The 56,342-nt window shown below is 71.1% G+C and carries 53 protein-coding genes (2 of these 53 running past the window's edge); 31 read left to right on the top strand and 22 right to left on the bottom strand.

Annotated features, from left to right (window positions below):
* The 5 genes from CPH93_RS03565 to CPH93_RS03550 form a co-directional block, all read left to right on the top strand.
* Positions 1-389 carry the 3' portion of an RNA polymerase sigma factor gene (locus tag CPH93_RS03565; protein WP_159394957.1) on the top strand. 190 nt of this gene lie to the left of the window's left edge, so the window shows 389 of its 579 coding nt (coding positions 191-579); its start codon lies off the left edge, out of view; the stop codon is at positions 387-389.
* Entirely contained in the window at positions 386-1,060 is a 675-nt protein-coding gene (locus CPH93_RS03560) for a hypothetical protein (protein WP_096211908.1), read from the top strand. The genes CPH93_RS03565 and CPH93_RS03560 overlap by 4 nt, the downstream gene beginning before the upstream one ends.
* A 58-nt stretch (positions 1,061-1,118) precedes the next feature.
* Positions 1,119-1,280 (top strand): hypothetical protein, encoded by a 162-nt coding sequence (locus tag CPH93_RS35660; protein WP_159032282.1) that lies wholly within the window; start codon positions 1,119-1,121, stop codon positions 1,278-1,280.
* Between the two features lie 187 nt (positions 1,281-1,467).
* Positions 1,468-2,685 carry a cytochrome P450 family protein gene (locus CPH93_RS03555; protein ID WP_096211907.1) on the top strand — a complete coding sequence of 406 codons (1,218 nt, stop codon included), beginning with the start codon at positions 1,468-1,470 and terminating at the stop codon, positions 2,683-2,685.
* Between the two features lie 305 nt (positions 2,686-2,990).
* Positions 2,991-3,356, top strand: coding sequence for a hypothetical protein (locus CPH93_RS03550; protein ID WP_006601765.1), 366 nt, complete (start codon positions 2,991-2,993; stop codon positions 3,354-3,356).
* 146 nt (positions 3,357-3,502) lie between these two features.
* Here CPH93_RS03550 and CPH93_RS03545 read toward each other — a convergent pair whose 3' ends face one another.
* Together CPH93_RS03545 and CPH93_RS36110 are read right to left on the bottom strand one after the other, a co-directional pair.
* Positions 3,503-3,727, bottom strand: coding sequence for a DUF6480 family protein (locus CPH93_RS03545; RefSeq protein ID WP_093487174.1), 225 nt, complete (start codon positions 3,725-3,727; stop codon positions 3,503-3,505).
* 128 nt (positions 3,728-3,855) lie between these two features.
* A complete protein-coding gene (locus tag CPH93_RS36110) occupies positions 3,856-4,011 on the bottom strand; it encodes a DUF6131 family protein (RefSeq protein ID WP_093487176.1) in 156 nt (51 codons plus the stop codon).
* Between the two features lie 228 nt (positions 4,012-4,239).
* On the opposite strand from CPH93_RS36110, the gene CPH93_RS03535 reads away from it, so the two are divergent.
* The 5 genes from CPH93_RS03535 (at position 4,240) to CPH93_RS03515 (ending at position 11,368) form a co-directional block, all read left to right on the top strand.
* Positions 4,240-4,932, top strand: coding sequence for an ATP-binding cassette domain-containing protein (locus CPH93_RS03535; protein ID WP_231977167.1), 693 nt, complete (start codon positions 4,240-4,242; stop codon positions 4,930-4,932).
* On the top strand, positions 4,929-6,872 hold the full coding sequence (locus CPH93_RS03530; RefSeq protein ID WP_093487180.1) for a YhgE/Pip family protein: 1,944 nt from the start codon (positions 4,929-4,931) through the stop codon (positions 6,870-6,872). The genes CPH93_RS03535 and CPH93_RS03530 overlap by 4 nt, the downstream gene beginning before the upstream one ends.
* Before the next feature lie 359 nt (positions 6,873-7,231).
* On the top strand, positions 7,232-8,623 hold the full coding sequence (locus CPH93_RS03525) for a hypothetical protein (RefSeq protein WP_093487182.1): 1,392 nt from the start codon (positions 7,232-7,234) through the stop codon (positions 8,621-8,623).
* Positions 8,620-10,476 (top strand): GMC family oxidoreductase, encoded by a 1,857-nt coding sequence (locus CPH93_RS03520; protein WP_096211905.1) that lies wholly within the window; start codon positions 8,620-8,622, stop codon positions 10,474-10,476. Before CPH93_RS03525 ends, CPH93_RS03520 begins: the two co-directional genes overlap by 4 nt.
* A gap of 181 nt (positions 10,477-10,657) precedes the next feature.
* Positions 10,658-11,368, top strand: a complete 711-nt coding sequence (locus CPH93_RS03515; RefSeq protein WP_096211904.1) for a FadR/GntR family transcriptional regulator — start codon at positions 10,658-10,660, stop codon at positions 11,366-11,368.
* 90 nt (positions 11,369-11,458) lie between these two features.
* Here CPH93_RS03515 and CPH93_RS03510 read toward each other — a convergent pair whose 3' ends face one another.
* Positions 11,459-12,178 carry an HAD family hydrolase gene (locus tag CPH93_RS03510; RefSeq protein WP_093487188.1) on the bottom strand — a complete coding sequence of 240 codons (720 nt, stop codon included), beginning with the start codon at positions 12,176-12,178 and terminating at the stop codon, positions 11,459-11,461.
* Positions 12,179-12,403: 225 nt separating this feature from the next.
* Entirely contained in the window at positions 12,404-13,324 is a 921-nt protein-coding gene (locus CPH93_RS03505) for a ScbA/BarX family gamma-butyrolactone biosynthesis protein (RefSeq protein ID WP_231977166.1), read from the bottom strand.
* Positions 13,325-13,423: 99 nt separating this feature from the next.
* Here CPH93_RS03505 and CPH93_RS03500 point away from each other — a divergent pair, with 99 nt between their 5' ends.
* The 7 genes from CPH93_RS03500 (at position 13,424) to CPH93_RS03470 (ending at position 20,406) form a co-directional block, all read left to right on the top strand.
* Entirely contained in the window at positions 13,424-14,083 is a 660-nt protein-coding gene (locus tag CPH93_RS03500) for a ScbR family autoregulator-binding transcription factor (RefSeq protein WP_093487190.1), read from the top strand.
* A gap of 245 nt (positions 14,084-14,328) precedes the next feature.
* On the top strand, positions 14,329-15,264 hold the full coding sequence (locus CPH93_RS03495; RefSeq protein ID WP_159394956.1) for a hypothetical protein: 936 nt from the start codon (positions 14,329-14,331) through the stop codon (positions 15,262-15,264).
* Positions 15,265-15,643: 379 nt separating this feature from the next.
* On the top strand, positions 15,644-16,144 hold the full coding sequence (locus CPH93_RS03490) for a helix-turn-helix domain-containing protein (RefSeq protein ID WP_006601755.1): 501 nt from the start codon (positions 15,644-15,646) through the stop codon (positions 16,142-16,144).
* On the top strand, positions 16,144-16,716 hold the full coding sequence (locus CPH93_RS03485; RefSeq protein WP_096211902.1) for an ImmA/IrrE family metallo-endopeptidase: 573 nt from the start codon (positions 16,144-16,146) through the stop codon (positions 16,714-16,716). The genes CPH93_RS03490 and CPH93_RS03485 overlap by 1 nt, the downstream gene beginning before the upstream one ends.
* Positions 16,709-17,899 (top strand): MAB_1171c family putative transporter, encoded by a 1,191-nt coding sequence (locus tag CPH93_RS03480; protein WP_231977165.1) that lies wholly within the window; start codon positions 16,709-16,711, stop codon positions 17,897-17,899. Before CPH93_RS03485 ends, CPH93_RS03480 begins: the two co-directional genes overlap by 8 nt.
* Positions 17,896-19,095 carry a cytochrome P450 family protein gene (locus CPH93_RS03475; RefSeq protein ID WP_096211900.1) on the top strand — a complete coding sequence of 400 codons (1,200 nt, stop codon included), beginning with the start codon at positions 17,896-17,898 and terminating at the stop codon, positions 19,093-19,095. The genes CPH93_RS03480 and CPH93_RS03475 overlap by 4 nt, the downstream gene beginning before the upstream one ends.
* Positions 19,096-19,287: 192 nt before the next feature.
* Complete coding sequence (locus tag CPH93_RS03470; RefSeq protein WP_096211899.1) at positions 19,288-20,406, top strand: chitinase; 1,119 nt, start codon at positions 19,288-19,290, stop codon at positions 20,404-20,406.
* 303 nt (positions 20,407-20,709) lie between these two features.
* Here the strand turns inward: CPH93_RS03470 and CPH93_RS03465 are convergent, their stop codons facing one another.
* From CPH93_RS03465 to CPH93_RS03455, 3 genes are all read right to left on the bottom strand, one after another.
* On the bottom strand, positions 20,710-20,976 hold the full coding sequence (locus tag CPH93_RS03465) for a DUF4190 domain-containing protein (protein ID WP_096211898.1): 267 nt from the start codon (positions 20,974-20,976) through the stop codon (positions 20,710-20,712).
* Positions 20,973-21,140: a hypothetical protein gene (locus CPH93_RS36105; RefSeq protein ID WP_040899613.1), complete on the bottom strand. Its 168-nt coding sequence runs from the start codon at positions 21,138-21,140 to the stop codon at positions 20,973-20,975. The genes CPH93_RS03465 and CPH93_RS36105 overlap by 4 nt, the downstream gene beginning before the upstream one ends.
* 108 nt (positions 21,141-21,248) lie before the next feature.
* Positions 21,249-21,680, bottom strand: coding sequence for a tautomerase family protein (locus tag CPH93_RS03455; protein WP_093487204.1), 432 nt, complete (start codon positions 21,678-21,680; stop codon positions 21,249-21,251).
* Positions 21,681-21,804: 124 nt separating this feature from the next.
* Between CPH93_RS03455 and CPH93_RS03450 the strand changes: the two genes are divergently transcribed.
* On the top strand, positions 21,805-22,713 hold the full coding sequence (locus tag CPH93_RS03450; protein ID WP_096211897.1) for a LysR family transcriptional regulator: 909 nt from the start codon (positions 21,805-21,807) through the stop codon (positions 22,711-22,713).
* A gap of 93 nt (positions 22,714-22,806) precedes the next feature.
* Here the strand turns inward: CPH93_RS03450 and CPH93_RS03445 are convergent, their stop codons facing one another.
* The 6 genes from CPH93_RS03445 to CPH93_RS03420 form a co-directional block, all read right to left on the bottom strand.
* Entirely contained in the window at positions 22,807-23,967 is a 1,161-nt protein-coding gene (locus CPH93_RS03445) for a substrate-binding domain-containing protein (RefSeq protein WP_096211896.1), read from the bottom strand.
* A 44-nt stretch (positions 23,968-24,011) separates the two neighbouring features.
* Complete coding sequence (locus tag CPH93_RS03440) at positions 24,012-25,052, bottom strand: ABC transporter permease (protein ID WP_096211895.1); 1,041 nt, start codon at positions 25,050-25,052, stop codon at positions 24,012-24,014.
* A gap of 2 nt (positions 25,053-25,054) precedes the next feature.
* Positions 25,055-26,584: a sugar ABC transporter ATP-binding protein gene (locus CPH93_RS03435; protein ID WP_096211894.1), complete on the bottom strand. Its 1,530-nt coding sequence runs from the start codon at positions 26,582-26,584 to the stop codon at positions 25,055-25,057.
* A 183-nt stretch (positions 26,585-26,767) separates the two neighbouring features.
* Complete coding sequence (locus tag CPH93_RS03430; RefSeq protein WP_096211893.1) at positions 26,768-29,653, bottom strand: SpoIIE family protein phosphatase; 2,886 nt, start codon at positions 29,651-29,653, stop codon at positions 26,768-26,770.
* 162 nt (positions 29,654-29,815) lie between these two features.
* Positions 29,816-30,784: a cyclase family protein gene (locus CPH93_RS03425; RefSeq protein ID WP_093487215.1), complete on the bottom strand. Its 969-nt coding sequence runs from the start codon at positions 30,782-30,784 to the stop codon at positions 29,816-29,818.
* Positions 30,785-30,822: 38 nt separating this feature from the next.
* Complete coding sequence (locus CPH93_RS03420; protein WP_096211892.1) at positions 30,823-32,910, bottom strand: SpoIIE family protein phosphatase; 2,088 nt, start codon at positions 32,908-32,910, stop codon at positions 30,823-30,825.
* Positions 32,911-33,802: 892 nt separating this feature from the next.
* On the opposite strand from CPH93_RS03420, the gene CPH93_RS03415 reads away from it, so the two are divergent.
* A complete protein-coding gene (locus CPH93_RS03415; protein WP_093489454.1) occupies positions 33,803-34,267 on the top strand; it encodes a universal stress protein in 465 nt (154 codons plus the stop codon).
* 53 nt (positions 34,268-34,320) lie between these two features.
* On the opposite strand, the gene CPH93_RS03410 is transcribed toward CPH93_RS03415, so the two are convergent.
* Positions 34,321-34,947 (bottom strand): DNA polymerase ligase N-terminal domain-containing protein, encoded by a 627-nt coding sequence (locus tag CPH93_RS03410; protein WP_096211891.1) that lies wholly within the window; start codon positions 34,945-34,947, stop codon positions 34,321-34,323.
* Between the two features lie 236 nt (positions 34,948-35,183).
* On the opposite strand from CPH93_RS03410, the gene CPH93_RS03405 reads away from it, so the two are divergent.
* Positions 35,184-36,074: a Rieske 2Fe-2S domain-containing protein gene (locus tag CPH93_RS03405; protein ID WP_096211890.1), complete on the top strand. Its 891-nt coding sequence runs from the start codon at positions 35,184-35,186 to the stop codon at positions 36,072-36,074.
* A 72-nt stretch (positions 36,075-36,146) separates the two neighbouring features.
* On the opposite strand, the gene CPH93_RS03400 is transcribed toward CPH93_RS03405, so the two are convergent.
* Positions 36,147-36,935, bottom strand: coding sequence for an Fpg/Nei family DNA glycosylase (locus CPH93_RS03400; RefSeq protein WP_096211889.1), 789 nt, complete (start codon positions 36,933-36,935; stop codon positions 36,147-36,149).
* Positions 36,936-37,231: 296 nt separating this feature from the next.
* Positions 37,232-38,128 (bottom strand): serine hydrolase, encoded by an 897-nt coding sequence (locus CPH93_RS03395; RefSeq protein WP_093487225.1) that lies wholly within the window; start codon positions 38,126-38,128, stop codon positions 37,232-37,234.
* 179 nt (positions 38,129-38,307) lie between these two features.
* Between CPH93_RS03395 and CPH93_RS03390 the strand changes: the two genes are divergently transcribed.
* Positions 38,308-39,480 carry an RNA-guided endonuclease InsQ/TnpB family protein gene (locus tag CPH93_RS03390; protein ID WP_107470920.1) on the top strand — a complete coding sequence of 391 codons (1,173 nt, stop codon included), beginning with the start codon at positions 38,308-38,310 and terminating at the stop codon, positions 39,478-39,480.
* A gap of 83 nt (positions 39,481-39,563) precedes the next feature.
* On the opposite strand, the gene CPH93_RS03385 is transcribed toward CPH93_RS03390, so the two are convergent.
* The gene (locus CPH93_RS03385; RefSeq protein ID WP_096211888.1) at positions 39,564-40,523 is read right to left on the bottom strand and encodes a LysR family transcriptional regulator; all 960 of its coding nucleotides are present in this window, start codon (positions 40,521-40,523) and stop codon (positions 39,564-39,566) included.
* Between the two features lie 166 nt (positions 40,524-40,689).
* Here CPH93_RS03385 and bla point away from each other — a divergent pair, with 166 nt between their 5' ends.
* Positions 40,690-41,607 (top strand): class A beta-lactamase, encoded by a 918-nt coding sequence (gene bla, locus CPH93_RS03380; RefSeq protein WP_173909707.1) that lies wholly within the window; start codon positions 40,690-40,692, stop codon positions 41,605-41,607.
* 86 nt (positions 41,608-41,693) lie between these two features.
* Here bla and CPH93_RS03375 read toward each other — a convergent pair whose 3' ends face one another.
* Positions 41,694-42,290, bottom strand: a complete 597-nt coding sequence (locus tag CPH93_RS03375; protein ID WP_096211886.1) for a DUF2867 domain-containing protein — start codon at positions 42,288-42,290, stop codon at positions 41,694-41,696.
* A gap of 428 nt (positions 42,291-42,718) precedes the next feature.
* Here CPH93_RS03375 and CPH93_RS03370 point away from each other — a divergent pair, with 428 nt between their 5' ends.
* A complete protein-coding gene (locus CPH93_RS03370; RefSeq protein ID WP_096211885.1) occupies positions 42,719-43,573 on the top strand; it encodes a dienelactone hydrolase family protein in 855 nt (284 codons plus the stop codon).
* 100 nt (positions 43,574-43,673) lie between these two features.
* Here CPH93_RS03370 and CPH93_RS03365 read toward each other — a convergent pair whose 3' ends face one another.
* The 3 genes from CPH93_RS03365 to CPH93_RS03355 all read right to left on the bottom strand — a co-directional run bounded on the left by CPH93_RS03365 (position 43,674) and on the right by CPH93_RS03355 (position 46,619).
* A complete protein-coding gene (locus CPH93_RS03365; protein WP_143048111.1) occupies positions 43,674-44,450 on the bottom strand; it encodes a hypothetical protein in 777 nt (258 codons plus the stop codon).
* Positions 44,451-44,454: 4 nt separating this feature from the next.
* Complete coding sequence (locus CPH93_RS03360; protein WP_159394955.1) at positions 44,455-45,594, bottom strand: hypothetical protein; 1,140 nt, start codon at positions 45,592-45,594, stop codon at positions 44,455-44,457.
* Between the two features lie 386 nt (positions 45,595-45,980).
* Positions 45,981-46,619 (bottom strand): TetR/AcrR family transcriptional regulator, encoded by a 639-nt coding sequence (locus CPH93_RS03355; RefSeq protein WP_096211883.1) that lies wholly within the window; start codon positions 46,617-46,619, stop codon positions 45,981-45,983.
* Between the two features lie 161 nt (positions 46,620-46,780).
* Between CPH93_RS03355 and CPH93_RS03350 the strand changes: the two genes are divergently transcribed.
* On the top strand, positions 46,781-47,689 hold the full coding sequence (locus tag CPH93_RS03350; RefSeq protein WP_173909706.1) for an NADP-dependent oxidoreductase: 909 nt from the start codon (positions 46,781-46,783) through the stop codon (positions 47,687-47,689).
* A gap of 97 nt (positions 47,690-47,786) precedes the next feature.
* Complete coding sequence (locus CPH93_RS03345; protein WP_096211881.1) at positions 47,787-48,740, top strand: NAD(P)-dependent alcohol dehydrogenase; 954 nt, start codon at positions 47,787-47,789, stop codon at positions 48,738-48,740.
* Positions 48,741-49,040: 300 nt separating this feature from the next.
* On the opposite strand, the gene CPH93_RS03340 is transcribed toward CPH93_RS03345, so the two are convergent.
* Entirely contained in the window at positions 49,041-49,421 is a 381-nt protein-coding gene (locus CPH93_RS03340) for a winged helix-turn-helix transcriptional regulator (RefSeq protein WP_197708734.1), read from the bottom strand.
* Positions 49,422-49,532: 111 nt separating this feature from the next.
* On the opposite strand from CPH93_RS03340, the gene CPH93_RS03335 reads away from it, so the two are divergent.
* The 6 genes from CPH93_RS03335 to aroA (CPH93_RS03310) form a co-directional block, all read left to right on the top strand.
* A complete protein-coding gene (locus CPH93_RS03335; protein ID WP_197708733.1) occupies positions 49,533-51,041 on the top strand; it encodes an MFS transporter in 1,509 nt (502 codons plus the stop codon).
* A gap of 407 nt (positions 51,042-51,448) precedes the next feature.
* A complete protein-coding gene (locus tag CPH93_RS03330; protein WP_197708732.1) occupies positions 51,449-51,877 on the top strand; it encodes a RidA family protein in 429 nt (142 codons plus the stop codon).
* Between the two features lie 21 nt (positions 51,878-51,898).
* Positions 51,899-53,248 (top strand): 3-phosphoshikimate 1-carboxyvinyltransferase, encoded by a 1,350-nt coding sequence (locus tag CPH93_RS03325; protein WP_096211879.1) that lies wholly within the window; start codon positions 51,899-51,901, stop codon positions 53,246-53,248.
* 110 nt (positions 53,249-53,358) lie between these two features.
* On the top strand, positions 53,359-54,660 hold the full coding sequence (aroA, locus tag CPH93_RS03320; RefSeq protein WP_096211878.1) for a 3-phosphoshikimate 1-carboxyvinyltransferase: 1,302 nt from the start codon (positions 53,359-53,361) through the stop codon (positions 54,658-54,660).
* Positions 54,661-54,679: 19 nt separating this feature from the next.
* Complete coding sequence (locus tag CPH93_RS03315; protein WP_096211877.1) at positions 54,680-56,224, top strand: asparagine synthetase B family protein; 1,545 nt, start codon at positions 54,680-54,682, stop codon at positions 56,222-56,224.
* A 113-nt stretch (positions 56,225-56,337) separates the two neighbouring features.
* Positions 56,338-56,342, top strand: partial view of a 3-phosphoshikimate 1-carboxyvinyltransferase gene (gene aroA, locus CPH93_RS03310; protein WP_096211876.1) — the 5' end (the start) only. The gene runs 1,321 nt beyond the window's last position; only the first 5 of its 1,326 coding nucleotides appear in the window; its start codon is at positions 56,338-56,340; its stop codon lies off the right edge, out of view.

Genomic DNA, 56,342 nt, shown 5'->3' with positions numbered 1-56,342 from the left:
AGTTCCTGGCCCATAGCAACTACCGGGCCCTGGGCCTGCGGATCCTGCGGGACGCCATCAAGGACCACATCCGCTCGCGCAACCGGGTGGCCCGCCGCGAACAGGCCGCTGCCGCGGAAGCCGGGCTCTATCAGTCCTGCGTCGACCAGATCCTGCACCTGGGCACCTACGACGCCCTCGACCGCGCCATGGACGAACTGGCCCGGCGCGAACCGGTCCAGGCCGACTGCGTCCGGCTCCGCGTGGCGCAGCTGAGCTATGAGGAGATCGCCGAGACCCTCGGCATCACCCCCGGCACGGCGCGCACCTACTACTCCCGCGGCCGCCAGCTCGCCAAGGACCTGGCGGCCTGCTATCTCCGGCACGATCAGGAAGGAGAACCGTCGTGACCATCGAAGACATTCTGCAGGCCGAAGCCGATGAGGTGGGTCGCGTACTGGCCGACCACGATCCTGAAGCCTTCACTCGCCGACTGGCCGAGCGGATCGCCGAGGCGCAGGGGCAGACGCCCCCGGCCCGGCCGGTCCCCGAAGGACGGCACGAGCGCGGTCCGGCCCCGGCACGCCCCGGCCGGGCGCGGCCGCTGCCCCGGCGGCCGCGGCCCCGGCCGTTCCCCGGCCCCACGGCCGGCCCGGAGGAGCTGCGCCGGCATCTGCGTACCCTCTGCGAGTCGGTCCTGCGCGGGGGGCACATGGGCCGCCTGGAGAAGTTCGCCCAGGACTACGACGCGGCCGGCGCCCGGACGTTCGCGTGCCTGCTCTACTCGATCAACCGCCACGAGGCGGCGGTCTTCTGGTGGCGGTTCGCCGCCGGCGCCGAGGACCAGCTCTCCGCCCATTGTCTGGCGATCCATCACGCGGCCGACGACAACTTCATCGACGCACGGCTGTGGCGCACCATCGCCACCGCCCTGGGCTACTCACCGCGCCGGCATCTGCCCAACCCGGCCCCCGGCGCCCCGCTTCCGGACCCCGTCTGGCTGCTGGCGCGCTCCGGGCCCGAGCTCCAGCAGTTCGCCGAGCCGCAGGCCCCGCTGTCCGTGGGGTGCGCGGGGCACTGACCGAGCGGCCGCCCCACTACCGACCACGCACCACCCGCCATCCACCAGGGAGAAGCCCATGAAGGACCGTGCGGAGGACGAGCCCTCCCTCCCGCGTGTTCCCGGGAAGTCACGGCGCTCGTGGCTCAGGAAGTACGCCCGCTTCACCGCCGCCCACGCCATCGAGGGCGTGGCCGGAGCCGTCATCTCCGCTCTGATGCTGTATCTGACCCAGCGGTAGCCGAAGGGGTGGGGCCGGGTAATCGGGGGATGCCGCTCCCCGGACTGGACCGGCCCCGTCCACCCGGCTCCCGCGTGGTCAAGGTCCGGCCTTTCGGCGGGCGTCGTGGTTAGTGGCTCCTCCGCCGGGGAGGGATTCTCCGAAATGTGGCAGTACCGAGGCAAGGGCACGAGGGGGAGGAGGCCGGATGGCAACGCAACCGGTGGAGACGCGCGATCTGGCGGCAATGGGGGAGGACTTCGTCCGCAATCCGTACGAGGTGTACGCGTCGCTGCGCGAGCAGGGCCCGGTACACCGCGTACGTCTCCCGGAGGGCACGGTCGTCTGGCTGGTCGTCGGATACGACGAGGTGCGTGCGGCGCTCAGCGACCCGCGGCTGTCGAAGGAGTGGCGGCACGCCTCGTCCGCGCAGCCGATGCAGCCGGTGACCATGGGCGTGACGATGCTCCGCTCCAACGCGCCGCACCACACCCGGCTGCGTGGCCTGGTCGCCCGCGCCTTCACGGCCCGCCGGATGGCGTCCCTCGCGCCGCGCATCCAAGAGCTGACCGACGAACTGCTGACGGCGATGCTCGCCGCGCCCGACGGCCGCGCCGACCTCGTCGATGCGCTGTCCTTCCCGCTGCCGATCACCGTCATCTGCGAACTCCTGGGCGTCCCGTTCCTGGACCGGGAGGCCTTCCGCGCCTGGACCGACGTCCTGCTCGTCGGCGCCGCGACGCCGGAGGCCGGGGAGGCCCTGGTGGCCATGACCGGCTATCTCGACGATCTGGTGAAGAAGAAACGGGCCCGCCCCGGCGACGATCTGCTGAGTGATCTGATCGCGGTGAGCGACGAGGACGGCGACCGGCTCAGCGCGCAGGAACTCCTGGGAATGGCCCAGCTGTTGCTGATCGCGGGCTATGAGACGACCGCCAATCTCATCTCCAACGGTGTCCTGGCCCTGCTCACCCACCCGGCGCAACTCGCTGCGCTGCGCGCCGATCTGTCCCTCATCGACAACGCGGTCGAGGAGATGCTGCGCTACGAGGGACCGATCGAGACCTCCACCTTCCGCTTCACCACCGAGGCGACCGAGATCGCGGGCACGGTGATCCCCGGCGGTGGCGAGGTCGTCCTCCCCGTGATCGCCGACGCGGGGCGGGACCCGGTCCGATTCGGTGACCCCGGGTGCTTCGACATCACCCGCGACGCCCGCGGCCATGTGGCCTTCGGCCATGGCATCCACTTCTGCCTCGGCGCCCCGCTGGCACGCATGGAGGCACGGATCGCGGTGCGTACGCTCCTGGAGCGCTGCCCGACGCTGGAGCTGGACGCGCACCCGGCCGATCTGCGCTGGCGGTTGGGCGCGTTGCTCCGTGGCCCGCGGCACCTGCCGGTCCGCTGGTCGCCGACGGCCGGGTGACTTCCCCTCGCCCTCGTGATCCGGCGGGCGGTTGACCACTCTCCGTAGCGGAAAGGCCGCTTTGGGTGCGCGGCCTGCGGGGATCGTGCCGTGCCCGGGGCGCCGGCGTCCCCGGGCCGCCGGGCTGAGATGCGGATGCCCCGGCTCGCCCGCAGCCTGAAGGTAGCGGGCCTGCCCACGCAGGGGCCGAGGCGGCGTGCGTAGCATGCTGCCGTCAGGGGCCCGCAGGCGGGAAATCCGGACTGCCGCACGCTGCGCGGGGGCAGTCAGCGCCGCCCCACGCGGCGCCAACACAAGGAGCCGACGTGTCTGAAAAGCGGAAGTCTTCGCATCCGAAGTCGGGCGAGGGTCCCAGCGCGCACAAGGGGTCCGAGCAGCACGGATGGTCGCCCGATGTCGACCAGACCGAACAGCAGGAGAACCCGAGCGCCCACCGGTCCTTCCACCCCGAGCGCTACGCACCCGAAAAGGACCGCAGCAAGGAGGGCAGCGGGCGGGAGAAGGTGCCGCCGGCCAGCGAGGTGAAGGGCGAGACGAAGGGCGGCGAGCGCCGGGCCGCCAAGACCGACGAGAAGGGCATGCGCGACATGGGGCCCAAGGGCCGCTCGCGCCGGCCGAGCGGAGGCAGGGACACGGAGGCACACACCGGTGTCGATCCGCAGGAGCCCTGAGGCGCCGCAAGCCCACTCGGCCCGGGGCACCCTCGCGGAGGGCTACCCCGGGCCGAGTCTTGCCGGGATCTGCCGGGCACCTCACCGAGGGTGACCGGGCCGAGTGGCGGGCGCGGGACCGGCCCGCCCGCTCCACGATCACCGCGTCACAGCGTCACGGTCACCGCGTAGGCGATGAAGAAGGCCGCGCAGAGTACGACGATGATGCCGAGGATGATCACCGGGCCCTTGGCCCAGCCGCGTGTCTGCCGGTCAGCAGGGCCGGTCTCCGAGCCCGTGCTGCCCTCACCCGCAGGGGTCTCGCCGGGCGGCACCCCGCCGACGGCACCAGGACTGTCGCGGGGATCCTGATCCGGGGTTTGTGTGTCCATACCGGAAAGCTCTTCCTTGTGTACGGTGCACGCGGGCCGGTTCCCGGTGGGCGCGGGAAGTGCGACGGGCGCGTGCGGAAGGAGCGGTGCCGGCACGCGGGCAGGTGCCAGCGGGCCGGTGGGCGGGGCTACCAGTAATGCCGACGCCCGGCGACCGCGTGCCCCATCGAGCCGAGAATCCAGAAGATCGCGCCCAGGACGGCGAGCACGATCCCGATCGTCCACAGGATCCCGATGCCGGTCACGAAACCGATGATGAGCAATATGACGCCGAGAATGATCACGATGCTCTCCGATCGCGCATATGTTCCCCTTCTCACTGTGATCCCGGCTCGTCGCAAGGGCAACTGCTGATCCCGGCACCCGGCCACCCCCCCTCACCCGGCCGCCCCGCCATCCCCGACCGGACCGCCGCGCCGGAGCGCACCTCCTGCACCCCCCACCTACGTGAACATCGTCACAACTGGCCTGATACATGGGTGAGTTGGCCCGTCCCGGCTAGGACTTGCTGCATGACAGCGGCTGGCGTGGACGTGGTGGCCCGCGGGGCGAGCGTGCGTGGTCCGAGAGGGCCGGTGTTCGAGGGGGTGGACCTGGACGTACCGGCGGGCGGACTGCTCGCCGTGCACGGTCCGGCGGGTTCCGGGCGTACGTCGCTGCTGCTCGCGCTCGCCGGGCGGATGCGGCTGTCCGGCGGGGCCGTCCGGGTCGGCGGGCATGTCCTGCCCGCCGAGGGCCGGCGGGTCCGCAGGCTGGTCGCCGTTGCCCGGGCCGCGCCCGCGGTCGCGCTCGAAGGACGGCTGCGGGTCCGGGAGGTGATGACCGAACGCTGCCTGACCAGCCCCGGTGTCACCGAGCGCGGCATCCGCGAGGCCTTCGGGACGCTGGACATCGCTCCGCGCCGGGCGGACCTGGTCGAGGACCTCGGCCCGGTCGGCGAGCTGCTGCTGGCGACCGCGCTGGCCCTCGCCGAGCGGCCGGGCGCCCTGGTCGTCGACGATGTCGACGCCGGTCTGCCGCCCGACGCGCAGCCATCCGTGTGGCAGGCCCTGGACCGGGTCCGGAACGACGGCCCCACCGTGCTGGCCGGGTGCCTCCAGCCGCCTCCGCCCGCCCCCGGCCTGACCGCGCTGTTATTGCCGCGGCGCAGCCGGGACCGCCTCCCGGCCGAAGAGGCCGCTGCCCGAGAGGACGCCGACTCATGAGAGCCGTCAAGCTGGCACTGCTGGAACTCCGGCGCTTCCGCGGCCCGGTGCGCCGACTGGTGCCCGCCCTGCTCTGTCTGGTGCCGCTGCTGTACGGCGCCATGTACCTCTGGGCGAACTGGGACCCGTACGGCAAGACCGACCGGATGCCGGTCGCCGTGGTCAACCAGGACCACCTGGCGCACGCCCGGCAGGGCCGCCGGGTGGACGCCGGCGACCAACTGGTCCAGCAGCTCAAGGCGTCCGGCACCTTCGACTGGCACTTCGTCGGCCCGGCCGAGGCCCGGGACGGGCTGGAGCACGGCCGCTACTTCTTCACCGTCGGCATCCCGCCCGACTTCAGCCGCAAGCTCGCGACGGGTGCCGACACCCGCCCGCAACAAGCGGGTATCCGGATCGAACTCAACGATGCCAACAACTACATCGCCGGCATCATGACCGAGGTCGTGCAGAACAAGCTGCAGGACCAGGTCAACTCCGCCACTCACGCCGCCTATGTGCGCAGCGTCTACGGCGAACTGTCGGACGTACGCGACAAGCTGACCACCGCCGCCGACGGCGCACACCGGCTGGTGGGAGCCACCCGTGTCGCGCAACAGGGCACCTCCACGGTCACCTCGGCCACCTCCGGGCTGCACAGCGGGGCCGACGGCGTCGCCGCCGGGGCGCGGCAGATCGCCCGGGCCGCCGGGCAGATCGACACCCTCTCCGGCCGCCTGGACCAGGCCGCGGCCGACCGCCTTCCCGCCGCAGTCTCCGCGCTGGTGACCACCGCCCGGCTGACCACCGACGGTCTGGACGCGGTGCACACCGCCACCGGCGCCACCCACAAGGGCACCTCACGGGCCGTGTCGGACCTCACCGGCCTCGGCGACGCCCATCCCGAACTGCGGGACGACCCGGTCTACCAAAAGGCCCTGAGCCACGCCCGGGCACTGGATGCGACCGCCACCGACCTCGACGGCCGGGCCGCCGCCGCCGAGAACAACGCCCGGCGCTCCCTCCATGACGCCGAGCGCCTCCAGAACCACATCGGCGCACTCCGGCGTGACGTGCTGGCCCTGCACACCCCGCTCCGCCTCATCGACACCGGCTCTCACAGCGCCGCCGACGGCGCGCACGGCCTGGCCGAAGGGCTCGGCACCCTGGAGAAGGGCTCCGGAGCCCTGCGCACCGCCGCGGACCAGGCGCACGACGGTGCCTCGGAGGTCTCCCGCACGGTGGACGACGGACTGCACAAGATCCCCCGCACCAGCCCCGACCAGGTCGCGCACGCCGCCGAGGTCCTGGGCACCCCCGTACACATCGACCGGGGAAACCTGCATCCGGCCGGCGTCTACGGACGCGGTCTGGCGCCGTTCTTCTTCGGCATCGCCCTGTGGGTGTTCGGCCTCTTCGCCTATCTGTTGTTGCGCCCGCTCAACGCCCGTGCGCTGGTCGGCCGGGTCGGCGCGTGGACCACCGCCGTCGCGGGATGGCTGCCGGCCGCCGTGCTCGGCGCCGTGGGGGCGCTGGTGCTCTACGGCGTCGTCGATCTCGCCCTCGGGCTCGATCCCGTCCACGGCTTCTGGACGCTCGCGCTCCTGGTCACCGCGGCGGGGGCGTTCGTCGCCGTGGACCACTGTCTGCGCACGGTGTTCGGGGTGCCCGGCGATGTGCTGTCGCTGGTCCTGCTCATCCTCCAGCTCACCGCCTCCGGCGGGCTCTATCCGCTGCCCACCGAACCGGCCTTCTTCCAGGTGCTCAACCCCCTGCTCCCGATGACCTATCTCGTCGACGGACTGCGGGTCACCGTGTCGGGCGGGCTCACCGCGAACCTCCTGCGGGACTTCGTCGTGCTCTTCGCCTTCACGGCCGGCTTCCTCGCCGTGACCGCGCTCGCCGTACGGCGTCAGCGGGTGTGGACCGTCGGGCGGCTGCACCCCGACGTCTCGCTGTGAGGGCGTAGACCAAGGCGTACGGGCCCGGGACCGGCTGCCGTTTCACGGCGGCGGGGTCCGGGCCCGTACGGCGCCGTACGGGCACGGTGAACCGCTGCCACAGAGGAGCGGCGGTCCACCGTGCCCGCCCGGAGCGACCAACTCCCTTTCCCCGCACACCTCTTGACGCTCCGGAATTCCATTGATTGAGTGGCTCATCCACTGAGCCACTGTTGCCGATCCACGCCGGTGAGGAGCTGTCGGATGCAGAGCACGCCCCCGCAGGAGAGGCCCGGGTGCCCGCCGGGCGCCGTCCCGACGGGCGGCCCGGCCGGCCCGGTCCGGCGACGGGCGGCCGGCCGCCGAGGGAGCGCCGCCCGATGACGACGCGCCGCACACGGTTCACCGAGACCATGACCGGCAGCGTGCAGCTGACCGGGGAGCGGGAGACCCGGCCGGTCCGGCTGGATCTGGAGGTCCGGACCGACGCCTTGCTGTTGCCCTGGCGCACCACTCAGGCGCACGTTCGCGGTCGGCTGCGGGTCCGCGGCTGGGGCGAGGAGGCCTCCGTGGCGGGCGAGATGGAGATCTCGCCGCTCGCCCGGCGCCGCATCCGCTACCGCCTCTCCTTCCGCACGGCCGGGCGCACCTGCCTGCTGGACGGCTGGAAGTCCCTCTCGCCGCGCCGCCCGCTGCACTCCCTGACCGTCCTGCCCTTCACCGTCCACGACGACGCTCAGCAGGAGGCCGGGCGCGGCACGCTGCGCTTCTCGCTCGCCGGCGCCCTGCTGCCGTTCCTCGCCAGCTTCCGCTTCCCGGCCGTGGACCCCGGCCCGGAGCAGCTCGCCCCACGGTGGAACGGCCGGCCCGGCCGGACGGAGGTCTGGTACACCACCGTCACCGAGCCGTCGACCGGCACCGGTCTCTGGCTGCACCACGAGGTGACGGCCCCCGAGGACGGGAGCGGCGGCTACGCGCACGGCTGGGTGGCCGTGTGCCCGCCCGGCGGGCCGGTCGCCCACGCCCGCTTCGGTCCCGAACCGGTCACGCCCGATGCCACCGGGTTCCGGACCACCGGCGTCGCGGCCGGACCCGGCCGGCTGCACGGCAGCTGCGGGCCCTATACCTGGGACCTGACGGAGGATCAAGAAGGCCCCACGCTGCACACGTTCCCCGCTTGGGCCTGGCGCCGCCCCCTGCTGCCGGCCGCGCAGATCGTGCCGGGCGGCCGGGCCCGCTACACCGGGACGGTCCGCGGCCCCGGCACCGACCTCACCCTGGCCGGTGCCCCCGGCGCCACCGGACGGATCTACGGCCACGGCAACGCCCGGCGCTGGGCCTGGCTGCACGCCGACCTCGGCGGCGGTGACGTCCTGGAGGTGGTGGCGGCGGTGGCCCGCCGCCCGGGGCTGGACCGGCTGCCCCCGCTGGTGTTCCTGCGGCTGCGCCGGGCGGGCCGCGACTGGCCCCGGCGCGGCACCCGCACCGCGGCCGGCTGGTTCGGGCTGGGCCGCTTCCGCGCGGACGTGGGCCTGCCCTCCTGGACCGTCACCGGACGGGCCGGACCGCGCCGGATCCGGGTCATGGTGCACCAGCCCGAAGCACGCACCCTGGCGCTGGAGTACATCGACCCGGACGGCAGCCGTGCGGTGTGCCGTAACAGCGTCACGGCCGACGCCCATGTCGTCCTGGAGCGGTGGTGGGGTGGCTGGCGCCCGGAGGCCGCATGGACCCTGCGCGGCACCGCGCACGCGGAGGTGGGGGAGCGATGAACACCGCGACCGAGGGGCTGCTGGCCGCGCTGCTGGCCGAGGACGACCCGGCGACGGTGCGCGCGGTGGCCGGCCGTCTCGATGCCGCCCTCGCCGCCATGCCGCGCGCCACCCGTGCGGCGATGGCCGCGGCGGCGACCGCCGTCGACGCCGCTGCCCGGGCCCGTCACGGCCGGCCGCTCGCCCGCCTCACCCCGGACGAGCGGGAGCGCACCGTCACCGGCCTGGTGAACGGGCCGGGCACGGCGCACCTCCTGGACCTGGTCAAGATTCCGGTGCTCCTCGCGGCCGGTACGGAATTCCACGCGCGCCGCACCACCCCGGCGGCCCGTTCGGCAGCGCCCGCGGACCCGCCGCTGGACTGTGTGCCCTCGGCGCAGTGGCCGGACCGGCAGACCGCGGACGCCGTCGTTGTCGGCTCGGGTGCCGGCGGCGCCGTCGCGGCCCGCACCCTGGCCCGGGCCGGACTGCGGGTGCTGGTGCTGGAAGAGGGCCGCCACCACAGCACCGCCGAGTTCGCCCGCCGTACCCCGCTCGACCGGTTCGGCGAGCTCTACCGGGACGGCGGCGCGAGCGTCATGCTGGGCGTGCCCGGCGTGCTGCTGCCGACCGGACGGGCGGTGGGCGGCACCACGCTCGTCAACTCCGGTACCTGCTACCGCACTCCGGACCGGGTGCTGGCCCGCTGGCGGCAGGACTTCGGCCTGCCGCTCGCCGACGCCCCGGAGTTCGGCCGCCAGCTGGACGAGGCCGAACGCACCCTGTCCGTGGCCCGGCAGCCGACCGATGTCCTGGGGACCAACGGCCGTCTCGCCCTGCTCGGCGCCGAGCGGCTGGGCTGGCGGGCCGACGCCCTGCGCCGCAACGCGCCCGGCTGCCGGGGCTCGTGTGAGTGCGTCGTGGGGTGCCCGACGGGGGCCAAGCAGAGCGTGCAGCTGTCGGTGCTGCCCGACGCCTGCGCGCACGGCGCCCGCATCGTCACCTCGGCCCGCGTGGGGCGCCTCCTGGTCGAGCGGGACCGCCCGGGCGGCCCCCGGGTGGCCGGGGTCGCGGCCCGGCGGCCGGACGGCACCACCTTCGAGAACCTCGCCCCGCTGGTGGTCGTGGCCGCCGGTGCCCTCCAGTCACCGCTGCTGCTGCGCCGGTCCGGCCTTGGCAGCCATCCGATGACCGGCCGCAATCTCGCGGTCCACCCCGCGACCAGCGTGGCGGGCCGCTTCGCCGAGCCGGTCGCCGGCACACCGTCGGTGCTGCAGAGCGCCGGCGTGGAGGAACTCCACGACCAGGGAATCCTGTTGGAGGCCACCGCTCCACCGCCGGGCCTGAGCTCGTTCGTGCTGCCCGGTGCGGGCCGGGCGCTGCGCGCCGGCCTCGACCGCTCCGGCCACCTCGCCACCCTCGGCGCCATGATCGCCGACCGGCCCGGCGGCCGGGTGACGGGCCGGGAGCGGGCGGTCTCCTGGTACCGCCTCGCCCCGCGCGACGGCCGGCGGCTGCTGCGCGCCGTACGGGCCATGGGTCAACTGCTGCTGGCGGCCGGCGCCGAGGAGGTGTTCACGGGGGTACCGGGCGCCCCGTCCGTCCGCACCACCCGCGAGCTGGACGCCGTCCTCGAACCGGTCACCCCGCGGCAACTCCACCTGTCGGCCTTCCACCCGACCGGGACCGTCGCCCTGGGGGCCGACGCCCGGCGGGCACCCGCGGATCCGCTCGGCAGGCTGCGCGGTGTGCGGGGCGTGGTGTTCGCGGACGGCTCCGCGCTGCCCAGCTGCCCGGAGGTCAACCCGCAGCTCACGATCATGGCGTTGGCCCTCGCCGTGTCCGAGGCGGCCTGCCGGGCGGCCGGCGGCTGAGCCCCGGTCCGGCCGCGCGGCGCGGCCCCAGGCCCGGCCGGACACCTCGGCGTACGGCCGGACGTACGGCAGGCGTGACCACCTCACGGGCCGGCCCGGCGCCCTTGTACGGTGGGGCGCGCACGGCAACGGAGGACGGCCGCCCGGGCGGCGCGGGGTGGGGGGAACGGTGGCGGCACCGATGGACGATCCGATCACTCGTGACACGACGGTCGACGCCCTGGAGCGCCGGCTGCGGGACGCGATCATCGACGGCCGGCACCCGGTGGGTGCGCTGCTGCCGCCCGAGCGCGAGCTGGCCGCCTCCTACGGGGTCAACCGCACCACGCTCAAGCATGCGTTCGTCCGTCTGATGCAGGCGGGCCTGGTCGAGACCCGGCACGGAGTGGGCACGCGGGTCCGGGACTTCTGGCGGCTGGGGACCGCGGAGCTGTTGCCGTCCCTGGTGCTGCGGGACGGCGCCTGGCTGGCGGAGATCTTCGAGGTACGACGCCAAGTGGGCGTGCTGATCGGCGAGTTGGCGGCCCGCCGGGCGACCGCGCGGGACGTCGCGGCGCTGCGGCAGCAGGTCGCCGCGGTGCGCGCCGGCGGCGACGCCGACCAGGTGCAGCTCGCCGACGCCGAGTTCCACCGCACCCTGGCCCGCGCCACCGGCAACCGCGTCTATCTGCTCATGACGAACACCCTGCTCGGCGGCTACCTCCCGGTCCGCCAGGCGCTCGCCCGGCCGTTCCAGGACGCCGCTGCCGCCGCGGACCGCCTCCACCCGGTGGCGGAGGCGGTGGCCGCGGGCGACGAGGCCGCCGCCCGCCGGGCCGTCGAGGCCTATATGACCGGCACCGAAGGCCTCATGCGCGCCACGGACGGACAGCGGCCGGGACCGGAGTCCTGACCGCAGGCCGAGTGCGACGGGAGCCCTGACCGCAGGTCGGACGGGACAGGCGACCTGACCGCAGACCGGACGGGACGGCCCTGAACCGGCCTAGGAGCCGGTGGCCCTGAGGCCGCCGGGCCCGGTGTCCTGGGCCGGGATACAGGCGTCCGCCCACCCTTGTACCGTCGGCTCCTCCAGCGAGTCGACCCACCAGTCGGCCAGCGCCTGTTCCTTCTCGCCGGGTTGTGCGCCGACGCCGAGCACCCGCATGCCGGCGGCCGCGGCGGCCTGCACGCCGCAGTGGGAGTCCTCGACGGCCAGGGCGTCCCCCGGATCGACTCCGCAGAGCCGGGCGGCGGTGACGTACACGTCGGGGTGCGGTTTGGGCCTGATGGCGGCGTCGGGCACCACGATGTGGCGGAAGCAGTCCCGGAGTCCGGCCATGTCCAGGCACGACTCGACGACTTCCAGCGGGCAGTTGCTGGCCACCGCCAGCGGGGCGAACTGCACGGCCGAATGCACCAGTTCCGGCGCGCCGGGCATGGTGGTGGGGTTGGCCGCCACGAGGTCGCGGAAGCGGTCGAGCAGGGTGTCCGTCATGTCCTTGGTCAGGTCGGGGCGGTCGGCCGCCTCGGCCATCAGGCGCCCGCACTCGGTGTAGTGCAGACCCCGGGCCTGTTCGGAGAATTCGGCCGAGGGGGTGCAGCCGTATTCGCGCAGCACCATGTCGCGGGCATCCTGCCAGTGGCGTTCGGTGTCCATCAGGGTGCCGTCGCAGTCGAAGACCACGGCGGCGGGTGTCCAGGAGAAAAAGCGATGTGCGGTCATCCGGGTTTCCGTTCCGACAGGCCCGGAGCGGCGAATGACCGGTCGCGTGCGGGGCGAGGCAGCGTCGGATGACGGCCGCCGGGCACCGGGCGGGGGTTTCCGGCAGAGGGCAGCCACCGAGAAGGGGGAACCTGGTGCGCTCTGCAGCGGAAAATAACGATCGTTACGTTACGGACGGCAACTCGGCGTGGTCAATAGACTCCTAATTGTCCATATTTTATGTTTCTATGAGTAACTCAGGGTTCCGTAGGCCGTCCGTGTGTCGCCCTGGGTGACACGGAAGACGCAGGTCGAGTCGTACTGCGTGCACAGCACCCGTGCGGGCGGGGCGAGTTCGGTGAAGCGCACGGCCTTCATGCGCCCGGCGCGCGGCCGGCCCAGGGCGCCCCTGCTGCCGTACGAGGCGGCCTGCCGCGCGGCCTCCAGGAGGGCCATGCCCGGCACATGGTCGGTCGGGTGGTCGAAGAGGAACGGGTGCAGCGGGTCGGCCGGCGAGAGGAGCAGCCGGCCCCCGGCGACGGCAAGGACCGCGTCCTGCGGGTGGTTCACCGACAGTTCCGCCGCCGGCGGGCGGTAGGCCGCTTCCGGGGCGGGGGTCACCATGCCGACGCGGGCGGACCTGCCGCGCAGGGCGCCGTACTGCGCGTCGCTGAGGAACCGCACACCGCCGCCTCCCTGTCCGAAGGCCAGCCCGCAGACGGTGAAGGCGGCGTCCAGGCGCAGGCCGGTGACGCGACGGTCCGGATCGCGCCGTACCGCGCTCACCCGCGCGCGGCAGGTGACCTCGGTCGCTCCGGCGCGGGCCGGTGGCTCCTTGCCGGGCGCGAGGCGGAAGTACAGGTCGGTGATGACCGCGTGGCACGCCGCGGGAACGGCGTAGAACCGCAGCGGGATGTAGAGACCGAGCTGACGCAGCGTCTCCACGAGGATCAACGGGCTGTGCCGCGGTGCTCCGTCGCGGGGGAACGTCGCATGGGCGCGCGGCCACGACGCGGCCGCGGCGAAGACATGGGGGGTATCCGTCCGCCGTACATCCGTAAGGAGGACCTCCGCCACGGAAGTCCGGTGCACCAGCTCCCGCTCGACGGTGCGGGACCAGCTGAGCGGCTCACTCTTTCCGGCGGTGCCAGCAGTTGAGGTACTCATACGACCAGGGAATATCGAAATTCGAACATGCGCACCTGTTCATTCCGGGTGGCGCAGCGCGATAGATTGCGGGCCGCCGGCACGAGAACGACATCTGAGGTGTACGTGCAGATCCGGGCGAAGACGACACGCAGGTTCCTTCTGGAGGCGGCGGCGGCCCTGTTCGACGAGCGAGGGTACGCCGGCACCAGCATCAGCGATATCAGCGCACATTCCGGCCGCACCAGCGGGGCGATCTATTTCCATTTCGCCAGCAAGGAGAAGCTCGCCCTCGCCATTGTCGAGGAGCATTTCGCCACCTGGCCGCAATTGATCACCCGGTACCGGAAGCCCGGTCTGCCCGCTCTGGAAAGACTCGTCGGGCTGAGCTTCGACGTGGCCCGGGCGTTCCGTGACGACATCGTGGTACGCGCCGGATCCCGTCTCTGGGCCGAACGCAAGGCCATCGAAACCGAGCTTCCCGCCCCGTTCCTCGACTGGATCGACGCGGTCACCCAACTCCTCGAAGAAGCCGGCGACAACGGCGAACTCGCCGCCGGTGTGCCGCCCGCCGCCACCGCGCACAGCGTCGTCTGCGCCTTCTTCGGACTGCACACCGTCTCCGACGCCCTGGAGGGGCGCCGGCACATCGAGGCCCATCTGCACGACCTGTGGCTGCTGCTGCTCCGCGGCCTCCAGGCCGAACCGGACCCCGCAGGTCTGCTCGACCGGGTGCGCCGACGGGCCCGTACCGGCAGGCCGGCACCCGAACCGGCATAGCCGCGCCGGCCACGGCATACTGCGGGCCCGTCGTGCCTCCCGCTTTCGGCGCCCCAGCCATGGTCGAGGTGCAATTTATTGCATGACATCAGCAGTTAGTTGCACCAGCAGTGCGCTTATGTCTATCGTCTCGAAGCGGGGCCGTCGAAAGATGGCCATAGGGGGACGACCAGTGACCGTCATAGCTTCTGCGGCCAAGCCGGATACGGCTGTTGTCGCATGCCGAACCACGACGGGGGACCCGCATGGCGGCTGATCGCAGCAGTTACCTCTCCGGCAGTCGCCGAGAGCGAATTCCCTTCCTCGTCGCCCAGGGAAAACCGGCGCAGAACACGGCATTGCACACGCTCGTACCGGTCGCCGCGCACAAAGGGGCAACGGGCGCTCAGGAAGCGCCGTTCGGCATAGGCGCCGCCTGGCAACTCGGGGAAAGCCTCTACACGCAGGTGCAGGACAATTCCACCGGGCGGCTGGCCGTATTTGCCACGCGCGGCTCCGGGCACATAGAGCGCGTCACCGGCTACACCTGGAACGTGGGCCCCGTCTGGCGGCTGCTCACCGGACCGGCCGCGCCGCGTGATCTGTGGTCCCAACTGCGCTACGAACACTTCCTCCGGCACTCTCCCGTGGCGGATCACGTCCCGGAGTGTCCACACCACTGCGGTGGCAGTGAGCCTTCCCCGGCCGCGGCGGACGCTTCCCCGTGCGACGAGGCGCCCGCGCAGCCGTGGCCCCGGGACGGCGATCCGCTCGAAGAGCTCTGGGAGGAGTCGTGCCCGAAGGGGTCGGCGGCCCAACGGCTCCAGGAGGGAGCGGAGTTGCTGCGGCGGCGAGTGGCCCACCTGCTGGCCGACTGCCCGGTCCCGCCGCTGCACGAGCGTCCGCACGCCGAGCATCTCGACGCTGAACTCTCCCACCAACTCCTGCGGGCCTACGACGCCTTGCGGGGTGCGCTGGCGCTGCACTGCCCGTGGCAGAGCGGCTGGCTCGGCTCCTGGGCCTATGGCATCGCCGAGGAACTGATCTGGCGCAGCCGCCTGGGAGCCGCCCGCAGCGAGGCCGAACGGACCGCGCGGGAGTCGATGGCGGTGGAATCCGCCCTGTCGTCCCCGTGGCCATTGCCGGCCCCGCACATCTGCCCCGGGCTGCACACCGTGCACGACGAGGCCCCGGGTATCTGACCGGTCGCCCGATTCGGCCATGGGGCCGCTCTGTTCCGGCCAAACCGGATTCCGACGGGCGCGTTTCCCCCCAGCCGAGGCCGGGCGTCTCGTCCCGCCGTACGCAGGTCAACGGTGCCGCGTACCCTGCACCGGGGGGCACTGTGCCGCGTGCGACCCTTTAGGGGGTGTCTCTCCGATCTCCGCGGGCCTGCGACGCCTGGCACCGCACTCCCCCAGCTAACGCTGGGGGTGCCCCCACGCTGCGTTGTCACATCACCCACGGACACCCAGTCCGCGGGAGATGCTCCGCCTTGCGATGCACGGCACCAGACGCCGCAGGCTGATCCACGGAGATCGAAGAGACACCCCCTAGCGCACACGCCACGGAGGGACAAGGTTGGACCGCCACGAACTCGCCAGGGCGGCAGGCACGTCCGCCGGTCCGGACGGGGCCGCGCACGCCGCCAAGACCGCCATCGCCCGCAGGCTCCGGCACATCCGCCACCACCACCCCGAAGGCCCCTTCACCCTGGCCCGGCTGGCGGAACTCGCCGGGGTCTCGAAGCGCACCCTGGCCGCCGCCGAATCCGCGGACGGAACCAACCTGACCGTGGAGACCCTCGTCAAGGTGGCCCACAGTCTGGGCGTCTCCCGGGTGGCCTACTTCCTCGACGAGCAGGTCTTCGACGATGTCAACTCCGAGCTGGAGCTGCTCAGGAAGATGCGCACCCATCGCGTCGAGAGCGTGGCGCTGCGGCAGACGGGCCCCGCCGCACCCGACTCCTCGCTGACCGAACTGAGCCATCTCATCACCCGGTTGGTCAGCACCGCCGAGGCGGCCCGGGCGACCCTTGAGGACCTGCCGGGGCAGGGCCGCAACGACCGCTCGCCGCAGTGATGGTGCTGCGCTGGCGGCACAAAGACGCAGACCCGCAGGCGACGCGGCTGCGCGAACAGTGCGAACGACGGGTCGACGCCCTTGGGCTGCCCGCGCACACGAAGCTGTCCGTCGACGACCTGTGCGCACACCTCAGCCGGGGCTCCGGACGGCCCATCCAGCTCCTGCCCTGTCCGCTGCCGCTGGGCAGCCCCGACGGCCTCTGGGTCTCCACCCCGAGCACGGAGTACGTCGTCTACGAGCAGCGGCTCGCGCCGGTGCACCAGCAGCAGGTCATCCTGCACGAGCTGGGCCACCTCATCTGCGACCACGAGTCGAGCCCGGTCCTCACCCCCGAGGCCTCCCGGCTCCTGCTGCCCTCACTCGACCCCGCTCTGATCCGCCGGACGCTGGGGCGCGAACACGCCCGGTCCTGGGCGGAGACCGAAGCCGAGTACGTCGGCTCGCTGATCGGGCGCCGGATCGGCAGCTGGACCGCCGACCACGTCCGGCCCGTTCCCCCCGCTATGCAAGAGCTGGTCTCCCGGCTCGGTGCGCTGGACAACCCCGCCTTCCGAGGAAGCAATGAATAGCGTTCTCTACCCCTTGTGTGCTGCCGTCGCCGGCCTGGCGCTGCTGTACAAACTGCGCGTGCTGCGCACGGACCGCTCCGTGACGCAGGTCGCGCTGCTGGCCAACTTCTTCTTCCTGTTCGTCACCTATACCGTCTCCACCCCTGCGGTCTGGGCGGCGACCAGCAGCGCCGTCGGCATCGTCAACTTCTCCGGGTTGCTGTCGCAGAGCTGCGTCATCCTGCTGACGGCGTGCCAGCAGATCGTGCTGCTCCACCTCAGCCATGAAGCCCCCGTCGCCTGGCGCAAGGCACGCCCCCGGCTGATCGGACTCGGACTCGTCCTCGCCGCCATGGTCGCGCTGTTCGCCGTGGCCACCAGCCGCGGGGAGAAGCCCGACGACTTCGCCATCGACAGCGCCCAGTACTACCCCGCCTACCTCGCCCTCTACCTGGTCGCGTACGCCGCGAACCAGGTCGACGTCGGCATCCTCGGCTGGCGCTACGCCAGGATCGCTCCGCACCCCTGGATGCGTCGCGGGCTGTATCTCATCGCCGCGACGCTGCCCTTCGCCCTCATCTACACCGGTTGCCGGGCCGCCGACATCGTGGCCGCCCAGTTCGGCGTCGGCGGGCAGGCCTGGGAGCCGGTGGCCCAGGTAGCCGTCACCATCGCGACCCTCAGCAAGACACTGGGCTGGATCCTGCCCGACTGGGGCCGCCATCTCAGTGCGCTGTGGGAGCGGTTCACCGACTACCGCGCCTTCCGGGAGCTGGGCCCGCTGCACCGCGAGGTCACGTCCCAGATTCCCGAACCGGTGCTGCACCTCGAACCGGACACGGATCTGCGGACCCGGCTCTACCGCCGGCTCGTCGAGATCCGCGACGCCCAATGGGCGCTCCGCGTCTGGATCCCGGCCGACGTGGCCGACACCACCGCGGAGCGCGCCCGGGCGGCCGGCCTCGCCGGCACCGACCTGGCGGCCACCGTCGAAGCCGCACAGCTCAGGGCCGCACTGGAGGCGCGGGCCGCACAACGGCGGCCCGCCGTCCACCCGCCCACGCCCCGGGTGGCGGAGCCCCAGGACCTCGCCGCCGAACTCGCCTTCCAGCGCAAGCTGGCGCGCGCATTCACCACATCCCCGATCGTCCGGGCCGCGGCCGCCCAGCCCGCCGCCGGCCCGGCAACCCAGGAACGCACATGAACCGGCAGACCCCGGCACCGACCCTCAGCAGCCCCTTCGACCAGGCATTCTTCCAGGACCCCTACCCCACCTACGCGCGGCTGCGCAGCGAAGGGCCGGTGCACCGGATCGCGCTGCCCGACGGGTCCCCCGTCTGGCTCGTCACCCGGGAGTGCGACGTGCGGGCCTGGCTCACCGACCCACGGCTGTCGGTGAACAAGGCCCATTCCACGAACGGTTACCAGGGGTTCTCCCTGCCGCCCGCTCTGGACGCCAACCTCCTCAACATCGACCCGGCCGATCACCTGCGGCTGCGCCGGCTGGTCTCGAAGGGCTTCACCCCGCGGCACGTCGAGCAGCTCCGCGAGCGGGTTGCCGAGGCCGCCGGTCAATTCGCCGATCGCCTGGCCGAGTTGGGGCAGGCCGACCTGGTCGCGACGTTCGCCCACCCGCTGCCGCTGGTCATCATCGGCGATCTGTTGGCCGTGCCCGAGGCGGACAGTCGGACGTTCTCCGGATGGGTCGCCGCGATGTTCGCCCCCGAGTACCCGGGGCACACCGCCGAAGCCATCGGACACATCCACCGCTACCTCCTGGACCTCATCTCCTCCCGCCGCGCCCACCCCGCGGACGACCTGCTGTCCTCCCTGATCGCCGCCCGCGACGACGGGGCCCGGCTCAGCGAGGACGAACTGGTCTCGCTGGCCTTCCTGATCCTCATGGCGGGCAGCGAGAACACCCAGCACCTGATCAGCGGCGGACTGCTCACCCTGCTCCGCCATCCCGACCAGCTGACCACCCTGCGCGCCCGTCCCGAGCTGATGCCCGAGGCCGTCGAGGAGCTGTTCCGCTTCGCCCATCCCAACCAGATGGCCATCCGGCGCTTCCCCACCGAACCCGTCGAGATCGGCGGCGTACGGATACCGACGGGCGACACCGTGCTGCTCGCGCTCGCGTCCGCCCACCGGGACCCGTCCCGCTACCCGGAACCGGACCGCTTCGACCTCCACCGGACCGACAAGACCCATCTCGCGCTCGGCCACGGCGTCCACTACTGCCTGGGCGCCGCCCTGGCCCGGCTGGAAATCCGCACCGCTCTGAGCACCCTGCTCGACAGGTTCCCGGGGCTGCGGCTCGCCGTGCCGTACGAGCAGCTGGAGTGGCGCGCATCGTTCCGCTCGCACGCACTCAAGCAACTTCCGGTAGCCGTCAGGTAGGCCGCCGTGCCCCGGAGGGCGATCCTTGACCAGCGAAAAAGGATGCGATTGCCTGGGGCCACGGGAAGTTGGTCCGGAACGGATCCGGATCGCGGTCCGCTCCCGGGGCGGTGGGGGAGGACCGCGGCTGCCGTGCGGGACGCCAGGTCCCCACACCACTACCCACCCCCCCACAAAGGATGCAGCCCGAGTATGACGAACCACACACACGAGCCCGCTGTGCGCAGGAGCCGCACCCGGATACCGGCCACCGCCGCGGCGGCGACGGCTGCGGCACTCGCCGCGTCGCTGCTCGCCGGTTGCTCGGCCGGGGACGCGGAGGACGCCAAGGGCCCCGGGCCGGTGGCGTCCTCGCCGCACAAGAGCAAGGCCCCGTCCCCGAAGCCACCCACGCACGCTCCCTCCACCCCTACCCCCGCCCCGCCGTCCAGCGCCTTCGCCCCGTACGTCGACACCTCGCTCAGGCCCTCCTACGACCTCCTCCAGGGCGCCCGCGAGACCGGTGTGAAGGAGTACAACCTGGCGTTCGTCTCGCCGGGCGACGGCTGTGTGCCCAAGTGGGGCGGACGGCAGGAGCTGGCCGACAACCCGGTGGCCCGGCAGGCGGACCGACTGCGCGCCCAGGGGGGCGAGGTGCGGATCTCCTTCGGCGGCCAGAGCGGTAACGAACTGGCCCGGGTCTGCGGCTCGGTGGACAAGCTGGTGGACGCCTACCGCAAGGTCATCGACGCCTACCACCTGACGAAGGCCGACTTCGACATCGAGGGCCCCGCCCTGACGGACACCAAGGCCAACGATCTGCGCGCCCGGGCGATCGCCCGGCTCCAGCAGAGCCGGAAGCTGGATGTCTCCTTCACGCTGCCGGTGATCCCCTCCGGCCTGAACCGGGACTCCCTCGCGGTGCTGAACAGCGCGAAGAAGAACGGCGTCCGGGTCTCCGCCGTGAACATCATGGCCATGGACTACGGCACCTACTACGACGGCGCCATGGGCAAGTACGCCATCGACGCCGCCACCGCCACTCACCGGCAGATCAAGGCGGCGCTGGGCATCCACAGCGAGGCCGCGGCCTGGAAGGCGGTCGGGGTCACGCCGATGATCGGGGTGAACGACGTCAAGGGCGAGGTCTTCCGGCCCGACGACGCGGCCGAACTCAAGGCGTTCGCCGAGAAGAAGGGGCTCGGCCGGCTGTCGATGTGGTCCCTCACCCGCGACAAGCCCTGCCCGGAAGGCGCGAACATCAAGGCACAGGCGACCTGTTCCAGCATCGGGAAGAACTCCAACGAGTTCGTACGGGCCTTCATCGGCTGACGAGGGGCTGCCGCGGTCAATTAATGGGTTGGGCGGGATGACGCTCGGTGGGTAGCCTTCGGGAAGACCGTGACCACGGCGGCGGCATGCACAAAACGGCACCGGCAATGGTGGGCCGGGCACACCGCATCGTGGCCCACTGCGGTTGCCACGTCGCCACCATCGACGCGCCCGGTCACGGCGGCCGGCCGCATCTCGGCCCGGCCGTCACCTCACCGGCCTGACCTGCCCTGACCTGACGGTATCGGAGCCCGGCCACCGGTCGGGCGCCGATACCGCTGCCCCCGGGACTCCACCCCGGCTCTAAACATGCCAGCTGACGGTCCCGTCGGCCGCGGTCAGGACGACGAGCAGCACGAGGTCGAGCACGCCGAACGCCACGCCCAGCCAGGCGCGCAGACGACGGATCGTGCCCCGGGAGAGCGCCAGGATGCCGAACAGGACGGCACACGGGCCGAAGAAGACATTGAAGATCACGGTCCCCAACAGGCCGCAGACGAAGGCGGCGACGGCCATCCGGTCGGCCTGCGGACGGGGGCCGGTCTTCAGCGGGATCCAGGTCGACGTCATCGCGAGGCTCCCTTCATGCCGCTCTTACGGCGTTCCCGCAGGAAGAACACCGTGAGCCAGGCCGTGATGGCGATGCCACCGACCACGGTGACGGACACGGGGACATGGCCTGCGGTCCCGAGCAGCGCACCGAAGAGGAAGAGGGCGACAACCAGGAAGAGCATGCTGTGCCTTTCGTGCGAAGGCCGGCGCATGTCGCGGCCGGCCTGAGCGGGCACCTGCCGCTCCGTTGCGGCGGCTTGCGTGAAGCCTGGTACCCGCATCCCGCACACCTATGGGCGAATGCCGCCTTCCACGGCCTCGGGCGCGGGCCGGGGTGTGCGCCGGTAGTGGTCGAGCTGTGTGATGCCGTTGTAGCCGTAGCTCTCGGGGTGGAGTTCGTACAGCGCGACCCCGGCAATCGGAGGCAGCACGCCCAGGGTTTCCCGCAGCAGCGCGTAGGCCCCGGTGATGAACTGCCCCTTCTCGTCGGCGCTGTTGGTGCCCGCGGTGATGCTCACCTCCACATGCGCGCCGGTGGCCTCCCGGACGGGGCGTCCGGCGACGAAGAAGTGGTCGGCCGGTGCCGGGTGCACATGGACCGTGGTGCGGGCGGCGGACTTTCCGAGCGCGGTGACGGCCAGGTCCGTCAGGCCTTCCGCGAGCGCGTGCCGGCGGGCGGGGGCCAGGTCCGGGTCGGAGACGGTGACGCGGATGTACGGCATGGGGCGACGCCTTCCAGGAGGGGGAGTGGATGTTCATGACCCTTTCCGGTCAGGGAAGATGAGTCCAACGCGGAGGTTTTATGGGCTCATGAGGGGGCCTCATGACGTGGGGTGGGGAGGCAGCGTGGCGCTGAATCTGCCGCAGTTGCGGGCGTTCGTCGCGGTCGTCGACGCGGGCGGGTTCGGTACCGCGGCGGTGGACCTGGGGCTGAGCCAGTCGGCGGTCTCGCACGCCGTCGCCTCGCTGGAGCGCACCCTCGCCGGCCCGCTGCTCGTCCGCTCGACTCCCGTACGCACCACGGCCCTTGGCGATGCGGTCCTCTCCCACGCCCGCTCTGCGCTCGCGGCGACGGACGCGGTCGTCGACGCCGCGGCCCGGCACACCGCGACGGCGGGCGGCACGGTGCGCCTCGCCGCCACCCCGACGGTCTGCCAGGGACTGCTGCCCTCGCTGCTGCGCCACTGGTCCGAGCGGCTGCCGGCCCTCCACATCCGGGTTTTCGAAGGCAGCGGCGAGGAGACCGAGGCCTGGCTCGCGAGCGCGGCGGCGGACGCCGCCATCGTGGTCGACCCGCCCCCGGTCGCCGGCCGGGAAGACCCCCGTGCCGGCAGTGGCGCGCTGCTGGCCACCGACCCCTTCCTCGCCCTGCTCCCGCAGGACCACCCCCTGGCAGGGGAGGAGACCATCCATGTCGCGGACCTCGCGGACGACCCGCTGATCCTCTCGCCGAACGGCTGTGAGCGGCACATCCGCACCCTCCACCGCCTGGCGGGGGAGGAGTACACCCCGGCCCATCGCGTACAGGACCTCGGCACGCTGATCAGCATGGTCCAGGCCGGCCTCGGCGTCTCGATCCAGCCGGAGGTCTCCCGTCCGCTGGTCCCGGACGACCTCGTCCTGGTGCGGATCACCCCGCACCACAGCAGGAATCTGGTGCTCTGCGGCCCGCAGAACCGCCCCTGGCAGCCGGCGGTGCAGACGCTCGTGGACTCGGTGGCGCAGCTGCCGACGGGGGCGTGCGCTCTCGTCTGACGTCCCCGGCGACGCACCGGGGCAGCCACGTACCCCGGCCGGTCACCGCCGCCAACGGACCGCACGCTCCCCGGTGTTGAGCCGGGCGGGCGCTCACCTCCCCCAGATCTTCCGATAGGCCGCGCGGTAGCCGGGCGGGTCCCACGTCGTGGCGCCGCCGCTGTTGGCGGCCGTGGCGATGTGCACGGGGGAGACGTATCCGCTGGCGGGCCGGCCGGAGAAGGCGCGGTTGAATTCGTCGAGGATCTGCCAGCCCTGCTGGGCGAAGGGTTCGGGAACGGTGGCCGCCTGGAACTCCCTGCTGTTGATGCGCTGGAAGGCGGACGGATCGCCGTCGCCCGCACCGATGTTGAAGGGGGCGCCGCCGCCCTTCTTGCGTGCGGCCCGAAGTGCCGGGGCGGCATCGGCGAAGTACACGTCGTTGATGGCGACGGAGTGCGTCCAGCGGTCCCGGAAGCGGGAGAGCAGCGAGGAGACCTCCTGGGGGGTCCGGCTGCTGGTGTCCGAGATCGGGATGTTCTCCTCGGCCAGCAGCCGCACGCCGGAGCAGCTGGCCAGCGCCTTCTTGATCAGCTCGGACTTGTTTCTGGCGAACGGGATCGAGGCATCGGTGAACACGACGGCCCCGGCGTGGCCGTGGGAGTGCGCGATGATCCAGTCCGCGCTGATCTTCGCGACGTCCTGGACCCGGGTGGTGACGTTGCTGAAGAGCTTGGGGTCCTTGCTCGGGCCAGGGGCGTCGACGGCGTGCCAGCCGATGAGCGGGATGTGTGCCGCGTTGGCCTTCGCCACCTGCTGCGACGTCAGATGCGGGTCGAAGCCGCCGATGACGATGCCTGAGGGCCGCAGGGTGATGGCCTGGCTGAAGGCCGCCTGGATCCCGGCGGGGGTGCCCTGGCCGTCGATCACCCGGACGTGCCAGCCGATGGTCTTCGCGGCCTCCTGCACGCCGTTGGCGGCACCGGCGACGCCGGGGTTGTTCATGGTCTGCGCGACATAGACGATCCGCTTGCCGGACACCGCCCGGGGGCCTGTGGTGGGGCCATCCCATGCGGAGTGGGTCGTCATGGCCCGCTGTACGGCCGACCGGGCTCCGGCCAGGACGGTGGGGCAGCCGGCCCGTGCCGGCCCCGGCGAGTAGGACCCGCCGCCGGTCGAGGTGCCGCGCTCGCAGCCGGTGAGCACGGTGAGCACGGCGGCCACCACGGCCGGAACGACGGCGCCGGCGCGGGCGGTCCAGCGGTGCGAGGGCACGGGCACTCCTTGCGGAGGGGCGACGCGGTGCGGACGGCCGGCGGTCACGGGGTGGTCTGCGGCACGTCATGGCGGGGCCGGGGAGGTGCCGCCCGCCCCCGGCGCAGCTGCCGGCGCGCGGCATAGCCGGCCATGCCGACGGCGAGGAGCAGGGTCGCGCCGTTGAACAGCGGGGTGACCCAGAACTGGGCGCCGAGCTGGCCGATGCCGGCCAGGCCGATGGCGAGGATGACGACGGCGACCAGGGTGCCCAGGGCGTTGGCGCGGCCGGGTCTGATCGCGGTGGAGCCGAGCAGCGCACCGACGAAGGCGGGCAGCAGGTAGTCCAGGCCGACGCTGGGGTTGCCGATGCGCTGCTGGGCGGCCAGCAGGACGCCGGCGATACCGACGACCAGACCCGATCCGGCGAAGGCGTAGACGACGTAGCGCCGGATGGGGATGCCCACCAGCTCGGCGGCGCGGGGGTTGGAGCCGATGACGTACAGGTACCGGCCCAGCGGCAGTCGTTCCAGGAGCAGCCACAAAACGGCGGTGAGCGCGAGGACGTAGAACGCGGAGACCGGCAGGCCGAGGAACCTGGAGTCGTAGAGGTCGGTGAAGGCGGCCGGCAGGCCCTGCGGGCCGGGGACGATCCGGGCGCCGTTGGTGATCCAGCCGGTGACGGCGTACAGGATGCTGCCGGTGCCGAGGGTGGCGATGAACGAGTCGATCTTCGCGAATTCGACGACGACACCGTTGAAGGTGCCGACGACCGCCCCGCCGAGGACCACCACGAGGCAGGCCAGCGGCCACGGCCACCCCTCGTTGGCGATCAGCTGCATCGTCATGACGTGCGCGAGGCCGAGTCCGTAGCCGATGGACAGGTCGAAGTTCGCGGTGACGATGGGGATCATCGCGCCGAGCGCGAGGAGGGCGGGGATCGACTGGTTGGACAGGACCTCGGAGATGTTGTCCAGGGTGGGAAAGGTGTCCGGCAGCGCCAGCGAGAAGGCCAGGAACAGCAGGACGGTGAGGGCCAGGAGACCGTACGCACCGAGGAGGTGACCCCACCGGCGGCCCAGCGGGGGCCGGGAGAAGGGCTGCATCGTCACCCCGTCCCGGTGAGCGCGGGCATGGCCGAGGAGGCGCGGGCGAGTCCGGCGGCCGTGAGACCTTCGCCGCTCAACTGCACGGTCACCGCCCCGCGGACGAACACCAGGGCCCGGTGGCACACGTCGGCGACCTCCTCGAAGTCGGTGGAGAGGAGGAGGACCGCGAGGCCGTCGGCCAGCGCCTCCTGGAGCAGGCGGTAGAGCGCCGTCTTGGCACCGACGTCCACCCCGGCGGTCGGCTCTTCGAGGATCAGCACGCGTCGGTGCATCCCGAGCCACCGGCCGACCAGGACCTTCTGCTGGTTCCCCCCGGACAGGGTGGCGATCGGTGCCTCGGTGTCGCTGGGGGACACCGAGAACCGCTCGACCAGGGCGGCGGCTTCGGCGCGCTCCCGCCGGGGGCCGGTCCAGCGGAACGCCGGCACCCCGCCCGCCCGGGGGTTGGCCAGGAAGTTCTCCCGCACGGTCAGTTCGGCGGCGCAGCCCTCTTCCTGACGGTTGCTGGTCACCAGGCCCACGCCGGCGGTGACCGCGGCGGCGACCGTGTCCGGAGCGTACGGGCGCCCGTCGAGCAGGGCGCGTCCGCCGAGGAGGTGCCCGGCGCCGGCCAGGGCGCGGCCCAACTCCATGTGCCCGGCGCCGGTGAGGCCCACCATGCCGAGGATCTCCCCGGTGCGCAGTTCCAGGCTGACCGGTGCGGTGTTCTCGGTCCGTACCCGGTCCAGGCTCAGTACGGCCGGGCCTGCGGCGGGTGCGAACCGGTAGCCGCCCGGTGTGTGGCCCACGATGTCGTGCACCAGCCGGGCCGGGGAGTAACCGGCGAGCAGGCCCTGGCTGATGAGGCGGCCGTCGCGCAGCACGGCGAAGGCATCGGCGACCTTGTACACCTCGTCGATCCGGTGGGTGACGTAGACCAGGGCGTGGCCCTGGTCGCGCAGGGTGTGCAGGACGTCGAAGAGCCGGGCGCAGTCCGCAGCCGGGAGGCTGGCGGTCGGCTCGTCGAGGACGATGAGCGCGGCCCGGGTGGACAGTGCGCGGGCGATGGCCACCAGGGAGCGTTCGGCGCGCGGGAGGTCGGTGAGGGGCGTGCCCGGGTCGAGATGCGCGGCGACGATGTCCAGGGCCGCGGTGCCCTGCCGGCGGGTCCGCCGCCAGGAGAGCAGCCCCGCGCGACGGGGGTATCCGGCGCCCAGGGCGATGTTCTCGGCGACCGTCATCCACTCGACCAGTCCCAGGTCCTGGTGGATGAAGGACATGGTGCGGGCGGCCGCTTCGGTGCCGAGCGGGTGTCCGGCGACCGTCACCTCGCCCTCGTCCGCGTGATGGACGCCCGCGAGCACCTTGATGAGGGTGGACTTCCCCGCGCCGTTGGGACCGAGCAGGGCGAGGATCCGGCCGGGGAGGATGTCGAGGTCGACGGCGTCCAGCGCGAGGGTGCCGCCGAACCGTTTGCTGAGACCGCGTACGCGGACGAGGGGCTGCGGGGCACCGCGCGGGGGAGGGCTGCTGTCTGGAGCGTCATGCACGGACTTCTCCGGGGGTCGGCCTCGTGGTTCTTCCTGCTTGTCCCGACTGGCCGGTCCGCGCTGCGGGGCGCTCCGCGGCGGTGCGGGCGGCGCGTGGGGTGAATCCGCGGTGCACCGTTTCGTACCGGTATCTGCAATTCCGTCATGGTACGGCCCGCTGGGGCATTGCGGCTGTATGGGCCACTAGAGGGCGGGGATGTCGTCGAAATACCTCTCGGTGGCGTCGGCCTGTCCTCCGGGTGCCTCCAGCGCGCACTCGGCCCAGATGACCTTGCCGTCGGCGGTGTAGCGGGTGCCCCACGCCTGGGCGAGCTGGGCGACGAGGAACAGACCGCGGCCGCCCTCGTCGGTGCTGGTCGCGTGGCGCAGATGCGGGGCGGTGCTGCTGGTGTCGGAGACCTCGCAGATCAGCGTGCGGTCGTGCAGCAGGCGGACCTGGATGGGGCCGCTGCCGTAGCGGATGGCATTGGTGACCAGCTCGCTGAGCAGGAGTTCGGTGGCGAAGACGACCTCCTCCAGCCCCCATGCGGCCAGTTGGCGTGTCACGGCGGCGCGGATCCCGGAGACCAGCGACGGGTCGGCGGACAGCGCCCAGGTGGCGATCCGCCGGGGGTCCAGGGCGTGGGTGCGGGCGACGAGCAGGGCGATGTCGTCGTCGGGGTGCTCGGGCACCACCGTCCGGACCACTTCCGCGCAGGTCTCCTCGGGCGACCGGCTCGGGTGAGCCAGCGCCCGGCGCAGCTGGTCGAGTGCCGTATCGACGTCGCGCCGGCGGTCGCCGATGAGCCCGTCGGTGTACAGGACGAGCCGGCTGCCTTCGGGGAGGTGGAACGCGGCGGTCTCGAAGGGCAGGCCGCCCAGGCCCAGGGGCGGGCCGGCGGGCAGGTCGGGGAAGGTGACGGTGCCGTCGGGGTGGACCAGTGCGGGCGGGGGGTGGCCGGACCGGGCCATCACACACACCTGCGAGGTGGGGTCGTAAATGGCGTACAGGCAGCTGGCACCGATGATGCCGGTGCTGTCGCAGGAGGCTTCCTCGGTGCCTTCGTCCCGGTCGAGGCGTCCCACAAGATTGTCGAGGTGGGTGAGGACTTCGTCCGGAGGGAGGTCCAGTTCGGCGAAGTTGCGCGCGGCGGTACGCAGCCGGCCCATGGTCGCGGCGGCGTGCAGCCCGTGGCCGACGACATCTCCGACGACGAGGGCGACGCGGGTGCCGGAGAGCGGAATGACGTCGAACCAGTCGCCGCCGACGCCGGATGCGGCCGGCAGATAGCGGTGGGCGACCTCGACGGCGCTCTGCTCGGGGAAGCGCTGCGGCAGCAGGCTGCGCTGCAGGGCGAGGACCACGGTGTGTTCGCGGGTGAAGCGGCGGGCGTTGTCGATGCAGATGGCGGCGCGGGTGGCGAGCTCCTGGGCCAGCGAACGGTCGTCGTCTCCGAAGGGGGCGGGGTCCTGCGAGCGGTAGAAGCTGGCGATGCCCAGGGCGATGCCGCGGGCGAGGAGGGGCACCGCGATCAGGGAGTGGATGCCGTGGTCGAGGATGTGCCGGGCGTGTGCGGCGTCCTGGGCGATCCAGTCCGGGGCGGCCGTCAGATCGGGTTCGAGGATGGGCTGACGGTCGATCAGGCACCGGATCTGCGGGGTGGTCGGGCGCAGGGCGACCCGGTCACCGGCAGGATAGAAGGGGCAGTCCGCGCGGATGCCGTGCACCACCGTGCGGTGCAGGCCGGTTTGCAGATCGGTCGGCTCCTCGCCGCGCAGCACCGCCTCGGGAAGGTCGATGGTGACGTAGTCGGCCAGCCGCGGGACGGCCATCTCGGCGAGTTCCCGGGCGGTACGGCTCACGTCCAGGGTGGTGCCGATCCGGGTGCTGGCCTCGGACAGCAGCTCCAGCCGGCGCCGGGCCGCCACGGCGTACGAGCCCACCCCCGGCTCGCCGATCAGCACCACCCCGCCGGTCGCACTGCCGGTGTCCGGTTCGGTGGTGCCCAGCGTGTCCGGCGGGCGGGCCGTCGTGACCGGCCGGCCGGGTTCGGGGCCGTAAAGGCGCCCGGGCGGCGGAACCGCGGGGGCAGGAGCTGGCGGCGCCGGGGTGCCGGACGGGGCGTCGGCCGGGGGGCCGGCTTCGGCGAGGACGGCGAGGTGCCGATGCGGTGTGGGGAGGACCGCCTCGATGACGATGCCCTCCAGACCGGAGGGGCCGGTCACCGGGCGGCTCAGCAGGGTGGCCCGCCGGCCACCGGGCAGGAAGACCTCGACGGCGGCGCGCTGGGCGGAGGCGATCAGATCCGCGGCCCTCTCCTTGAGGATCATCTCGTCGCGCCAGTCCAGTCCGCTCCCGGCCGCCTCACCGAGCTGACCGTTGCCCGTCGTCTCGCCGGCCGGGGCACGGCTCCTGGCGTCGAGGTACGCCTGGAGCAGGGCGCGTTCGCGCATCGAACTCTGGTCCAGCAGCCGCCGTTCTATGGCGCCGGCCGCCCGGCGGATCACGGTGTTCAGCCCCGCCTCCGCCTCGGCGGGCGGGTAGCCGAAGCACAGGACGCCCTCGATGCGTCCGCTGAGCGGGTCCCGGACGGGGATGGCCGCACAGGCATTGGTCTGTGAGCGTTCGGCGAAGTGCTCGGCGCCGTAGACGGTGATCAGCTGCCGCTCCGCCAGCGCCAGTCCGATGCCGTTCGTCCCGCCGAACTGCTCGGCGAACACGAAGCCCGGGACGCTCTGGATCGCCGCCAGATGTCTGACCAGCGAGGCTTCGCCGAAGCGGCGTTGCAGCACCGCCCCGTGTCCATCGGCGAGGCACACGTTCATGTTTCTGCCCGCGAACCGGGCCTGGAGCCGGTCCAGCACGGGGCCGGCGGCACGGACGAGCCGGCCGTCCAGATCGAGGTCCTGACGGAAGGGAAGCTCGCATCCCTCCGGGGTGAGCCCCAGGGACCGGGAGCGCCGCCAGGAATTCAGGATCGGGCTGCGCACGGTTGTCCCCTCGACCGGCCCACCGTGAAGGAACTGGTCACGGGCGCGTGCGGGGCCGAAGTCGCCTGCCCCAAGCCCCATGCCGATCACCTGCCACATCGGTACGTGCTGCTATGGCCGCCCGTCGTCGGAGCAGCTGCACCGTCAGGTCTAATTGTAGAGCTTTGTACATATATCGGTAGCGAGTGCGGAGGGGGAGCTGGGGCGACGGCCGGTCGGCAAACGCGGGGCTCGGCCCCGCTCCCGGCCGTCCCGGGGCCGTCACAGGACCGCGACCGGCGTGACGGGCGAGCCCGTGCCGCCCGGGATGTGCAGCGGAGCCACCACGAGGAGGAACGAGTACCGGCCCTCCTCGGCGCCGGCGGCGGAGAGCGCTTCGAGGTCGAGGTTGTCCAGGAGCGGGACGCCCATCGCGGCGAGGGCGAGCGCGTGCACCGGCGAATGCAGGCCCTCGACCGGCGAGGGCCGGACATCGCTGTCGCCGTCGCCGCCGAGCAGGGCGATACCGCGCCCGGCCAGCAGCGGCATGGCGTCCACATGCAGCCCCGCGCTCGCCGCGTCGGGGTCCCAGGCGCCCTCCTCCCGGCGGCGGCGGAGGCTGCCGGACCGCAGCAGCACCGCGTCGCCCTCGCCGATGGTCACGCCGAGTGCCTGCTCCGCGGACACGAGGTCGTCGGCGTGCACCGCCCGTCCGGGCGGCAGCCACCGGCAGCCCAGCACGGCCGGCAGGTCCAGGAGTACGCCCCTGGTCACGAGGGGGCCCAGCGCCGAGACGGCGCCGAAGCGGGCCCCTCCGGCGTCGACGCAGTCCCGCGCCGTGCGGCCGTCGTAGAGCTGCCCGCGGTAGGCCACGTGGGACAGCGCATCCAGATGGCTGACGGCCTTGCCGTGGTAGTCGACGGCGATGAAGTCCTTGTGGGTGGACGGCTCGCCGGCTCCGAGGTCGCCGAGGGCGGACATGTAGTGCAGGGCGGGCCGGCTGTTGTCCGGGCCGGGGGAGGTGTCCCAGGGGCGGGCCAGCGGGATCACCGTGCCGGAACGGACGAGGGCGGTGGCCCGCCGTACCAGGTCCGGCGTCACCCGGTTCCAGGCGCCGCGGTCGGCGGGGGACCAGCGGCCCCATGCGCGGACCGTCGCGAACAGTGCGTCGAACTCCTCGCGGGAGACGGCGGGCCCGTTGTCCGTACCGGCCGGCGGGGGCGTCGGTGCATCGCTGGGGTGGCGGGTCATCTGCTCAGCGCTCCAAGGGGACGGGGCCGGGTGACGCGCTACGAACCGGGGCCGAAGGGCTGGGTGCGGGCGATCAGCAGCGCCACATCATCGGGATCGTCGGGACGCCGGAGCTCGGCCAGGAGCCGGTCGCAGGTCTCCTCCAGGGAGCGGTCGGGCGCGTCCAGCAGGCGGCGCAGGGTTTCCAGCCGCTCGTCGATGGGGTGGTGGCGGGTTTCGACCAGCCCGTCGGTGTACAGGACCAGTTGGTCGCCGGGGTCGAGGCGGAAGGTGACGGTCTCGAAGGGGACGCCGCCGACGCCGAGCGGGGTGCCGGTGGGCAGGTCGAGGAGTTCGGGGTGCTTGCCGCGGCGTACCAGGACGGGGGGCAGATGACCGGCGGTGGCGAGGTGGCACTCGGCGCGGCGTGGATCGTAGGTCGCATAGACGCAGGTGGCGATGTAGTGCTCCAGCCCTGAGGTGATCTTGTCGAGGTGCTGGAGGACCTGGGCCGGGTCGAGGTCGAGGTCGGCGAAGGCACTGGTGGCGGTGCGCAGCCGGCCCATGGTTGCGGCTGCGTCGATACCGCTGCCCATCACGTCGCCCACCACGAGCGCCGTCTTGTCGTCGTCCAGCGGAAGGACGTCGTACCAGTCGCCGCCGATCTCGTACGTGGCCTGCGCGGGCCGGTACCGGGAGGCGATCTGCAGACCGGGGAGGTGCGGCGGGTGGTCGGGGAGCAGGCTGCGCTGCAGCGTCTCGGCGGCGTTGCGCACGCTCTGGTGCGAGCGGGCGTTGTCGATGCACACGGCCGCGCGGGAGGCCAGCTCGGCCGCGAGGGCGAGGTCGTCCTCGTCGAAGGGCTGCGGGTTGCCGGCCCGGGTGAGCCCCAGACAGCCGAGGATGTGGCCGCGGGCGATGAGCGGGGCCAGCAGGTAGGAGTGCACTCCGGCGCTGGCCAGCAACGTGGCGGCGTGCTCGCTGCGGGCGATCCGCGCCAGGTCGTCGCCGTCCGCGTGGGAGACCAGGATCGGGCGGCCGGTGCGCACGCACTGCGTGGCCAGGCGGTCGGCCTCGTAGGCGGCGGTCTGGCCGGGAGGGTCGGCGGCCTGCAGCGCCACGGTGGGGTAGGCGGCCTTCACGGCGAGCGCGCGAAAGACCGCGGGGCCCTCACTGCGGGTGCGGCGGTGCTCATCCAGCACCGAGTCGAGCACATCGACCGTGACCAGGTCGGCGAGTTCGGGCACGGTGACCTCGGCCAGCTCCCGGGCGGTCTGCTCCACCTCCAGCGTGGTGCCGATACGCGCCGAGCCGTCCGCGATCAGGGCCAGCCGCCGCCGGGCTTCGGTGGCCTCGATGGCTGCCTGATAACGGTCGGTGACGTCCACCACCAGGTCGGCCACTCCGAGCACGCGCCCCTGGGGGTCCTCCAGCCGGTACAACGAGATCGACCAGGCGTGCTGCTGCTCCGGGTCGGAGGGGGTGCGGCCGACGACGGTGGTCTGGTCGACCATGGGGGCCCCGGTCTCCAGGACCTGCCGCATCGCGGCCTCGGGCACCTCGAACTTCGCGGCGGTCATGATCTCGCGGTAGTGCCGGCCGAGATGGTCCTTCGCAGGGATGCCGTGCATGCGTTCCAGGGCGGGGTTGACGGCCACATAGCGCAGGTCGGTGTCGAGTATCGCCAGCCCGATGGGGGACTGCGAGATCAGCCGGGTGGACAGCGCGACATCGCGCTCCACCTCGCGCAGCGTCGGTGAGTCGGTGGCGAGCCCGAGCGCGTAGAACTCGCCGTGGTCGTCCGTCAGCCGCATGGTGCGCAGCTCCACCAGCCGTGCCGCACCGTCCTTGTGCCGGACCGGGAAGGTGCCGCCCCAGCTCGTGCCGGTCTCCATGACGTCGGCGAACTTCTTGATCACCAGGCCCCAGTGCTCCTGGTGGATGAGCAGCGGCGCCGCGTACTGCCCGAGGGCCTCCTCGGCGGAGTAGCCGTACAGCTCCTCGGCCTGCGGGCTCCACAGCACGATCCGCCCCTCGTCGTCCACCAGCACCGCGGCGACGGCGAGCAGGTCCAGCAGCCCGCTCGGCTGCGACGACCTTCCGTCCGGTTCACCGGCGTCAGCGGGACGCAGGTCGGCTGCGCTCACCCCGGCACTCCTTCCGTCTGCCGGACCGGGGGCCCTCTCGCCCAGTTCCGTGGCATGTCCACGTATCTGTCCGGTGGCCTGCCCTGCCCGGCGACTGCTCCGGCTTCCATGGTCCTCCTGGAGCGCCGGACCGCACGTCCGTCGGGGCGTGGCCAGGCCGGCGCTGCGGAAACTCCGGCGAAAGAAACCCATGGTCAGACCGCAAATCGCGGTGCCTGGCCTCCCTATGGGCCTCGGTTCAGGGGCCCGCAAGTACGTCGCATCACCGTGTGTGTGCGGATACCGCCACACCCTGATGCTTTTTGCGCTCCTGGTGCTCTCCTGCCTCGCGCAGTTCAACCGTTATGTCGCGTCCGACCCGCGCAAGAACCTGGTCGACCTGGTCTCCAACCCCCTCAAGGAGTGAGCGCGGCCCGGCTGCCCTGCGGAACTGACCGGCCGGGCCCGGCCGTGCCCGGGGGGCGAAGGGCCCGGGAAAGGTGCCGAAGGGCCCGAGAGCGCGGGCACATGGCCCTGCCCCGCAACCGGGACCGGTCGCCCCCCTGGTCAGGCCCATCGGACGTGGTCCTGGGCGGCTGGGTGGGCTCTACTGAAAGTGACGAGGAGCACAGGCGACGCGGAACAGCGGAGAGTCCGTGCACCGCACAGTCCGGGCCCGCGAGAAGCGGGCACTCCTCCTCGCCACTTTTCAGGCCGTCGTTTCCCGACGTGTGGGTGCCCGCCGTCCGTTCCCTTCGGTACGGCCGGCGGGCGGGGCCGTACCGGTGCACCTGGCCAATTGCTGCTGTGCACCCACACCCACGGCACGTCCAAGGAGGGGAGAGACGACACGGCCGGACAATCCGGCGATGCCAGGAGAACCTTCCCGGCACGCCCTGTTGCGGAGGTGACCATGAACAGCAGCCAACCGAACGGAAGCGAGTGCATCGTCGTAGGGGTCGACGGCTCGGAGTCGTCCAAGGAAGCCCTGCACTGGGCGGTACGCCAGGCGGAGTTGGACCACTCCACCGTCAACGCGGTGCTGGCCTGGGAGTACCCGCCGCTGTACGGCTCGATCGGCTGGATCGACGCACCGCAGGCACTCGAGACCGACCTGAAGGTACGGGCGGATCAGACGCTGGACGGCGCCATCAGCGAGGTCGTCCGCGCGCATGACGCCCCGCGGATCTCCGCCACCGTGGCGTACGGGACACCCTCCGGAGTGCTCCAACACGCGGCGCAGGACGCGTCGTTGCTGGTCGTGGGTCGCCGCAGGCGTGGGATCCTGGGCGCGCTCCGCGGTTCCCTGAGCCGGCACTTCACCCGGCACGCGCCGTGCCCGGTGGTCGTCGTCAGCGAGCAGAGCCAGCGGGCGTAGCGGCCGCGAGTGGCCCACCGTGCGGCCGGCAGCGTCTCCAAGGGGTCCGGCCCTCAGGCTTCGTCCCCCTCCGCCGCCTCCTCGGCGGCCACCTGCTTGAGAGTGCGCCCGCTGTGTACCGACCGGGCCCGCCAGGGGTCGGGGGTGCCGCCGCGCCCGGCCCGGTCGTCCTTCTCCTTCACCAGCAGCCAGGCCTCGCGCTCCCCGGAGTCCTTGCCGCCACGGAACCGGGTGAGGGCGTAGCCGCCGCGGAGCTTGCGGCCGTCCAGCCAGAAGGAGGCGTGGCCGTCCGCCAGCGACTGGCCGAACGAGAGCGTGCGGCCCTTCTTCTTGCGCGCCAGCGGCCGGTAGGTGCCCTCGTCCCAGACGATCACGGTGCCCCCGCCGTATTCGCCCTGCGGGATGACGCCCTCGAATGTGCGGTACTCCAGCGGATGGTCCTCCGTCGGCATCGCGAGCCGCTTGTCGTGGGGGTCGCCGGACGGGCCCTTGGGGACGGACCAGGATTTCAGCACGCCGTCGACCTCCAGCCGGAAGTCGAAGTGCAGCGTGCTCGCGTCATGGATCTGTACGACGAAGCAGGGGGCCTCGCCGGCGTCCGCCTGTTCGCCCCGCGGCTCGCGGGTGCGGTCGAAGTGCCGTTTGCCGCGGTACGCCGTCAGTCCGTCGTTGCCGCCCACGTGACCGCCTCCCCTTCCGTCCGAGGGCCACCTCTCTCACTGTGGCGTGCGACGGGCGGGGCCGCATGCGCGCGCCAAGAACGCAATGACCCGTACGGCCGCGCCGCTCGCGCACAACCGGGGCACTCATCCCGGAAGCCCCTTCGACGGGCGAGGGCGGCCCGGCTTGTGCATGCTTTTCAGGGGTCCTGGGGACACCCACGCCCCGCTTTCCGTGCCCTTGAAGGAGGCAGCACGTGGAACGTGACAGCCGCACCTCGCCCAGCACCGGGTCGTTCCTGAAGGCGCTCGACGCCCTGGCCGACATGCAGCGGCTCGATCCGGCGATCAGCGTCCTCCAGCGGGCGGTACGGGCCGTGCCATGGGGCAGGTACCGCGATGTGCTCCACGGCCGCCAGCTGGGACATCCGCTCCACCCGGCCCTCGTACAGCTCCCGATGGGGGCCTGGCTGTCCGCTGCGCTGCTGGACGCCGTTCCCGGTACGCGGAAGAGCGCCCGTCTTCTGGTGGGGGCGGGCCTCATGGCAGCCGTACCCGCAGCCGTGTCCGGCTCCGTGGACTGGGCCGAGCAGCACGAACAGCAGATGCGCACCGGCCTGGTACACGCCGCCGCGAATGTGGCCGCTGTCGGGCTGTACGCCGGCTCATGGGTGGCGCGCGGCCGCCATCGGTATGGCTGGGGCAGGGCCTTGGGGTACGCGGGACTGGGCATCGCGGGCGCCGGCGCGATGCTGGGCGGCCACCTGGCATTCCGGCAGGCGGCCGGCGCCAACAAGACGGAGCCGGTGCCGCATCTTCTGGAGCCCGAGTGGCAGGCCGTGGGCGCCGTGGGGGAGTTTCCGGTCGGTGAGGCGGTGCGCCGGGAGCTGGGGGAGGTGCCCGTGCTGATGGTCCGGGAAAGCGGCGGGGACATCCATGCCCTTGCGGACAGGTGCAGCCATTTCTCGGGTCCGCTGTCCGAAGGAAGGCTCGTGGACGGCTGTGTGGAGTGCCCCTGGCACGGCAGCGTTTTCCGGCTGACGGACGGTTGGAACGTACGGGGCCCGGCCACCGCCCCGCAGCCTTCCTTCGAAACCCGCGTGAGTGCGGGCGGCGTGGTGGAGGTGCGGCTGCCGGGCGCCGGCTGACTCGTAGGGCCCGGGCCGGGACGCCGGAGATCCGGGCGGCGGCTGGCTCGGACGCCGGGCGGCCCGGGCAGTTCACACCGCTGCCGGCTGGCACCGAGGGCACCACACCGTACGCCGGCCGGCCGTACGCCCGCTGCAGAGCCGTTCGCCGCAGCGGGGGCAGACCGGATCGGCCTCGTCACGGCGGCCGGTGAGCCACGCTCTGCGCGGCGGTACCCGGCCGGCTGCCACCGCCGAGCGCAGCGTCCGGCGCATGCCCGTGTACAACCGCCCCAGCTCCTGGCCGGTGAGCGTGCCGACCGGCCGAGCGGGGTGCACCTTCGCACGCCACAGGATCTCGTCGGCCAGCAGGTTGCCGAGGCCGGCCAGGACGGACTGGTCGAGGAGTGCCGACTTGATGCCGCCGCGTCGGCCGGACAGCGCGTCCTCGAAGCCGGGGCGGTCGACCGTCAGCGCGTCGGGCCCCTGACTCTTCATCATGCGGGCCACGGCGGATTCGTCCGCCAGCCAGAGCCCCTTGAGCTTGCGCTGATCGCGGTAGCGGAGCTGCTGGTCGTCACCGACCGTGAACGTCACGCGGTCATGAGGGTGCAGCGCCTCGGCCGGGGGACAGCAGAGGAGCTGCCCGGTCATGCCGAAGTGCAGCAGCAGGGTCGGGCCCTTCTCGGTGGGCGCCAACAGCCACTTTCCCCGCCGCTGGGGCTCGGCGAACCGCCGCCCCTCCAACGAACGCCGCAGCCGACGCGCGCTCACCCCGTGCAGGACTCCCTCGTCGTGCACCTCGATCCGCCGCAGAGGGGCGCCCCGCGCACAGGAGTCGAGAACCTTCCGGAAGGCCTCCACATCGGGCAGCTCAGGCATGTGGCCCTCCGTCGATGGTGCGCTGAAAGCCTTCGGGCGAGGCATGCGGGCCGGGCCCGCGGCCGGGCGGTGGCGCGGCCCAGGTGCGCTGCCCGGCGGCCCCCGCTTGGGCCACGTACAGGGAAAGCCCCCACGGATGTCACGAGTTCCCGGCCCTCCCCGGGGCTAACGAACCACCACGGGAATTGCTCCGGATGCACCCGCCGGGCAGCCCTGACCGCAGTGAAGCGCGTTCGCCGGGCGCCCTGGCCTCCGTCCTCACCCGACAGCGCTCGTGGCGCCGCGGATCCCCAGGACTACGCGCCCGACCGCCGCCGTGTGCGGGGTGCCCGGAGGGCGTCGACGGCGATCCGGGCGGCGGTGCCGATGACCGCGTCGGCCGCGGGGAGGGTGGCGGCGGTGTTGGCGGCCCGGGTGAAGACGGCGACGGCGTAGCGGCCGCCGTCGGGGTATTCGACGACGCCGACCTCGTTGCGCAGCGTGGGGAGGCTGCCGGTCTTGCCGGCGACGTGCACGTCGTCGAACGGGAAGCCGGAGGCGAGGCGGTGCGGCCAGACCTGGAGCCCGAGGAGCCGGCGGATCGCGGCGCCGTGGTCGGGGGTGCCGGCCTCATCACGCCAGATGCAGGACAGCAGGCGGGTCATGTCCCGCGGGGTGCTGCGGTTGGTGCGGGCCGGGTCGAGAGCGGTGAGCCGGGTGATGGTGTGCGGATCGGTCAGCGCCCTTGTGCCGCTCGGTCCGGCGTCCTGCTTGATGGTGTCGAGGAGTTGCCGGAAGGTGTGGATGGCGAGGGTGTGGGAGAGGCCGAGCTGCGTGGTGGTGCGATTGACGGCATCGAGGCCGACCCGTTCCAGGAGGAGATCGGCGGCGATGTTGTCGCTGACGCTCATCATCAGGTAGGCGGCGTCGCGCAGTGACACCCGCGCGGGATCGAGCATGGCGCCCAGGCCCGTGAGCCCGAAGGTGCGGCCGGTGGGCGGCACCTCGATCTGCTCGGTGAGCTCGAAGTCGCCTTGTGCGGCGCACTGGTGGAGGGCGACGAGCAGACAGAGCTTGTGGACGCTGGCCGTGACGACCGGATGGTCGGGGTGAAAACCGACCTCCGCGCCGCTGTCGATGTCGCAGGCATGCAGCCAGCCCGTGACAGCCGCGTCCGCGAAGGCGGTTCGGATGTGGTCCTGGGTGCGGGTCATCAGTTCTCCTTCGTGGATACCTCCGGCTTCAGCCGGAGGAGGTAACGAAGCTCCTGCGGAGCAGGGCAGGGAAAGGCGAATCGCCGCCAGGGCGATTCGGCGTTCACGACGGGTGTGGTGAGGCGGCCCGCTTGATCAAGGAATCTCAACTGTCAGTGCTCCCAGGTAGGTTGTTGGGCATGACGACGGAAGCGAAGACGGAGTTTGCCGGGCACTGCCGGTACACCTACCGGCTTCGCCTGTCGTCCACGGCCCGAGCCGCGCTCGAAGCCGAGTGGGACCGGTTGCGCTGGGTGTGGAATGAGTGCGTCGCGAAGTCGAAGGCGACGTATCTGCACAACAAGGCCACCGGCGAGAAGCAGACGTGTGGGCCGGTGCAGCTCGCCGCGATGCTGACCGAGGCCCGCGCCCGTAACCCGTGGCTGCGTGAGGGGGCGTGTGTGCCGCAGCAGCAGTTGATACGCGACTTCGGCACGTCCCGCGCGAAGGCACTCAAGGACATCAAGGCCCGGCTTCCCGTGCGGCAGCGGGCCGGGATGCCGAAGTACAAGAAGAAGCGCGAGGCGCTTGCCACCCTGGAGTACACCAAGCGCGGATTCCGGCTCAAGGACGGGCGCCTGCACCTCGCCCGCGGGATCGTGGTGCGGGTTGTGTGGTCGCGGGAGCTTCCCCAACCACCCTCCAGCGTGCGCGTCTACCGGGACAGTGTCGGACACTGGTGGGCATCCTTCGTCGTCCCCGCGGTGACCGAGCACCTGCCCGAGACCGGGCACGTGCTCGGCATCGACTGGGGCGTCAAGGAAACCGCGACCACTACATCCGACGACCACGATCTTCCCCACCCGCAGTACGGGAAGAGCGCCGCGCAGAAAATCGCCCGCTATCAGCGGATGATGGCCCGCAGGAAGCCGAAGAAGGGCCGGCCCGGCTCGAAGGGCTACCGCGAGGCGAAGCGCCAGACCGCGAAGCTGCACAAGAAGGTCGCACGCCAGCGCCAGGACACTGCCCGCAAGTGGGTCAAACGCGTCGTCCGCGACCATGACGCGTTGGCCGTGGAGGACTTCAAGCCGAAGTTCCTTGCGAAGTCGACCATGGCGAAGAAGGCCGCCGACGCCGCGATCGGCGCCACCAAACGGGCCATGGTCGAGATGGGCCGCAAGCACGGGCGCGCTGTGCATCTGGTCAACCCTGCGCACACCACCATGGACTGCGCACACTGCGGAGCGAGAGCCAAGCACCGCCTACCTCTTTCCGAGAGAACGTATACGTGCACCGCATGCGGAACCGTGTCCCCCAGGGACAAGAACTCCGCCCGCGTGATGCTCGTCCGGGCTGGTCTCGTACCCGGCTAGCGCTGATCTTGTAAGACCTGCGCGCCCGCCGCGGCCTCAGGCGAAGTGAGCTAGGAATCCCCCTCCTTCAGGAGGGGGAGGAGTCAAAGCCAGTACTCCGCTGTGGGGCGTAGGTGGAGAGGGGGCAGGGGCTGGTCCATGCTCACTGTGTCAGTGCCCCACAGTGCCTGGGTGACCGCTTCGGCGAAGGCGTCGACCGCGGCGTCCCGGTGCCCCTGGCGCCAGGCGACCGAGTGCCGCCAGGCCAGGGGAGTGCCGGCCAGGTGGCGCCAGATGATCTGCGGGTGTGCGGGCGCGGGCTGGGTGTCCCTGGGGCTGAAGGCGACGGCCTGCGAGGAGAGGATCAGGCCGCGGATGAAGCTGGGGCTCTGGCCGTGGCGGACGGCGGTGGGCGTGTAGCCGTTGCGGGCGCAGGTGGTCAGCAGCTCGTCATGCAGCGCGGGGGCATCGGCCCGCGGGAAGAGGACCAGGTCGTGCCCGGTCAGGGCGGCCAGCGGCACGTCGGTCAGCTGCGCGGCGGGATGGTCGTGCCGCAGGAGGACGCCGAGCTCGCGCCGCAGCAGGGGGCCGATCTCCAGCCCGGACACGTCGCAGGGATGGTGGACGAGCCCGACGTCGAGGGCTCCGGCGCCGAACCGGTCGAGTTGCTGGGCGGTCGTCAGCTCGTGCAACTCCAGCTCCGTGCCGGCCTGGCGTTCCGCGAAGTCCGCCAGGAGCGCGGCGATGGTCTCGCCGGAGACGTCCGGAGGGAGCGCGGCGCGCAGGAGTCCGCTCTCACCGTCGCGGATCCGGCGCGCGGTGGCCAGGAGCGCTTCGGACCGGGTGAGGATCTCGCGCGCCTCCGCCAGCAGCAAAGTGCCGCCGTGAGTGATCGTCACGTGCCGGCTGGAGCGCTCGAAGAGCCGGATGCCCAGTTCGCGCTCCAGGCGCTGGATGCGCTGCGACAGCGGCGGCTGGCCCATGCCCAGGCGGGCTGCCGCCCGGCCGAAGTGTGACTCTTCAGCAACAGCCACAAAGCACCGGAGATGCCCCAATAGGTCCATGAGCAGCAAGAATATCAAAAGCAGATGGATACGTGCACGATATGCATCTTGGACATGAACGTCTCTCTGATGCTCTTCTCGGGGCATGTCCGCATCTCCGATTCGCATCGGCGCGGGGATTCCAAAGCGCAGGCGGCAACACACACGATTTCAAAAGGAGATGACTGTGCACGCCACAGGATCGAACACGTCTCGACGCACCGTGCTCGCGCTGGGTACCGGGGCCGTACTGGCCGTTGCCACCCCCCTGAGGGGCAGCGCGTACGCCTCAGCACCGCACGCCGACGAGCTCTCGCGCCGGCTGACGGACCTTGAGCAGCAGCACTCCGCCCGCCTGGGGGTGTTCGCCCACAACCCCGCCACCGGCCGGAGCGTGCTCCACCGTGCGGACGAGCGCTTCCCCATGTGCTCGCTCTTCAAGACGCTCGCCGCCGCAGCCGTCCTGCGGGACCTCGATCACCACGGCGAGTTCCTGGCCAAGCGCATCCGGTACACCGCGAAGGACGTCAGGAAGGCGGGCTACGCACCGGTCACCGGTACGCCCGAGAACCTCGCCCGCGGCATGACGGTCGCCGACCTGTGCGCCGCCGCGATCTCCTACAGCGACAATGCTGCAGGCAACCTCCTGCTCCGCGAGCTGGGCGGACCGACCACGATCACCCGCTTCTGCCGCTCGACCGGGGACCGCACCACCCGCCTCGACCGGTGCGAGCCCGAACTGAACTCGGCCGAACCGTCGCGTATCACCGACACCACCAGCCCCCGCGCCATCGGACAGACCTACGCACGCCTCACCCTCGGCACCGCGCTCACCCCCAAGGACCGTAAACAGCTCACCAGTTGGCTGCGAGCCACGACCACCAGCGGCGAGAAGTTCCGAGCCGGCCTGCCGTCCGACTGGGCCGTCGCGGACAAGACGGCGGGCGGCAAGTACGGGACCAACCACGACGTGGGCCTCGCCTGGCCGCCCGGCCGCTCACCGATCGTCATGGCCGTCCTGACGACGAAACGCGAGCCCGATGCGGCGGCCGACAACCCCCTGGTCGCCAAAACGGCCGCGCTGCTGGCCAAGGCACTCGCCTGATCCCTGGAGGGCGCGCCTCCGTCAACAGCAGCTCATTCCCACGCAGTTGGTGACGATGGCAAGGCTGCGCCCTCCGCCGGATCCGGTCAGCCCGCACTCCGTTCGCCGGGACCGGCCTGCCACTCCCGCCCGATCCCGCGAATCAGCGCCGGGTACACCCCCAGGTACCGGAAGGGTTTGATGCCTGCCATGTAGACGGCGCCGAGCGACCCGTTCGGCTTCACCAGGACGGCCATCTGGCCGCGGTAGCCACCGGCTCCGTCCGGGACCCACCCGATGTGCCGCACCGCATGCACCGTCCGGTTGGCGATCTCGGACGCCCACTCGTCGTGCGTCTGGTAAAGCGAGGTGAACACAGATCCGGGGAGGTCGGGCCCCGGGGGACCCTCACGGAGATCCGCCGGCAGCCGGTCCCGCAGCGTCCGCACCCGGGTGCCGAGCCCGGCGTCGGACGTGTCCCAGCCGAGCAGCGCCCCGAGCTTCCAGCGGACGGCGAAGAGCATGCGCGGCACGGGGGAGGAGACAGGCGCTCCGTCGCTCTTGGCGAACTGGCGCACCAGCCGCGCGAGGTCGTCGGGGCCGCCTGGCGTCGGCAGCGCCCACACGTCCTCGACGTGGAAGTCGCCGGCGATCTCGTGGATCCGCCAGGGACGGGACGTGTGGGCGGTTCTGGGCAGTCTCATGAGCAGGCCCCATCTATACGATGCCGTATGGAGCCAGCGTAGCCGTATGTATACGCAACCGTATAGATGGGGCCGAGCCTGCCGGCGGACCGGCTTGGCGGCAGGGGAGTCCGCGCGGCCGAGAACCGACTGCTACTGGCGGCCAGTTGGCGGGACCAGTTGTCGGTGTGATCGGTGCCCGGCACAGCAAAGGCGGGGGCGCGCCGGGAGGTTCGCTGGGTAGTCTCACGTCGAACCACATCGACCCACCACAGGGCCTCACCCCCATCGACGCACCCCATCGACTCACCCCATCGACCCACACCTCGAACTCGCACGACGTCGGCGGGGGCGAGGCGTCCCGATGGGGGCGAGGCGTCCCGATGGGGGCGAGGCGCCCGTTTGCGGAGAGCACCCCCATCAGCAACCAACCAGGACGGCGGCCATCCATGGCAGATCACGATCTCACCGGGTTCGACCGCAGCACCTTCACCCATGACGGCAACACCCGCCGGATTCTGCGTCGCGGTACGGGACCCGCGGTGATCGTGATGGCGGAGATTCCGGGGATCACGCCCAAGGTGCTGGAGTTCGCGGAACGCGTGGCCGCCATCGGCTGTACCGTCGTACTCCCGGTGCTCTTCGGCAAGCCCGGCCACGATGCCAACCCTGCGGCCCACGGCCGGCTGAACTCCGCGCTCTACGCGGCCTCATCGATGTGGCAGGTGTGCGTGAGCCGGGAATTCACCGTGCTGGCCACCGGGAAAACCTCCCCCGTGGTGACCTGGCTGCGAGCCTTGGCCGCGCACGAACACGAGCGCTGCGGCGGCCCCGGCGTCGGAGCCGTCGGCATGTGTCTCACCGGCGGCTTCGCCCTCGCGATGGCGACCGACGAGCGCCTGCTCGCCCCCGTCGTGTCCCAGCCGTCCCTGCCGCTGGCCCTCACCAGGAGCCGGGCCGGCACCATCGACGTCTCCGCCGAAGACCTCGCCGCCGTCCGGGGCCGCTGCGAGCGTACGGGCCTTCAGGTCATGGGGCTGCGGTTCCGCGGCGACCGGTTGGTGCCGGGCGACCGGTTCGCCTTTCTGCGCCGCGAACTCGGTGCGGCGTTCACCGCCGTCGAACTGGACGACTCCGCCGCAAATCCCGACGCCGTGCTGCCGCCGCACTCCGTGCTGACGGAGCACCTCATCGACGCACCCGGCCAGCCGACCCGCGCGGCGCTGGACGAGGTGCTCGACCTCTTCCGCACCCGCTTGCTCGATGAGCAGCACCGCGACACGACGGCGGTGACGGGCACCTGACGGAGAGAAGCGAATCGGGGCCCCGTCGGACTGTCACCAGATCAGCGTGCGCACACGGGAAGGATGGCGGCAGCAGGCGTCGCCGCCTGGACCTCCGCGGTCAGCTGAAGATCGCCAGGGGGCGGACCTCCAGGACGGCATCCGTGGGCCTCCATCTGCGGACCTTGCCCAGGCAGAGGGCGAAGAAGGGGCCGGAGTCCGGCTCCACCTCCTCCTCCGAGCGCAGGCCCGCAGTGCGACAGGACAGGCGTACGCGGGCGGTTGCGGTGGAGCCGTAGGGGGCCGTGAGGACGGTGCGGGTTTCGGACGAGGAGGCATCGTCCCTCTCGAAGTCCCCGGTGAGCAGGACGAACCCGCGGTCGATGACGCTGAGGCGGACCGGCTCCTTCCGGGAGCCCTCGGAACAGGCCTTGGTCAGCGCCGCATTGCGTCGTACGGTGCCGCGTCGCAGGTTGGCGTGGACGATGGCGTCGCTGCGCTCCAAGCCGTCGACGAGGACGCTGATCACGGAAATGGCTTCGGCCACCTCGATGTAGTTGGTGACGACCTCGCGGCTGCGCTCGTAGTCGGCGCTCGGCTGGAGGAACGACGGCACGAGCAGCTGGAGCCTGGCGGTCCAGCTGGTCCTGGTCCGCTGCTCGACCTCCTTGCGGAGCGCCGTGGCGTACCGGTTCATCTGGTACACGTCCATGATCTTCCGGTCGTCGAGGTAGATGCAGGTGCTGTCGCCCACCAGCCGCTCCGATGGCCGCCTGCGCCGCCGCCGGGCGCCGTTGAGCAGAACCAACAGGACCACCATGCACGCGGCGGTCGTCAGCCACACGAGCATCCAGCGCCAGTTGAGGTCCCACCACAGGCGATCGCTGAAGACAGGCATGCGGTCACCCACTCGGCTTCTGTTGGCCCTGGTCCGACACCGGCTTCGGGCACTGCTTGATGGCTGCGATCATCTGCTCCAGCACCTGCCAGTCGGGCATTTTCGCCACCGTCTGCTCGCCGCTGGAGGGCTGCGGGGCGGGGATGCCCTCGCCGTTCAGATACGTGGCCAGCTCGTTGACGCTCCCGGAAGGGAGGAGCTGGTAGCCGAGCTGCGTCTCACGGCGGCGCAGCTCGGGGTCGGCCTCCAGCAGCTTGCCGAGTTGGTCGGCCTTGTGGTTCAGGGCGATGAAGTGCGGCTGCGACATCATCTCGGCCCGTGGGTAGAGCAGCACCCGCTCGGTGTCCGCCGTCCCGTGTGCGGCACGGTACGCGGCCTGGTAGGCCAGGTACTGGTGCTCGTACAGGACGGCGATCGGGTCCTGGCTGATGCCGTTGGAGTCGATGTAGTACGTGTACAGGCTGTCGCTGGCGCTGCCCTGACTGAGCAGCAGCGACGAGATGCCGCGGGCCAACGCCCGAGCCGACGTGGGTTCGGTGGGCGGAGCGTTGTGGTGCTGGGTGGAGGCCACCAGACCCAGGTAGCTGTCCGCCGAGTTGGACTGGCAGATGTCGGAGGTCTGGGCGACCACGAGGTTGTCGTTGCTGATGCCGTAGCGGCCGACGTGGAGGTCGTTCCAGCTCAGGCGCTGCCGGGTCAGGCTCAGGAACTTGTCCATGTCGAGCGTGTAGTAGAGCGGCTGTCCGCCGTCGGAAGCGCGCTGGGGCGAGGCCACATGCCGGGCGTGCAGCGCTTCCGCGTAGGCACGGAAGCTGGCCAGGACCAGGGGGCTGTCGAAGGGGTGAAAGTTCTTGCTGTATTCCCCGGCCGCCTGCCGTGCGTCGTTGATCCGGTCCGCGGCGGGCTTGCCGGAGGGGAAGACGAAGTCGAGGCCCTTCAGGCTGCCGGTCGCCACCTGGCGCGAACCTGCATTGAAGGCTTCCACCCGCAATCCGTGCTTGCGCAGGATCCGGATGACCTGCGGGTCCTCGAAGAAGTCGCTGATGGACGCCAGCCGGCCCCTGAGGGTGGTGACCTGTTCAAACGGCAGCAGGAGGTGCTGCGTCATCGTCAGACAGACGACCCCCGTCACCGTCAGGGCCATGACCACGGCCAGCGTCAGCGCACGGAGGACGCGCGGCCATAAGGAGCGAGGGGCGGCTCGTACGACGGCCAGCGACGGTTCGGCCGTTGGCGAAGCCGGAGCTGGACCGGTCAGCGGAGCTGGGTCGTCCACGCGTTCCCCCCGAAGCCGACGCACGTGCACCAGAGCACCAGAGCGTGCCGACAAAGGGTGTACTGGGGGCGGCGATTGCGCAATCGCGGTGTGAATATGAAGCGGGCTTCTCCCGATGCGGCCGGAACAGGTGCGAGCGGCGGGGAGGACGGCGAGCCGAAGGCAGCGCTTCTGCTAGGCAGCAGCGAGAGCCTCAGCGGCGTACGTCTCCTCGCCGGGTGCGCGGCGGCGGGCTGCACGCTTCCACATTCCGCTCAGGATTCCGCGTTGCGGTGATGCGATGCCGCCCCCGGTGCCCTCCTCGTGTCGATGCGCTCGCCGGCTTCGAGTGTGGTGAGCCACTGTGCGACGACGACGTCGATGAACTCATCGGTCACGTCGCTGCGGTCGAGGAAGAGCCGCGCGAGGACCGGCCCGTAGAGCAGGGTGTACTCGGCGTCGTCGAGCTGGACGCCGGAGGGCTCCAGCAGTTTGTTCAGGGCCGCGCGGCGGTCCTGGCCGATGCGCGCCAAGGCCTGGGCGCTGTCGGGGTCGTGGTCGGCCTGGGCGGTCACAGCCAGCACTGCGGTACGGATGGCCGGTTCGCTGATGCCGGCGCGCAGGCTCTTCAGCCAGTCGGTGGCAACGGCGCGTACGTCGCTGCCCGGCTCCGGGTAATTGCCGAGGTCGGGGCCCTCCAGGATCAGGTCGAAGAGCAGCGCGGCCCGGTTGGGCCAGTGGCGGTAGAGCGTCTGGCGGGTGACGTCGGCGCGCTCGGCCAGCAGTGCGTACGTCAGCCCGGTCGGTCCGACCTGGGGCAGCAGTTCACGGGCGACGGTCAGGACGCGATTGCGGGTGCGCTGGACGCGCGGGTTGCTCGGGGTCGGCTGACGCCGATGGAGGGGCTGTGGCATGGGCCCCACCCTACCGATCAATCATACGTAGCGTGTGATTCAAGCCACACCTCGACACCAAATCATACGTCGCGTGTGATACAAAGAAATCACACGCACTGGATGATTCATGGCCCGTGCGGTCCGGTCCTCTCCCCCTCCTCAGGAAGTGTCTGATGTCGATGTCCACTGCAATCACCTTCTCCGAGTACGGCGGGCCCGAGGTTCTCGCCCTGTCCCAGATCGCCACCCCCGAACCGGGGCCGGGCCAGGTCCGCATCCGCGTGCGGGCGGCCGCGGTCAACCCGATCGACGTGCGGATCCGCGCCGGGGCGATGCAGGGTGTCTTCCCGGTCGCCTTCCCGATGGTCCCGGGCTGGGACGTGGCCGGTGTCGTCGACAAGGCCGGCGAGGGCGCCGGCGCCTCGGTCGGCGATGAGGTCTTCGGCGTCGCCTCGGCCGGCGGCTACAGCCAGTACGCACTGCTCGATCGGCCCTTCGCCAAGCCCGCGGAGGTGTCGTTCGAGACCGCGGCTGCGATGGTCACGGTCGGCGAGGCCGCCTACCGGGCGATCGAGCACCTCGGCGTACAGCCGGGGCAGACACTGCTGATCCACGGCGCGGGCGGCAGCGTGGGCACCGTCGCCGTGCAGGTGGCCACCGCCCGCGGAATCACCGTGATCGGCACTGTCGCTGAGCAGGACATCGAGCGCGTCAACGCCCTCGGCGCGCGCGCCGTGCTCTACGGCGAGGGCTGGGTGGAGCGGGTCAAGACCGTCGCCCCGGACGGTGTGGACTCCGTCTTCGACACCTCGGGCGCCAGCATACTCGCCGACTCCGTTGCCCTGGCCGGCGATGCGGACAAGGTCATCACCATCGCCGACCCGTCCTTCGCCCAGCACGGCGTGCGGTTCACCGGCATGGACCCGGCCGACCGCTTCCCCGAGGCCCTGCCGCAGCTGGCCGCCCTGATCGCCGCCGGCAAGCTCGACGTCCCCGTCTGGCACGCGTACCCGCTCGCCGAGGCCGCCCAAGCGCACGCCGACATCGAAGCCCGCCGCAACCAGGGCAAGGTCGTCCTCCTTCCCTGACCAGAGCCACCACCTGGCCCAAGCTCTCAGCGCGAGGCACCGCGGCAACCCGACCACCCCCACTGCCCTGACCAGCAATCTCTCGATAGGAAGTGACATGAAGGCCGCTCAGATCACCGGCTTCGGCGCACCGGATGTCCTGCAGATCAACGACGTTGACCGCCCCGCGCCCGGTGCAGGTGAGGTCCTGATATCGGTCGAGGCGTCAAGCGTGAACGGACTCGACACGATCGTCCGCGCAGGGGGCTTGCGGATCGTGACCGGACACCGGTTCCCGATCGGGGTGGGACTGGACTTCGCCGGTGTCGTCGCCGCAACCGGCGCCGACGTTCCGCAGTACCAGGTGGGAGACCGAGTGTGGGGCACGGTGCACCCGCTCAAGCGGCACACTCTCGGCGGAGCTGCCGAATACGTCGTGGTGCCCGCGGACCGTATCGGGCCCGCACCGGCAGATGTCTCCCCGGTGGAGGCGGCTTCCCTGGTCGTCGCAGGAACGACCGCGCTGATCGCACTGCGGGACACGCTGCACCTCACGAGCGGCGAACGCCTCCTGGTCCGTGGCGCCGCCGGCGGAGTCGGCACGGCCGCCGTACAACTCGCCCACGCGATGGGCGGCCACGTCACCGCGCTGTCCCGCGGCCGCCATGCCGAGGCGCTGCGTGAGCTGGGAGCCGACGAGGTCTTCGACTACGGCGCCGCCACACCGGAGCAGCTCGGCCCCTTCGACGTCATCCTGGACACCGTCGGCTCGGAACTGAACTCCTACCGGCGTCGACTGACCCGCGAAGGCAGGATGGCCACCATCGCACTGTCCGCCTCGTCCATGGCCGCGATCGCCGCATCGAGCGTGCACGGCCCCCGCCGCATCCGCACGTTGAGCGCCAACCCCGACACCGCCCTGCTGCGCGACCTGGCCGACTACGTGACCTCTGGTGGACTGCGGCCCGTCATCGACAGCGTGTATCCGCTGGCAGACATCGCCTCGGCGCATCAGGCATTCGGGCGAGGCGGGGCGGTGGGCAAGCGGGTGATAGCCGTGTCCGGGGAGTAACTCATATGTGCTGAACGGGCGTTGCACCGCCGCTCCTACCGGGGACGGGCCTCCCAGACACAGCACCGTCACTTGACTCGATGGGGTCACCGCGGTGGGCGCCAAAGTGGTCAGGCGCCGCAGCTTTTCGTGCAGCGGCAGCGCGAAGCCGTCAGGATGAAGTTCCTGGCATCCAGGTCTGGCGGACCGCCTCCTCGAGCAGTCCATGCAGAATGGGACCGCACTCATTCGCTCACCACCCCGTTAACGACGGCGAGGTGACGGGGGGCGTAACCGACGACCCGCCTCCCCGTCCAGGGCTCAGGTTTCCGTCGCCGCCTGGTCGTCGTCTTGCGCCTGGGCCTTCCGGTGCTGGCGATACCAGCTGCCCCAGCTGTCGAGCTGACCGATGATGTCCCGCAGGCTCTCGCCGGCCTCGGTGAGCGCGTACTCCACCCTCGGCGGCACTTCCGGGTAGACGGTCCGCGACACGAGGCCGTCATCCTCCAGCTCTCGAAGCTGCCGGGTGAGCATCCGCTGGGTGACGGTGGGCATGGCCTGTTTGAGTTCGCCGAATCGGTGTGTGCCTAACAAGAGGTACCTGATGATCAGTAGCTTCCATTTTCCGCCGACGACCGACAGCACCACCTCGGTGTTGCACCATTCGGCCATCGCGTCCACCCGCTCGCGTTCCCGCCTCATGATCATCACTGTAACCAGGTATACCGACTGACACTATGCGGCCGGAGGGGCACCGAGGCACATCAAAGACCGTACTTGTGGCAGAAGTTGGCCGCTGCACACAGTGGTGGGGTGTTGACTGAGACCAAACAGACGACCCCTCACCGATGGGCGGCGCTGGGCGTGCTGTGCGCCAGCCTGCTCATGGTCGGGATGGACCTGACGGTGCTGCATGTGGCGGTGCCGACGATCAGCAGAGAGCTCTTGCCGAGCGGATCCGAGCTCCTCTGGATCGTCGACAGTTATGCGCTCACCGTGGCCGCCGGGCTGATCACCTGCGGGACACTCGGGGACCGGTTCGGGCGCAAGCGGATGCTGATGGCCGGCTTCGTGGTCTTCGGACTCGCGTCGGCGGGCGCGGCGCTGTCGGTCGTTCCGGGGCAGTTGATCGCTGCTCGGGCGGCACTCGGTGTCGGGGGCGCGATGATCATGGCGAGCACCCCCGCCGTCATCAGGGCCGTATTCCCCGACGACCGGGAGCGGTCGGTGGCGATCGGTCTGTGGACCGCGGCGAACAGCGTGGGAGTCTCCGTGGGGCCGCTCCTGGGCGGGCTGTTGATCGAGCACTTCTGGTGGGGTTCCGTGTTCCTGGTCAACGTGCCGATCGTGGTGCTCGCCGTGGTCGGGGGCGCCCTGCTGGTGCCCGAGTCGCGCAACACCCGGTCGCACCCGTGGGACGCGGTCAGCGCCGGGATGTCGGCCGTGGGGCTCGGCACCGTCGTGTACGCCTTCCAGCAGCTGGGCGAGCACGACGGGTCTCAGCCGGTGGTCTGGGCCACCGCGCTCCTCGGCGTGGCGCTCCTGGTCGGTTTCGTCGTCCGGCAGCGCCGGATCCGCCACCCGCTGCTGGACGTCACACAGTTCGCCGACCGCGGGTTCTCTCTCTCCGCGCTGTGCATCCTGGGGTGCTACGGCGCGTACACCGCGCTGCTCTTCCTGCTCACCCAGCGCTTCCAACTCCTGGAGGGGTATTCGCCCTTGGGCGCAGGCCTGGCTCTGGTGCCGTTGGCGCTGGCCAACGCCGGCGGCGCGGCCTTGGCGCCGCGCTTCGCCGCGCGGTGGGGACGCCGGCGGGGCTTGTCCGGTGGACTGTTGCTGGGCGCGCTGGCACTGGCCGCGTTCACGCTGTTCGGTGCAACGGGCAACTACCTGGCCCTGGTGGCCGCGGGACTCGGCTCCGGAACGGTCATGACACTGGGCTCGGACGCGATCATGGGCACGGCGAAACCTGAGCGGGCAGGCGAGGCCGGAGCCGTTCAGGAAACCTCCTTCTCTCTCGGGGCGGGGCTCGGCCTCGCGGTCCTGGGAACCGTGCTGTCCCTGGTGTACCGCTCCGACTTCGCCCCCGTGTCCGGCGCCTCGGCGCAGCAGTGGGACACCGCACGCAGCTCGCTCGGCGCCGCGACTGAAGTGGCCGCACAGACTGGCGGCCGGGTCGGCGAAGGGCTGCAGAGCGCTGCCGAGCACGCCTTCGACGCCGGCTTCGCGGTGGCGACCGGGAGCGCCGCCGCCGTCCTCGCACTGCTGGGCGTCATGGCCTGGCGAGGGTTGCGCGAATCCGGCAGCCGCGAGCACAACTGACGTCTGCGCACCGGGACATTCCTCTGCTTTGGGCGTCCAGAATTCCGTGCAACGGAGCGCGGGGCAAGCAATTTTCGGGCGCTGCGACCTTCATGTCGATTCGCTATCCGGCCTGCGCCGGGTAACCCCGGGCATGCGCTGCCCGCTGACCGATCAGCTCCGAAATTCGCCACCGGTTAAATCCCTGACCCAATGGACCCCCGTAGCGCCATAAAGCCTTGCGGACGCAGTGCCGCAGGGCTCTTCGGCATGCTCTGAATTGCGTATTTCTGAAGTGTGAACCTTTCGCCGAAGTTCATTGACAGCGGATTCCTCGCTATGATCCAGTGATCTTACGGCCGCACCCGGTTCTGGACTTTTCACGTTCCCCGGGATCGCGGAAGACGAGAATGGGAAAGGTGACGCACGTGACAACTTTCGAGCAGGTTTCGACGCCCGTCGCGAATTCCACCACGAAACGGGATACCGTCTACAGCAGCTCGCTGTGGGAGCCGCAGATGGGATACGCCCGCGGTGTACGTGTCGGCAACCAGATCTTCATCGCCGGCACCGTCGCGTCCGATGGCGAGGGCCGCGCCCAGGGCGACGACGCCTACCAGCAGACCGACTTCATCATCCGGAAGATTCAGGGAGCTCTGCAGGACCTGGGGGGCGAACTCGAGCACGTGGTCAGCACGATGACCCACCTCAGCGACTTCAGCCACTTCGACGACTACTGCCGGGCCCACAAGGAGCACTTCGGGGCCGTTCCGCCGGTGAACACCACGATTCAGGCCCAAATGGTTCGTCCGCATTTCCTGGTGGAAGTCACCGCTACCGCGATCGTTCCATGCTGACCCGAACAAGATTGGTGAAAAATGGGTACGACGAGCATCAGTCCGGCGACCGAGCGCATAGCTGGAACCGCCCGGATCCCGCAGTCCAAGCCACATATGCAGCGAGCCTTGCTGCTGAGTCTCTTAGCGAATGCGCCGAGTGTCATCGTTCACCCGGCGTGGTCTTCGGAGGCCCGCAGCCTCTTCGAGTCGGCTCAGGAATTCGGGCTCGCCATCAATAGCCACGATACGCATATGCTGGGTGTTTCCGGCGTGGGGAAATCGCTCTCCGCGAGGAACGCGAAGGTACCTGTCGTGGGTTCGGCTTTCAATTTCCGTACCATGGCGGCGGTGGCCTGTCTGTCGCCGGGGGAGACCGTAATAGAGGGCAACGCGTCGATGCTCACCCGACCGGTCAGGGAGTTCTTGAGCTTCATCCCCGAACTCGGTGGCACCGTCGACGACATCAGTGACCCTGCACATTTGAGGGTCCGGGTGCGGGGCAGCCGGCGCCTCGGCGGAACCACCACGGTCGACACCCGGCACAGTTCGCAGGTGTTGACGAGCGTGTTACTGGTCGCGCCACTGGCCGACGAGGCCGTACGCATCCAGTGCACCGATCCTGGCCCGGTTGGCGAGGGATATGTCGACCTGACCGTGGCGATGATGCGGGAGCAAGGCGCCCTCGTCGAGCGGGACGGTTCGGCTTTCCTGGTCCGACCCAGCGCGTACGGGTCCCGGGTCCACCACCTGGCCTCCGATTTCACTGCGCTGTCCTACCTGGCCGGTGCGGTGGCCACGGCCCGGGACGGACAGATCACCATCGCCGACTACTACCCATCGACGCTGTCGTCCGAGAGCGAATTCCTAAGTGTGCTGGACCGGCTCGGCCTCCGCACCACGTACGACCCGGTGCAGCGCTCTTTGCACATCGACCGGACCGCGCCGGCCGCGCACCATGTCGAGATCGACGGACGGAACATCCCGACCGTGGTACCGACCCTGGCCGCCGTCGCGCCGTTCATCGACGCGCGGGTCACGCTGCGCAACGCGGCGCACGTCAACAACCACAAGTGCCGGCGCGTGGAGGTGATGGTCCGTGAGCTCCGGCAGATGGGGTGTGCCATCGACCCCACGTACGACAGCGCCGGCCGCATCGACGGATTCACCGCTCAAGGCCGCCAGTCCCCGGTCGGTGGGACCACCGTCGCCAGCCACGGTGACCACCGCATCTTCCTGAGCCTGGCGACGGCGGCACTCGGCTGCCGACGGCCGACCGCGGTCGACGGCACGGAGCACCTCCACGCCAGCTTCCCCGACTACCTCGACGTGTTGGCAGACATTGGTGCCACCACTGGCGCCCCGGCCCGCGGTGACCTGATCACGACCTGATCGTCAGTTGGGCACCGAGCCGCCACCCGCGGCCGCCGGTGTCCCACCCTGAGCCGGCGCGAACAGGCCCGGACTCCGCACGCATTCGACCTGAGGAAGAGGAACCGGACATGGACTTCCTTCAGTACAAGGCGCTGCACGTGCATGCGGCGAAGAACCTCAAGGGAAGCGTTACCCCGCCCGCGTCCAAGAGCTACTCGGCCCGGGCCGTACTGGCCGCCGCGCTCGCCCCGGGAAAGAGCGAGATCGACAACATCGCGAATAGCCAGAACGTTCGAGCCATGATTGACAGCTGCAAGGTGCTCGGTGCCGGCATCGAGTTTTCCCGGCCGGACCACCTGGTGGTGACCGGGGTAGAGCGGCAGAAGGACGGCGCCACGGTCAACCCGGGAAACTCCGGGGTCGTTCTGCGACTCCTAATGGGAGCCACCGCGACGCTGCGGCAGACCACCTTCATCACTCCGTACGCCGACTCGCTCGGGCGCCGGTCGAACAGCGAGATGGTCGATGCCCTGCGCACGCTGGGCGTCGAGGTGCAGGCGGCCGAGGAAGGGCGCCTGCCCATCACCCTCGACGGCACCCATGTCCACGGGGGCGAGGTCAGTGTCAACAGCAGGCGCAGCTCGCAGTTCCTCAGCGGGCTGCTCTTCCTCGGCGGACTGCTCGACGAGCAGCTCACGGTGACGGTGCCGGACGAGCTGAAGGCCCCGGCCCCCGTCCACACCACGCTGAACGTCCTGCGCAGCACCGGTGTGGGCGTAACGGCCGCCGACGACCTGATGACTTTCACGCTCGATCCGGACTCCCGCTTCCAGCCCACGCACCACCGAGTCGGGTCGGACCCCGCGAGCACGGCGGCGCTGCTCGCCATCGCCTCCGCCGTCGACTCCACCGTTGACATCGAGCACCACGGTCTTGAAGAACTGGACGGAGTGCTGGACCACCTCCAGAGCATGGGAGTGTCCATCGAGGTGGGTAAGGAAAGCCTGCGGGTTCGCGGCGGGGGCGAGTTGACGCCGGTCGACTTCGACGGCTCCTTGGCGCCGGACGCCGTCCTGCCGCTCGCCGCTCTCGCGGCACACGCCGACGGCACCAGTCGTTTCCGCAACATCGAGCACATCCGTTACAAGGAGTGCGACCGGATCAGCGACTTCCGCCGTGAGCTGGAGCGGGCCGGCATCGCCGCCGAGGAGAAGCGCGACGAACTGGTCGTCCACGGTTCGCCCCAGGGCGTCGCCGGAGGAGTCACGGTCGACAGCCACTACGACCACGCTGTGGTCATGGCGATGAGTCTGGTCGCACTGCGCAGCCGGGACGGCCTGACGATCACCGATCCCCAGTACGTCGCCCAGACCTACCCGGGCTTTTTCGAACAGTTGCAGCGCATCGGCGGCAGCGTCACCACCTTATAGCTGAGGAGTACGGCAGACCATGTGCGGAATCGCAGCAATCATCGCCCCCCGCGCGAGCGAGGAGAGCCCGGAGCAGATCGCAGGCCGAGAGGCAGAACTGGTCGCGATGCTCGAACCGATCCGGCACCGCGGCGATCAAGAGTGCTTCGCGGAGCGCTGGGCCGAATCCGGGCTGGCCCTGGGAACCAACCGGCTGGCCATCGTCGACCGGGAGCACGCCCGGCAACCGCAGACCGACCTCCATCACCAGGTCTGGGTCGCCTATAACGGTGAGCTCTACGGCTTCCAGGGCGTCCGGGAAGAGCTGGAGGATCTCGGACACAAGTTCCGTACCGACTCCGACACCGAGATCCTGGTCCACGCCTACCTGGAATGGGGGCCGCGACTCCTGGACCGGCTCAACGGCATGTTCGCCTTCGTGCTCTTCGACACACGCGACGGCTCGTTCCTGGCGGCGCGCGACCACATAGGCATCAAACCGCTCTACTACGTACAGCAGGACGGCACCTACTACTTCGCCTCCGAGCAGAAATGCCTGCTCACGTACGCGGGCGACATCCGTACCGTACGCCCCGGCACGTACCTGGAGAGCGGGGACGAGCGACGGTACTTCAGCCTCGACGCACACGAGCGCGCGGCGCCCGGGCAGCCCATCGACGAGCGTGAGGCGGTCGCCACCTACCGCCGGCTGTTCGACGACGCCGTCCGGCGGCAGGTCGACACCGACCTGCCGGTCGCGGTTACCTTCAGCGGTGGGATAGACAGCGCCGCGGTGCTGTGCGCGGCCCGGCAGTTCCACCCCGATGTGACGGCGCTGACCATCGGATTCGAAGGGTCCGCGGACATCGAGGTGGCCGAATGCTACTGTGCCGAGAACGGCATTCCGCACATCGTCTCCTACCTCGACCGTCGGGAATTGGTGGACGTCATCCCTGAGATCGTGCGCGGCGCCGAGTTCTTCGAGGCGATCGACGCGATGGACACCTGTGTCGGCTACTTCGCCTTCCGGCTCGCCAGGCAGCACGGCTTCAAGCTCGCCCTGTGCGGAGAAGGCAGCGATGAAGTCATGGCCGGCTACGACCTGTTCAAGACCCACGAGAAGCCCGCCGAGCTGATGCGGTATCGGGTGCACAACTTGCACCGCACTGACCTACAGCGGGTGGACCGGTCGAGCATGATGAATTCCGTGGAGACGCGAGTCCCGTTCATGGACCGGTACCTCCTGGAATTCGCCTACTCCGCGCCGATGAGCCTGAAGCTGCGCGAAGGGACGGACAAATGGCTGCTGCGTGAGGCGTTCCGGGAACGGCTGCCGGACTACCTCGTGGACCGCCCCAAGATACGAATGCCCGACGGCAGCGGCCTGAAGAACACCCTGGTGGAGTACGCCCGTGAACAGACCGGGTTCGACCCGGAGATCGGGCACCAGCTCGGCATCGACACGCTCGAAGGAGCATTCTTCCTGCACCAGTACCTGGAGGCCGGATTCCCGATGCCTCACGAGCGCTTCAAGCGGCCCGGCTATGACTACTCCGCCAACGGCTACTTCGAGTTCATCTCGTAAGGACCCCCGCGACCTCGCGGAGACCCCTCACCGGGGTGCCGCGGCCTCTCGTGGGCCCCGCACCCCGGTGCTGCGGGCAGCTCACTGACCGGAACCCAGGATTGGCTCAGCACATGAC

Origin of the sequence: Streptomyces sp. 2323.1 (assembly GCF_900221035.1) — a bacterium.
GTDB classification, from domain to species: domain Bacteria; phylum Actinomycetota; class Actinomycetes; order Streptomycetales; family Streptomycetaceae; genus Streptomyces; species Streptomyces sioyaensis.
Note: the sequence above shows the minus strand (reverse complement) of the source record. Positions and strands in the feature narration are given on the sequence as shown.

Excerpts from the sequence above, each read along its gene's own strand:
- CPH93_RS35660 (WP_159032282.1), top strand. The coding sequence starts at position 1,119 with ATGAAGGACCGTGCGGAGGACGAGCCCTCCCTCCCGCGTGTTCCCGGG.
- CPH93_RS03555 (WP_096211907.1), top strand. The coding sequence starts at position 1,468 with ATGGCAACGCAACCGGTGGAGACGCGCGATCTGGCGGCAATGGGGGAG.
- CPH93_RS03545 (WP_093487174.1), bottom strand. The coding sequence starts at position 3,727 with ATGGACACACAAACCCCGGATCAGGATCCCCGCGACAGTCCTGGTGCC.
- CPH93_RS03535 (WP_231977167.1), top strand. The coding sequence starts at position 4,240 with ATGACAGCGGCTGGCGTGGACGTGGTGGCCCGCGGGGCGAGCGTGCGT.
- CPH93_RS03530 (WP_093487180.1), top strand. The coding sequence starts at position 4,929 with ATGAGAGCCGTCAAGCTGGCACTGCTGGAACTCCGGCGCTTCCGCGGC.
- CPH93_RS03525 (WP_093487182.1), top strand. The coding sequence starts at position 7,232 with ATGACGACGCGCCGCACACGGTTCACCGAGACCATGACCGGCAGCGTG.
- CPH93_RS03520 (WP_096211905.1), top strand. The coding sequence starts at position 8,620 with ATGAACACCGCGACCGAGGGGCTGCTGGCCGCGCTGCTGGCCGAGGAC.
- CPH93_RS03515 (WP_096211904.1), top strand. The coding sequence starts at position 10,658 with ATGGACGATCCGATCACTCGTGACACGACGGTCGACGCCCTGGAGCGC.
- CPH93_RS03510 (WP_093487188.1), bottom strand. The coding sequence starts at position 12,178 with ATGACCGCACATCGCTTTTTCTCCTGGACACCCGCCGCCGTGGTCTTC.
- CPH93_RS03505 (WP_231977166.1), bottom strand. The coding sequence starts at position 13,324 with ATGAGTACCTCAACTGCTGGCACCGCCGGAAAGAGTGAGCCGCTCAGC.
- CPH93_RS03495 (WP_159394956.1), top strand. The coding sequence starts at position 14,329 with ATGGCGGCTGATCGCAGCAGTTACCTCTCCGGCAGTCGCCGAGAGCGA.
- CPH93_RS03485 (WP_096211902.1), top strand. The coding sequence starts at position 16,144 with ATGGTGCTGCGCTGGCGGCACAAAGACGCAGACCCGCAGGCGACGCGG.
- CPH93_RS03480 (WP_231977165.1), top strand. The coding sequence starts at position 16,709 with ATGAATAGCGTTCTCTACCCCTTGTGTGCTGCCGTCGCCGGCCTGGCG.
- CPH93_RS03475 (WP_096211900.1), top strand. The coding sequence starts at position 17,896 with ATGAACCGGCAGACCCCGGCACCGACCCTCAGCAGCCCCTTCGACCAG.
- CPH93_RS03470 (WP_096211899.1), top strand. The coding sequence starts at position 19,288 with ATGACGAACCACACACACGAGCCCGCTGTGCGCAGGAGCCGCACCCGG.
- CPH93_RS03465 (WP_096211898.1), bottom strand. The coding sequence starts at position 20,976 with ATGACGTCGACCTGGATCCCGCTGAAGACCGGCCCCCGTCCGCAGGCC.
- CPH93_RS36105 (WP_040899613.1), bottom strand. The coding sequence starts at position 21,140 with ATGCTCTTCCTGGTTGTCGCCCTCTTCCTCTTCGGTGCGCTGCTCGGG.
- CPH93_RS03455 (WP_093487204.1), bottom strand. The coding sequence starts at position 21,680 with ATGCCGTACATCCGCGTCACCGTCTCCGACCCGGACCTGGCCCCCGCC.
- CPH93_RS03440 (WP_096211895.1), bottom strand. The coding sequence starts at position 25,052 with ATGCAGCCCTTCTCCCGGCCCCCGCTGGGCCGCCGGTGGGGTCACCTC.
- CPH93_RS03430 (WP_096211893.1), bottom strand. The coding sequence starts at position 29,653 with ATGTGGCAGGTGATCGGCATGGGGCTTGGGGCAGGCGACTTCGGCCCC.
- CPH93_RS03425 (WP_093487215.1), bottom strand. The coding sequence starts at position 30,784 with ATGACCCGCCACCCCAGCGATGCACCGACGCCCCCGCCGGCCGGTACG.
- CPH93_RS03415 (WP_093489454.1), top strand. The coding sequence starts at position 33,803 with ATGAACAGCAGCCAACCGAACGGAAGCGAGTGCATCGTCGTAGGGGTC.
- CPH93_RS03400 (WP_096211889.1), bottom strand. The coding sequence starts at position 36,935 with ATGCCTGAGCTGCCCGATGTGGAGGCCTTCCGGAAGGTTCTCGACTCC.
- CPH93_RS03395 (WP_093487225.1), bottom strand. The coding sequence starts at position 38,128 with ATGACCCGCACCCAGGACCACATCCGAACCGCCTTCGCGGACGCGGCT.
- CPH93_RS03390 (WP_107470920.1), top strand. The coding sequence starts at position 38,308 with ATGACGACGGAAGCGAAGACGGAGTTTGCCGGGCACTGCCGGTACACC.
- CPH93_RS03385 (WP_096211888.1), bottom strand. The coding sequence starts at position 40,523 with ATGGACCTATTGGGGCATCTCCGGTGCTTTGTGGCTGTTGCTGAAGAG.
- CPH93_RS03375 (WP_096211886.1), bottom strand. The coding sequence starts at position 42,290 with ATGAGACTGCCCAGAACCGCCCACACGTCCCGTCCCTGGCGGATCCAC.
- CPH93_RS03370 (WP_096211885.1), top strand. The coding sequence starts at position 42,719 with ATGGCAGATCACGATCTCACCGGGTTCGACCGCAGCACCTTCACCCAT.
- CPH93_RS03365 (WP_143048111.1), bottom strand. The coding sequence starts at position 44,450 with ATGCCTGTCTTCAGCGATCGCCTGTGGTGGGACCTCAACTGGCGCTGG.
- CPH93_RS03360 (WP_159394955.1), bottom strand. The coding sequence starts at position 45,594 with ATGGCCCTGACGGTGACGGGGGTCGTCTGTCTGACGATGACGCAGCAC.
- CPH93_RS03355 (WP_096211883.1), bottom strand. The coding sequence starts at position 46,619 with ATGCCACAGCCCCTCCATCGGCGTCAGCCGACCCCGAGCAACCCGCGC.
- CPH93_RS03350 (WP_173909706.1), top strand. The coding sequence starts at position 46,781 with ATGTCCACTGCAATCACCTTCTCCGAGTACGGCGGGCCCGAGGTTCTC.
- CPH93_RS03345 (WP_096211881.1), top strand. The coding sequence starts at position 47,787 with ATGAAGGCCGCTCAGATCACCGGCTTCGGCGCACCGGATGTCCTGCAG.
- CPH93_RS03340 (WP_197708734.1), bottom strand. The coding sequence starts at position 49,421 with ATGAGGCGGGAACGCGAGCGGGTGGACGCGATGGCCGAATGGTGCAAC.
- CPH93_RS03325 (WP_096211879.1), top strand. The coding sequence starts at position 51,899 with ATGGGTACGACGAGCATCAGTCCGGCGACCGAGCGCATAGCTGGAACC.
- aroA (WP_096211878.1), top strand. The coding sequence starts at position 53,359 with ATGGACTTCCTTCAGTACAAGGCGCTGCACGTGCATGCGGCGAAGAAC.
- CPH93_RS03315 (WP_096211877.1), top strand. The coding sequence starts at position 54,680 with ATGTGCGGAATCGCAGCAATCATCGCCCCCCGCGCGAGCGAGGAGAGC.